The organism is Streptomyces sp. NPDC048751 (genome assembly GCF_043198595.1).
GTDB lineage: Bacteria > Actinomycetota > Actinomycetes > Streptomycetales > Streptomycetaceae > Streptomyces.
The window spans coordinates 169,698-226,421 of the sequence record NZ_JBICUX010000012.1; the positions used below are offsets into that span (position 1 = coordinate 169,698).

Here is a 56,724-nt window from a genome sequence, read left to right on the forward strand (position 1 = left end):
CCTTCCTGACCGGTGGCGCCTTCATGGTCGGCATCGCGGCCTTCCACCTCGCCCGCAAGAAGCACGTGCGGGAGATGAAGACCTCGCTGCGGCTCGGGCTGGTCACCGTGGTCATCGGTGGCATGCTCACCGCGATCAGCGGAGACGTCCTCGGCAAGGTCATGTTCGAGCAGCAGCCGATGAAGATGGCCGCGGCCGAGGCCCTGTGGGACGGCGAGGCGCCGGCGCCCTTCTCGGTCTTCGCCGTCGGCGACGTCGACAAGGGGCACAACAAGGTCGCCATCGAGATACCTGGCCTGCTGTCCTTCCTGGCCAAGGACGACTTCAGCTCGTACGTCCCCGGCATCAACGACGTCAACAAGGCCGAGCAGGAGAAGTTCGGGCCCGGCGACTACCGGCCCAACATCCCGGTCGCCTACTGGGGCTTCCGCTGGATGATCGGCTTCGGTATGACGTCCTTCGCGATCGGCCTGGCCGGACTGTGGCTGACCCGCAAGAAGTTCCTGCTGCCGCAGCACCTGAGGGTGGGTGACGACGAGGTGCCGCACCTGGCACTGCTGCCCGGGAAGGCCCTCAGCCCGACGCTCACCAAGTGGTACTGGCGCATCGCGATCCTCACCCTGGGCTTCCCGCTGATCGCCAACTCCTGGGGCTGGATCTTCACCGAGATGGGCCGCCAGCCGTGGGTCGTCTACGGCGTGCTCCAGACCCGTGACGCGGTCTCCCCCGGTGTCTCCCAGGGCGAGGTCCTCACCTCGATGATCGTCTTCACCGCCCTGTACGCCGTCCTCGCCGTCGTCGAGGTCAAGCTGCTGGTGAAGTACGTCAAGGCCGGTCCACCCGAGCTCACCGAGGCCGACCTCAACCCGCCCACGAAGATCGGCGGCGACTCCCGTGACGCCGACAAGCCGATGGCCTTCTCCTACTAGGCCGAGGGAGCTGCACTGTCATGGAACTGCACGACGTCTGGTTCGTCCTCATCGCCGTCCTGTGGATCGGCTACTTCTTCCTGGAGGGGTTCGACTTCGGGGTCGGCGTCCTCACCAAGCTGCTCGCCCGTGACCGGCCCGAGAAGCGGGTCCTGATCAACACCATCGGCCCCGTGTGGGACGGCAACGAGGTGTGGCTGCTGACGGCCGGCGGCGCGACCTTCGCCGCGTTCCCCGAGTGGTACGCCACGCTCTTCTCCGGCTTCTACCTGCCCCTGCTGCTGATCCTGGTCTGCCTGATCGTGCGGGGTGTCGCCTTCGAGTACCGGGTGAAGCGGCCCGAGGAGAGCTGGCAGCGCAACTGGGAGACCGCGATCTTCTGGACCTCACTGATCCCCGCCTTCATGTGGGGCGTGGCCTTCGGCAACATCGTGCGCGGCGTGAAGATCGACCAGCACTTCGAGTACGTCGGCAACGTAGGGGACCTCCTCAACCCGTACGCGCTCCTCGGCGGACTGGTGACGCTCACGCTGTTCACCTTCCACGGAGCGGTGTTCACCGCGCTCAAGACCGTCGGTGACATCCGGGAGCGGGCTCGGAAGCTGGCCCTCAAAGTCGGCCTGGTCACCGCCGCGCTCGCCCTGGTCTTCCTGCTGTGGACGCAGGTCGAGAGTGGTGACGGCAAGAGCCTGGTCGCGCTGGTCGTGGCGGTCACCGCGCTGGTCGCGGCGCTCGTGGCGAACCAGGCGGGGCGTGAGGGCTGGTCGTTCGCCCTGTCCGGTGTCACCATCGTGGCCGCCGTGGCGATGCTCTTCCTGACCCTCTTCCCGAACGTCATGCCGTCCTCGCTCAACGCGGACTGGAACCTCACGGTCACCAACGCCTCGTCGAGCCCGTACACCCTGAAGATCATGACCTGGTGTGCGGCGATCGCCACCCCGATCGTGATGCTGTACCAGGGCTGGACCTACTGGGTGTTCCGCAAGCGGATCGGCACCCAGCACCTCGCCGAAGCCACTCACTGAGGTGTGTTTCACGTGAAACCAATCGATCCACGTCTCCTCCGGTACGCCCGGGCCACCCGTCGCTTTCTGGTGGCGGTCGTCGGCCTGGGCGCCCTGGGCGCGGGGCTGGTCGTCGCACAGGCGATGCTCATCGCCGAGGCGGTGGTCGGCGCGTTCCAGCACGGTATGTCGGTCGCCGAACTCCGCACTCCCCTGCTGCTTCTGGTGGCTGTGGCGATCGGTCGTGCTCTGGTGTCCTGGCTCACCGAACTCGCCGCCCACCGCGCCAGCGCGGCGGTGAAGTCGGAACTGCGGGGGCGGCTGCTGGCGCGGGCCGCCGCACTCGGCCCGGGGTGGCTGAGCGGGCAGCGGACCGGATCGCTGGTGGCTCTCGCCACCCGGGGGGTCGACGCCCTCGACGACTACTTCTCGCGGTATCTGCCCCAGTTGGGGCTCGCGGTGGTCGTGCCGGTGGCGGTGCTGGCGCGGATCGTGACCGAGGACTGGGTCTCCGCCGCGATCATCGTCGGCACGCTGCCGTTGATCCCGGTCTTCATGATGCTGATCGGCTGGGCCACCCAGTCCCGGATGGACCGTCAGTGGCGGCTGCTCTCCCGGCTCTCCGGACACTTCCTGGACGTGGTCGCGGGACTGCCGACCTTGAAGGTGTTCGGGCGGGCGAAGGCACAGGCCGACTCGATCCGGCGCATCACCGGCGAGTACCGGCAGGCGACCATGCGGACGCTGCGGATCGCCTTCCTCTCCTCTTTCGCACTGGAGCTGCTCTCCACGCTCTCGGTGGCCCTGGTCGCCGTGACGATCGGTATGCGGCTCGTCCATGGCGAGATGGACCTGTACATCGGGCTGGTCATCCTCGTGCTCGCTCCCGAGGCGTATCTGCCGCTGCGCCAGGTCGGCGCGCAGTACCACGCGGCGGCGGAGGGGCTCGCGGCAGCAGAGGAGATCTTCGCCGTACTGGAGACCCCCTTGCCGGCCTCCGGCACGGATGCCGTACCGGCGGGCGGGGTGGCCTTCGAGGGCGTGACGGTCCGGTACCCGGGGCGGTCCGTGGACGCCGTGTCGGACGTGTCCTTCGACGTCGGCCCCGGGGAGACGGTGGCGCTCGTCGGGCCGAGCGGGGTGGGCAAGTCGACCCTGCTGAACGTGTTGCTGGGCTTCGTGCGTCCGACCGGGGGCCGGGTGCGGGCCGGGGGAGTCGATCTCGCCGAGGCCGACCTGGAGCAGTGGCGGTCTCGGATCGCGTGGGTGCCGCAGCGGCCGCACCTGTACGCGGGGACGATCGCCGAGAACGTACGGCTGGCGCGTCCCGACGCCGACGACGCCGCTGTCCGCAGGGCGTTGTCGGACGCCGGCGCGCTGGAATTCGTGGAGGCGCTGCCCGCCGGTGCGGAAACCGTGCTCGGGGAGGACGGGGCCGGACTGTCCGCGGGTCAGCGGCAGCGCCTCGCGCTGGCGCGGGCGTTCCTCGCGGACCGGCCCGTACTGCTGCTGGACGAACCGACCGCCGCGCTGGACGGGGAGACCGAGGCCGAGGTCGTGGCCGCGGTGCGGCGGCTGGCGGCCGGGCGGACGGTGCTGCTGGTGGTGCACCGGCCGGCGCTGCTGGGCGTGGCGGACCGGGTGGTGCGGCTCGCGGAGGCAGAGACGGCCGCCCGCGTCGACGCCGACGGCGGGGACGCCGAGCACGCTGATGTCGAGGGCAGGAATTCCGGGGCACGTCCGGTCGAGGCCGGTCCCGTGGGGCGCGAGCCCGTGGTCGACGCGTCCGCTTCCGGCGCGTCCGTCACGGAGCCCCGGGCGACCGCGGGGGGCGTTCTGGGCCGGGTTCGTGCCATGGCGGCTGCCCGGCGCGGGCGGCTCGCTCTCGCGCTGCTGCTGGGGAGCCTGGCGCTCGGCAGTGCCGTCGGGCTCATGGCCACGTCCGGGTGGCTCATCTCGCGGGCCTCGCAGCAGCCGCCCGTGCTCTATCTGATGGTGGCCGTGACGGCGACGCGGGCGTTCGGCATCGGCCGGGCCGTCTTCCGCTACGGAGAGCGGCTGGTGTCGCACGACGCCGTCCTGCGGATGCTGGCCGACACCCGGGTCGCCGTGTACCGCCGGCTGGAGCGACTGGCGCCCGCGGGGCTGAGCAGGGCCCGGCGGGGCGACCTGCTCTCGCGGCTCGTCGCCGATGTGGACGCGCTGCAGGACTACTGGCTGCGCTGGCTGCTTCCCGCCGGCGCCGCTGTCGTGGTCTCCGCCGGGTCCGTGGCCTTCACGGCGTGGCTGCTGCCCGAGGCGGGCGCCGTACTCGCCGCGGGACTCCTCGCGGCCGGAGTCGGCGTCCCGCTGGTCACCGGCGCTGTGGCGCGGCGCGCCGAACACCGGCTCGCCCCCGCCCGCGGGGTGCTCGCGACCCGCGCCGCCGACCTGCTCACCGGCACCGCTGAGCTGACCGTCGCCGGTGCCCTGCCCGGTCGTACGGAGCAGGTGCGTCAGGCGGACGCCGCGCTCACCCGGATCGCCTCGCGGGGCGCCACGGCCACGGCGCTCGGCGACGGACTGACCGCGCTCGTCTCCGGCCTGACCGTCGCGGCCGCGGCGCTCGTCGGCGCCCAGGCGGTGGCCGGCGGACGGCTGGGCGGTGTGGCGATGGCCGTCGTCGTCCTCACGCCGCTGGCCGCGTTCGAGGCCGTCCTCGGTCTGCCGCTCGCCGTGCAGCACCGGCAGCGGGTGCGCAGGAGCGCGGAGCGCGTCTACGAGGTCCTGGACTCCCCCGAACCCGTGCGCGAACCCGAGCGGCCCCGCCAGGCGCCCGCCTCGCCGTTCCCGCTCGTCGTCAAGGACCTGGCCGCCCGGCACACCGGGCAGGGCCGGGACGCCCTCGCCGGGCTCGACCTGACCCTCGAGGCCGGGCGGCGGATCGCCGTGGTCGGGCCGTCCGGGTCCGGCAAGACGACGCTCGCGCAGGTGCTGCTGCGGTTCCTGGACGCGGAGTCCGGTGCGTACACGCTGGGCGGCGTCGACGCGTACACGCTGGACGGCGACGACGTACGGCGGCTCGTGGGGCTGTGCGCGCAGGACGCGCACCTCTTCGACAGCTCGGTGCGCGAGAACCTGCTCCTGGCGAAGAAGGACGCCACCGAGGACGATCTGCGCGGCGCGCTCGCACGAGCCCGGCTGCTGGAATGGGCCGACAGCCTGCCCGACGGGCTCGACACGCTGATCGGCGAGCACGGGGCGCGGCTGTCGGGCGGACAGCGTCAACGCCTCGCCTTGGCCAGGGCGTTGCTCGCCGACTTCCCCGTCCTCGTGCTGGACGAGCCCGCCGAGCACCTGGACCTGCCGACCGCCGACGCGCTCACCGCTGATCTGCTGGCCGCGACCGCGGGCCGTACGACCCTGCTCATCACTCATCGGCTGGCCGGTCTGGAGGCCGTGGACGAGGTGATCGTGCTGGACGAGGGACGGATCGTGCAGCGTGGCTCCCACGACGAACTGACCGCCGCGGAGGGGCCGCTGCGGCGGATGCTGGAACGGGAAGCGGAGTCGGAGCTGTTGACGGAGGCGCGGTAGTCACGGCGAGCCGTGCGTCCGAGTGAGTCGCGGTACTGAGCCATCCGGGCGGATGGTTCCCCCAGGCGTACGACGTGAACGGGCGGGAGCCGGCCGGGCTGGGTCACGATCGCTGACATGCGTTCACTTCGCCGCCATCCGCGGCTGTTTGCGGTACTGGTGTGTGCGGTGGCGGTGCTCGCGGCGCGGCCCACGACCTCCGACGACGACCTGGGGGACGGCCCCGACGCCGGTCTCAGCGTTCAGGTGGCGCGACTGTACGCGGACGCGGCCGCGGCGACACAGCGGTACGAGGAGGTGCGGCGCGCGGCGGACGTGCAGGCGGCGGAGGTCAGCCGGCTGGGGCAGCTCCTCGACCGTGAGCGGCAGGAGATCGCCGTGCACCACGAGGAACTGGGACGCATCGCACGCGCTCAGTACCGTGACAGCGGTGGACTCCCGCTCGCCGCGCAGATCGTCTTCGCGGGCAACCCGGAGGAGCTGATGCGCGGTCAGCAGGTGTTCTCCCGGAGGAACGTGGCCGTCGCCAACGCGATCGGCAAAGGCCGTCGCGCCGAGGCCCGGCTCACCGCCGACGAGGCGAGGGCCGCGACGGCCTGGCAGGCGTTGGAGCGGCGCAGGGCCGAACTCGACGGCATCAAGAAGAACATCGAGGAGAAGCTCGAAGAGGCGCGGTGGCAGTTGCAGGGGCAGGCGAACGCCTCGGTCGCCGCCGGATCGTGTCGCGGTGCCGTCCGCCTCGATCAGCCGCAGACGCGGTTCACGAGTGCGTGGGTGGCGCCGGTCGAGGGGTACCAACTCTCGGCCGGCTTCGGCAGCGGCGGTGCGCATTGGGCGCGTCGGCACACCGGGCAGGACTTCGCGGTCCCCATCGGGACTCCGGTGCGGGCGGTCGGGGAGGGTCGTGTGGTGAGCGTGTCGTGCGGGGGCGCGTTCGGCATCGAGGTCGTGCTCGAACACGACGGTGGCTACTACACGCAGTACGCGCATCTCGCCGCCGTCACCGTCGACCAGGGCGACCGCGTGGCCACCGGGCAGTGGATCGGGCAGTCGGGCACGACCGGCAACTCGACCGGCCCGCATCTGCACTTCGAGGTGCGGGTCACGCCGCAACTGGGGTCCTCGGTGGATCCGGTGCCGTGGCTGGCGGAACGCGGGGTGCACGTGGGCTAGAAGCCCGCGGTCACGCACCAGCACGGGGCTGTGCTACAGCCGTTCCGCCAGCATGCGCTCGATCACGACGGCCACGCCGTCCTCGTTGTTGGCGACCGTCTGCCCCGAGGCGGCGGCGATCACGTCGGGGTGGGCGTTGCCCATGGCGTACGACTGCCCTGCCCAGGTGAGCATCTCGACGTCGTTGGGCATGTCGCCGAAGGCGACGACCTCCTCGTGGGAGATGCCACGCTCGGCGCAGCACAGGGCCAGCGTGCTGGCCTTGGAGACGCCGGGCCCGCTGATCTCCAGCAGGGCGCTGGGGCTGGACCGGGTGACGTTGGCGCGCTCGCCGATGGCCAGGCGGGCCAGGGTGAGGAAGGCGTCGGGGTCGAGGGAGGGGTGGTAGGCGAGGATCTTGAGCACGGGCTCGGCCGAGCCGGGACCGTCAGGGGCCAGCAGATCCTCGGCGGGCGCCAGCTCGTCGGGTATCTCCATGTGCAGCTTGGGATAGTCCGGCTCCTGGTAGAAGCCGTACGTCTGCTCCACCGCGTACACCGTGCCGGGCGCGGCCTCCCGCAGCAGCCGTACGGCGTCCAGCGCGTTCTCCCTCGCGAGTTCGCGCACCTTCACGAACCGGTGGGTGCCGGGGCCGCCGTGCAGGTCGACCACGGCGGCGCCGTTGCCGCAGATCGCCAGGCCGTGGCCGTGGACGTGGTCGCTGACGACATCCATCCAGCGAGCCGGGCGGCCGGTGACGAAGAACACCTCGATGCCCGCCTCCTCGGCGGCGGCGAGCGCGGCGACCGTGCGGGGGGAGACCGACTTGTCGTCGCGCAGCAGGGTGCCGTCGAGATCGGTGGCGATCAGCCGCGGCGGAACGGGGGCGGCGGTCGGGGTCTCGGGCTGTCGAGTCGCTGAGGTCACCCGGCCATTCTCGCTCAGATCATCCGCACGGCCGTGCGAGAGCCCTCACGGACGAGGCCCGAAGACTGGTCGTCGAGGTCAGCGCAGCTGCGCCGGGGCCTCCATGGCGATCCGCTCGAAGACCTTCTGGTCCGCGGCGAAGTCCGAGTCGGGGATAGGCCAGTGGATCACGAGCTCGGTGAATCCCAGCTCCTGGTGGCGGCCGGCGAAGTCGACGAAGGCGTCCAGGGACTCCAGGGGGCGGGCGCGGTCCGGGGTGAAACCGGTGAGGAGGATCTTGTCGAGACCGTTCACGTCCCGTCCGATCGTGGCGCAGGCGTCGGCCAGCTTCTCCGCCTGCCCGCGAATGGCCTGAACCGACTGTTCCGGGGTGCCGCTCGCGTACAGCTTGGGGTCGCCCGTGGTCACCCACGCCTGCCCGTGCCGTGCGGCGAGCCGCAGCCCGCGCGGACCGGTCGCGGCGATCGCGAAGGGCAGCCGGGGTCGCTGGACGCAGCCGGGGATGTTGCGTGCCTCGTGTGCCGCGTAGTAGTCGCCTTTGTACGACACCGAGTCCTCGGTCAGGAGCCGGTCGAGCAGGGGGACGAATTCGCCGAACCGATCGGCGCGCTCGCGCGGGCTCCATGGCTCCTGGCCCAGCGCGGTGGCGTCGAAGCCGGTGCCGCCCGCGCCGATGCCCAGGGTGACCCGGCCGCCCGAGATGTCGTCCAGGGAGATCAGCTCCTTGGCGAGGGTCACCGGGTGCCGGAAGTTCGGCGAGGTCACCAGCGTGCCCAGACGCAACCGCTCGGTGATGGACGCGGCGGCGGTCAGCGTCGGGACAGCCCCGAACCAGGGGCCGTCACGGAAGGTGCGCCAGGACAGGTGGTCGTAGGTGTACGCGGTGTGGAAGCCGAGCTGCTCGGCACGCGACCACGTCGAACGGCCGCCCTCGTTCCAACGGCGGTACGGCAGGATCACGGTGCTCAGGCGCAGACTCATGCTCCGAGCGTATGCGGCCGATCGTGCTTCGCGTGAACCGGTGGCGCTTTCCGTGAAGCAGGTCATGTTTCACGTGAAACATGACCCGCTTCACGTGAAACCGGCAGCGAGCTGACCGGATGGACGGTGGCCGACGTCTGAGGCGCTGCGGCGTGAGGTCTCATCGCAGGTACTGCGGTGGCACGGCCTGGGTGAGCCACACCCCGTTCGCGCTGACGTGGAAGACATGGCCGTCGCGGTGCATGGCCGCCGCGTCCACGGAGAGGACGACGGGGCGCCCGCGGCGGGCGCCGACGCGGGTGGCGGTCTCGCGGTCGGCGGAGAGGTGGACGTCGTGCCGGTTCATGGGCCGCAGGCCCTCGGCGCGGATGCCGTCCAGGTTGCGGGCGACGGTGCCGTGATAGAGGTGCGGCGGTGGGGTCGCCGGGGGCAGTCCGAGGTCGATCTCGATGCTGTGGCCCTGGCTGGCGCGGATCCGTGTGCCCTCGACCGCGAAGCGCTTCTTGTCGTTGGCGGCGACCACATGATCCAGCTCGTCCCGGGTGAAGGGGAATCCGTGGGCCGCGGCCGCCGAGATGAGCGTGTCGATCTCGACCCACCCGGCGTCGTCGAGGGCCAGACCGATGCGCTCGGGTTGATGCCGCAGGTGTTTGGAGAGGTATTTCGACACCTTCACGGTGCGTCTTTCGTCCATCCCCTCAGCATGACGCGAGAGACGCGGATCACGCATTTTGTTTTGTCCCCGATGTTTGATCCACAACCAACTGCAGTTATCCACAGGCTGATTGGCCGTTCTGTGGACAACTTGCTTGCGCGCCAGGGGGTTTCGTCAATTTTGCTTGACTGTAGGTGAGTTGGCCGCGGAACGGCTCACCACGGCGGCTCCGCCCGCGCCAGCGCCCGCAGCACCCCCGGCGCCCACCGGGCCATGAACCGCGCTCCCCGCGCCTCCGGAGTCACCGGCACCACCGCCTCGTTGCGGACGACCGCGCGCAGGATCGCGTCGGCCACCTTCTCCGGTGGATAGTTGCGCAGACCGTAGAGACGGGCCGCGCGCTTTTGGCGGCGGCGCTCCTCCTCCGGGTCGACGCCGGTGAAACGCGCCGTCGAAGTGATGTTGGTGTTGATGATGCCGGGACAGATCGCCGTCACGCCGATGCCCTGCCCCGCCAGCTCCGCGCGGAGGCATTCGCTCAGCATCAGCACCGCCGCCTTGGAGGTGCTGTAGGCGGGCAGGGCCCGGGAAGGCTGGAAAGCTGCCGCCGACGCCGTGTTGACGATGTGGCCGCCCTGGCCGCGCTCGGCCATCTGCCGTCCGAAGAGACGACAGCCATGGATGACGCCCCACAGGTTGACATCCAGCACCGCGCGCCAGTCGTCGGACGTCGCGTCCAGGAAGGAGCCCGACAACCCGATACCGGCGTTGTTCACCAGCACGTCCAGCACGCCGTACTCGGCGGCGACCCGCGCGGCGAGCTTCTCCATGGCCTGCTCGTCGGAGACGTCCACCACCTCCGCCCATGCCTCCGGGGCGCCCCTCAGGCGGGACGTCTCGGCAGTTCGGGCGGCACCCTCCGCGTCCCGGTCTACCGCGATCACGCGCGCGCCCGCCTCCGCGAACGCCAGCGCCGTGGCCCGTCCGATACCGCTGGCCGCCCCGGTGACCAGCACGAGCTGTCCGCCGAAGCGCTCGGCGTACCGGCCGTCCGTGGCCACCCGCTCCGGTCTGCCGTCCTCGACCGACGTGACGAAGTCCGTGATCCAGGCGGCCAGCCGGTCCGGGCGCGTGCGCGGGATCCAGTGCCCAGCGGGGAGGGTGCGCCGGGTCAGCTGCGGAACCCATTGCTCCAGTTCGTCGTACAGCCGCTCGGACAAGAACGCGTCCCCGAGGGGCGTGACGAGCTGCACGGGCGCGTGCGCGTGGGCGTCCGTACGGGGCCTGCGCAGCCGGGACCGTACGTTGTCCCGGTACAGCCAGGCGCCGTGCGCCGCGTCCGAGGGCAGGGAGGATGTCGGGTAGGCGCCTGCGGGCACCTTCTCCAGGCGCTGGAGGATGTGCGGCCAACGCTTGCCGAGCGGGCCGCGCCAGGCGGCCTCGGGGAGCGCGGGCGTGTGCAGCAGGTACACGTACCAGGACTTCGCGCCCTGCCCGAGGAGCTGGCCGATCCGGCGCGGGGTGGGCCGCCTGACGCGCTGGGCGATCCAGTGGCCGAAGTGGTCGAGCGACGGGCCGGACATCGACGTGAAGGACGCGATCCGGCCCCTGGTGCGCTCGACGGTCACGAACTCCCAGGCCTGCACCGAGCCCCAGTCGTGGCCCACCAGGTGCACCGGCAGGTCCGGGCTGACCGCGTCCGCGACGGCCAGGAAGTCGTCCGTCAGCTTCTCCAGGGTGAACCCGCCGCGCAGCGGCCGCGGTGCCGTGGAGCGTCCATGGCCCCTGACGTCGTACAGGACGACGTGGAAACGGTCGGCCAGCCGTGCCGCGACCTCGGACCACACCTCCTTGCTGTCCGGATAGCCGTGCACCAGGACGACTGTCGGCCGTGCGGAGTCCCCCAGCTCCGCCACGCACAGCTCGACGCCACCGGTCCGCACCCAGCGCTCCCGCGCACCTTCCAGCACCGTCACTTCCCCTCCGCCCAGCGCCGTGGCGCTCCGACGAGCCGTCCCGTACGCTCCCGCCCCGAACGCGCTACGTGCCCGTACCGTGACTCCGCCGAATCTGGCAGTTGTTAGAGACAGCGTCAATAGCGCGGGCCCAGGTGGAGAAGGGTGGAGAGACCGCGTAGCTCTCAGGCAGGGGATCCCCTACGGGCCCGTACGACTCCAGGCTGACCTGAAGACGGCTCCAGGGTCTGACGACTTGAGTGGCCCGCGTCACTACCTTCTATGACGTGACTGTGATCGCGACCGAAAGCCTGAGCAAGCGGTTCCCCCGGGTGACCGCGCTTGACCGGCTCTCCGTCGACGTCGGGCCCGGGGTGACCGGACTCGTCGGAGCCAACGGAGCCGGCAAGTCCACACTGATCAAGATCCTGCTGGGTCTGTCCCCTGCCTCCGAGGGCCGCGCCGAAGTGCTCGGGCTCGACGTCGCGACGAAGGGCGCCGACATCCGCGAGCGGGTCGGCTACATGCCGGAACACGACTGTCTGCCGCCCGACGTCTCGGCCACCGAGTTCGTCGTGCACATGGCCCGCATGTCGGGCCTGCCGCCCACCGCCGCGCGCGAGCGCACCGCGGACACCCTGCGCCACGTCGGCCTGTACGAGGAGCGCTACCGCCCGATCGGCGGCTACTCGACCGGCATGAAGCAGCGCGTGAAACTCGCCCAGGCGCTGGTGCACGACCCGCAGCTGGTCTTCCTCGACGAGCCGACCAACGGTCTCGACCCGGTCGGCCGCGACGAGATGCTCGGCCTGATCCGCCGCATCCACACGGACTTCGGCATCTCCGTCCTGGTCACCTCGCACCTGCTGGGCGAACTCGAGCGCACCTGTGACCACGTCGTCGTCATCGACGGCGGCAAGCTTCTGCGCTCCAGCTCCACCACCGACTTCACCCAGACCACGACCACCCTCGCGATCGAGGTCACCGACACCGACGAACACCCCGACGGCACCCGCGCGGTGCGCGAAGCGCTCCACGCGCGCGGGGTGGACATCCACGACGGCGCAAGCGGCCTCCCGGGCGCCGGCCACATCCTGCTGCTCACCACGCAGGGCGAGGAGACGTACGACCTGGTGCGTGACATCGTCGCCGACCTCGGCCTCGGCCTGGTCCGCATGGAACAGCGCCGACACCACATCTCGGAAGTCTTCAAGGACGGCGACGCGCAGCGGAAGGAGGCCGTCGGCCATGGCAGTTGAGCACCCGGTCACCGCCCCCTCGGGCGACCAGACCCGCATCCACAACATCGGCTACCGCAGCTACGACGGCCCCCGCCTCGGCCGCGCCTACGCCCGCCGCTCCCTGTACTCGCAGTCCCTGCGCGGCTCCTACGGCCTCGGCCGCTCGGTCAAGTCCAAGGTGCTGCCGATGCTGCTGTTCGTGGTGATGTGCGTGCCGGCCGCCATCATGGTCGCCGTCGCCGTCGCCACGAAGGCCAAGGACCTCCCCCTCGACTACACGCGCTACGCCATCGTCATGCAGGCCGTCATCAGCCTGTACGTCGCCTCGCAGGCGCCCCAGTCCGTCTCGCGCGACCTGCGCTTCAAGACCGTGCCGCTGTACTTCTCCCGGCCGATCGAGACCGCCGACTACGTCCGGGCGAAGTTCGCGGCGCTCGCCTCGGCGCTGTTCGCCCTCACCGCAGCACCGCTGCTCGTGCTCTACGTGGGCGCGTTGCTGGCGAAGCTGGACTTCGCCGACCAGACCAAGGGATTCGCACAAGGGCTCGTCTCAGTGGCACTGCTCTCGCTGCTCTTCGCCGGCATCGGCCTGGTCATCGCCTCGGTGACCCCGCGCCGCGGCTTCGGCATCGCGGCCGTCATCGCCGTCCTGACCATCTCCTACGGCGCGGTCTCCACGCTCCAGGCCATCGCCGACGCGCAGAACAGCACGGACGCCGTCCCCTGGATCGGCCTCTTCTCGCCCATCACGCTCATCGACGGGGTGCAGTCCGCCTTCCTCGGCGCGAGCTCGGCGTTCCCCGGCGGGATCGGCCCGTCGAACGGTGAGGGCGTCGTCTACGTCCTCGTCGTCCTGGGCCTCATCGCCGCCAGCTACGGCCTCCTGATGCGCCGCTACCGGAAGGTGGGACTGTGACCACGCTCTCCATCGACCATGTCTCCCGCTGGTTCGGCAACGTGGTCGCCGTCAACGACATCACCATGACCATCGGCCCCGGCGTCACCGGCCTGCTCGGCCCCAACGGCGCCGGAAAGTCCACCCTCATCAACATGATGGGCGGCTTCCTGGCCCCCTCCACGGGCACCGTCACCCTCGACGGGCAGCCCGTGTGGCGCAACGAGGCGATCTACCAGCACATCGGCGTCGTCCCCGAGCGCGAGGCGATGTACGACTTCCTCACCGGCCGCGAGTTCGTCGTCGCCAACGCCGAGCTGCACGGCCTGGGCGCCAAGGCGGCCCAGAAGGCGCTCGCCACCGTCGAGATGGAGTATGCGCAGGACCGGAAGATCGCCACGTACTCCAAGGGCATGCGCCAGCGCGTGAAGATGGCGAGCGCCCTCGTCCACGACCCCTCACTGCTGCTGCTCGACGAGCCCTTCAACGGCATGGACCCGCGCCAGCGCATGCAGCTGATGGACCTGCTGCGGCGCATGGGCGACGAGGGCCGCACCGTGCTGTTCTCGTCCCACATCCTCGAAGAGGTCGAGCAACTCGCCTGGCACATCGAGGTCGTCGTCGCGGGCAGGCACGCGGCCAGCGGCGACTTCCGCAGGATCCGTCGCCTGATGACCGACCGCCCGCACCGCTATCTGGTGCGCTCCAGCGACGACCGCGCCCTCGCGGCCGCGCTGATCGCCGACCCGTCGACGTCCGGCATCGAGGTCGACCTGGCGGAGGGCGCGCTGCGCATCCAGGCCGTCGACTTCGGCCGCTTCACGACCCTGCTGCCACGCGTGGCCAGGGACAACGGCATCCGGCTGCTCACGGTCTCGCCGTCCGACGAGTCCCTCGAGTCCGTCTTCTCTTACCTGGTCGCGGCGTAGGAGGCCGAAGATGTACGACCCCACAGTCGCCCGGCTCACCTATCGAGCCCTGCTCGGCCGCCGCCGGGCCCTCATCCTGGGCGCCCTGCCGCTGCTGCTGATCACCATCTCCGTGGTGGTGCGCGCCCTCACCGGGGCCGATGACCAGACGGCGTCGGACCTGTTGGGCGGCTTCGCGCTCGCCACCATGGTGCCGATCATCGGCGTCATCGCGGGTACCGGCGCGATCGGACCGGAGATCGACGACGGCTCCGTGGTGTACCTGCTGTCCAAGCCGGTGAAGCGGCCGACGATCATCTTCACCAAGCTGATCGTGGCGATAGCGGTGACGATGGTCTTCTCGGCGCTGCCGACGCTGATCGCCGGGTTCATCCTCAACGGCAACGGCCAGCAGGTCGCCGTCGCCTACACGGTCGCGGCGCTGGTCTCCTCCATCGCCTACGCCGCGCTCTTCCTGCTGCTCGGCACGGTGTCCCGGCACGCGGTCGTCTTCGGCCTCGTCTACGCGCTGGTCTGGGAGGCCCTGTTCGGCTCCCTGGTGCCCGGGGCGCGCACGCTGAGCGTCCAGCAGTGGTCGCTGGCGGTCGCCCACAAGGTCGCCGGCGGGGACCTGGTCACCTCGGACGTCGGTCTGACGACAGCGACGGTGCTGCTGGTCGCGGTGACCGTGCTGGCGACCTGGTACGCCGGGCTGAAGCTGCGGTCGCTGACGCTGGCGGGCGAGGAGTGACAGCCCGGGGAGAGTAACGGCCCCTTTACTCACGGGGACTTCACGACGGCTCGGGAACACTGGGCAAAGGCATGCGGGACGGGAGGAACGGGATGGCCGAGGAGACGCCTCAGTACGACGGTCGTGGACAGGTCGGGGACACATGGGACGACCTCGTCCTGGACGAGGACTTCATACGGTCCGCCGAGACGTCCGAGCCGTCCGCCCGGGCCCGCATGCTCGCCGCGCGCTGGCGGGCCGAGGAGCCCGAGCCGCAGCCCTGGCGCTCGGACGAGCCGCCCGCCGGATGGTTCTTCAGCAAGGCACGCCGACGCAGGTGGCGCCGCCGGTAGAGCCGCAGTCCGCCCTGAGTCGCACACCCGTTCGTTAATCGGTGGCGGTCGGCCCCGGGGCGGAGGCAGAGTGGTGGCAGGCAGTTCGCAGCGGACTCCGGAGGGTCACCCTCCGACCGCCCGGGGGAGCTGCCCGGGGCGGCCGCTTCGAGCACGCGAGGGTGACTTCGTGTGAGGCCGCCCCTCCGGAGGATTGGCCGAGTGGTAAGGCACCGGCTTGCTAAGCCGCGGTCGGGGGCGACCCCGCGCACGTTCGATCCGTGCATCCTCCGCCGACAGTCCCGCCGAAGACTGGGCCCCGCCGCCGCCAAGGCGAGGCTGACCACGCAGGGCCCCCGAAGACAAGGCCCCTTCAGGGACTCGGCCCCGCCAAAGGTGCGCGCTTACCGGAGACGGGCCCCGAAGGCTGGCCCCCGCTGAAGGAGGGGCCGGGCCCCAGCCAAAGGAGCGCGCCCACCGCCAAGGTGCGCGCCCCCGCCCAGCAGTTCAGCCCAGCAAGCGTTCCAGTACCACAGCGATGCCGTCCGCCTCGTTCGACAGGGTTTCCTCGTCGGCTACGGCCTTCAGTTCGCCGTGGGCGTTGGCCATGGCCACGCCCCGGGCGGCCCAGGCGAACATCGGGATGTCGTTGGGCATGTCGCCGAAGGCGATCGTGTCGGCTGCCTTCAGGCCCAGGCGGCGGGCCGCCAGGGACAGGCCCGTGGCCTTGGACAGGCCGAGCGGGAGGAGCTCGACGATGCCTTCGCCGGCCATGGCGACACCGACGAAGCCGCCCGCGGCCCGGCGGGCCGCCTCGGCGAGCTCGTCGTCGGACAGCTTCGGGTGCTGTATGTAGATCTTGTTCAGTGGAGCGGTCCACAGGTCGGACGCGTGCGTGAACGGGGTCGCCGGGAGCCTGCCCGTGACCGCGTAACCGGGGCCGACCAGCACCTCGCCGTCGAGGCCGTCGCGGCTCGCCGCGAGGTACAGCGGGCCGACCTCCGCCTCGATCTTGGCCAGGGCGACCCCCGCCAGCTGGCGGTCGAGGGTCACCGAGGTGAGCAGCCGGTGCTCGCCGGCGTGGTAGACCTGCCCGCCCTGCGCGCAGACCGCGAGGCCGTCGTAGCCGAGGTCGTCGAGGATGGGCCGGGTCCACGGGGCGGCGCGGCCGGTGACGACGATGTGGGCCGCGCCCGCCGCGGTGGCCGCGGCGAGCGCGTCACGGGTGCGCTGCGAGACCGACTCGTCGGAGCGCAGGAGCGTTCCGTCGAGGTCGGTCGCGATGAGCTGGTACGGGAAACCGGTGGCGGCCTTGCTCACTTGGCCACCGGCTCCAGGACCTCCCGGCCGCCGAGGTACGGACGCAGCACCTCGGGCACGTACACGGAGCCGTCGGCCTGCTGGTGGTTCTCCAGGATCGCCACGATCGTGCGCGGGACGGCGCACAGCGTGCCGTTGAGCGTCGCCAGCGGCTTGACCTGCTTGCCGTCACGGACGCGGATCGACAGCCGGCGGGACTGGAACTCGGTGCAGTCCGAGGTCGACGTCAGCTCGCGGTACTTGCCCTGGGTCGGGATCCACGCCTCGCAGTCGAACTTGCGGGAGGCCGAGGCGCCGAGGTCGCCGGTGGCCACGTCGATGACGCGGTACGGCAGCTCCAGCGAGTTCAGCCACTCCTTCTCCCAGGCCAGCAGGCGCTGGTGCTCGGCCTGCGAGTCCTCGGGAGCGACGTAGGAGAACATCTCGACCTTGTCGAACTGGTGTACGCGGAAGATGCCTCGCGTGTCCTTGCCGTGCGAGCCGGCCTCGCGGCGGAAGCAGGGCGAGAAGCCCGCGTACCGCAGCGGGAGGCGGTCGCCGTCGATGATCTCGTCCATGTGGTAGGCCGCCAGCGGGACCTCGGAGGTGCCGACCAGGTAGAGGTCGTCCTTGTCGAGGTGGTAGACGTCCTGGGCCGCCTGGCCGAGGAAGCCGGTACCGGCCATTGACTGCGGGCGCACCAGCGCCGGGGTGAGCATCGGCGTGAAGCCGGCCGCCGTGGCCTGCGCGATCGCCGCGTTCACCAGCGCGAGCTCCAGCAGGGCGCCCACTCCGGTGAGGAAGTAGAAGCGCGAGCCGGAGACCTTGGCGCCGCGCTCGACGTCGATGGCGCCGAGGATCTGGCCGAGCTCCAGATGGTCCTTGGGCTCGAAGCCCTCGGCACCGAAGTCGCGGATCGTGCCGTGCGTCTCCAGCGTGACGAAGTCCTCCTCGCCGCCGACGGGCACGTCGGGGTGGACGAGATTGCCGAGCTGGAGGAGGAGCTGCTGGGTCTCGGTGTCGGCCGCGTCGCGCTCGGCGTCGGCGGCCTTGACGTCGGCCTTGAGCTGCTCGGCCCGCTTCAGCAGCTCGGCCTTCTCGTCGGGGGAGGCCTTGGGGATGAGCTTGCCGAGCGACTTCTGCTCGGCACGCAGCTCGTCGAAGCGGACGCCGGACGACCTGCGCCGCTCGTCGGCAGACAGGAGGGAGTCGACGAGCGCGACGTCCTCTCCACGGGCGCGCTGGGACGCGCGCACACGGTCGGGGTCCTCACGGAGCAGGCGAAGGTCAATCACGCGGTCAAGGCTACCGGTGCGGGCTGACGCCTCACGACTCACTATTGCGGAACACGGCTTACGGTCCGCTATGGGTTAATTGCCCTGTGTGTCCCTACGTGTCAATAAAAGGTGTCTCACTCCCTGGAACGGGGCAGACCCGGTGCGGCGCGTTGACTCGATTTCCTTGCGGGGGACGGGACTTGGGCGTCCTTCGTCCACAGGGATCCACAGCCCGGGAAAGTTATCCACAGGCTGTGCGAAAGATCTGTGGATACGGAAAGTGATCATTCCGAAGCGGACATGAGGGACGAAGAATTCGCGATCCAAACCCGATTCGCGCCCACTTTCGGGTGGAAATGGGTCGCTCCAAAGGATTGATTCAAGGAAACGGGTGGACGAGGAGTGATGTGGGCGGCTGTGGACGGAGTGGTGGCCCATAGGGCGATTTGTCGACTGAGTGGTGCTTCGTTGTCGACTTGTCCCCAGGTCGAGAAGGCGGCCTGTGGATAACTCCTGTGGATAACAAAAATCAGCAGGTAGGACCGCCGAGGGACCGGTCAGAACCGGCCGTCCTGGCAGCGCGCCACCCAGTCCGACGCGGCCATGAACTCGTCGTCCGACGTCCCCGTGCGCGGTGCGCGTACGCCCTCCAGACCCACGTCCGCACGCGGGTACGAACCGAGGTAGCGCACCTCCAGGCAGATCCGCTTGAGCCCCATCAGGGCCTCAGCCACGCGGCGGTCGGAGATGTGGCCCTCCGCGTCGACGCAGAAGCAGTAGTTGCCGATGCCCGCGCCCGTCGGCCGGGACTGCAGCAGCATGAGGTTGATACCGCGGGTGGCGAACTCGCCCAGGAGATCACGCAGCCCGCCCGGGTGGTCGTCGCGCTGCCACAGCACGACCGAGGTCTTGTCCGCGCCGGTCGGCGCCGCGGGCCGGGCGGGCCGGCCGACCAGCACGAACCGCGTCTGCGCGTTCTCGGCGTCGTGAATCCCGGTCTCCAGGGCCTCCAGGCCGTACCGGGCGGCCGCGAACTCGCCGGCGAACGCGGCGTCGTAGCGGCCCTCCTGGACCAGGCGGGCGCCGTCCGCGTTGGAGGCGGCGGACTCCCAGTGGACGTCCGGGAGGTTCGCCTTCATCCAGTTGCGGACCTGCGGCTGGGCGGCCGGGTGCGCGGTGACCGTCTTGATGTCCGACAGCTTCGTGCCTGGCCGGACCAGCAGCGCGAAGGTGATCGACAGCAGCACCTCGCGGTAGATCATCAACGGGGCGCCCGCCACCAGCTCGTCGAGCGTGGTCGTGATACCGCCCTCGACGGAGTTCTCGATCGGCACGAACGCGGCCTCGGCCTCGCCCGCGCGCACCGCGTCGAGCGCGGACTGCACGGACACGTATGGGATCAGCTCCCGGGTCGCGGCCTCCGGAAGGGTGCGCAGGGCGACTTCGGTGAAGGTGCCCTCGGGACCGAGATACGCATAGCTCGCTGGCATGCCCTCACCCTAATGGGCCCCGCGGAAGCCCGGTCCGCGTTTCACACGAGGCGAGCTCACACCCACGCACCGCTCGGCGGCACCCTCACCCCTCCAACAGCCGCTGCCCCACGTACTCCCCCCGCGCCGCGCCGCCCGGCACCGCGAACAGACCGCTCGACTCGTGCCGGATGAACTTCGACAGGGCGTCCCCGCGGTCCAGCTTGCGCTGCACCGTGACGAAGCCGCGCAGCGGATCGGCCTGCCAGCAGACGAACAGCAGGCCCGCGTCGGGCACGCCGTCCGCGTCGAAGCCGTCGTGGTACGAGAAGGGGCGCCGCAGCATCGCCGCGCCGCCGTTCTGGTCGGGCCTGGTGATCCGCGCGTGTGCGTTGATCGGGACGACCAGATCGCCCCGGGCGTCGGTCTTCTCCAGGTCCATCTCGGTCGTCTCGGTGCCCCCGGACAGCGGCGCCCCGTCGGACTTGCGGCGCCCGATGACCTGCTCCTGCGCCTTCACCGAGAGCTTCTCCCAGTCGTCGAGGAGCATCCGGATACGGCGTACGACCGCGTAGGAGCCGCCCGCCATCCAGGTCGGGTCGTTAGAGCCGGAAGCCGGTACGAAGATTCGCTTGTCGAAGTCGGCCTCGGTCGGCTTCGGATTGCGCGTGCCGTCCATCTGGCCCATCAGGTTGCGGGCAGTCATGGGGTGGGAGGTGGCGCCCGGCGACCGGTTGAAGCCGTTCATCTGCCACCGGATACGGGCCGCGCCGCCCGCGTCCTTCTGGATCGCGCGCAGGGCGTGGAAGGCGACCAGGGCGTCGTTCGCACCGATCTGCACCCACAGGTCGCCGTTGCTGCGGGCCTTGTCGAGGTGGTCGGAGGAGAAGTCGGGCAGCGGGTCCAGGGAGACCGGGCGCTGCTTCTCCAGACCGGTGCGGGCGAAGAAGCTGTGGCCGAAGCCGAAGGTGACCGTCAGGGAGGACGGGCCGGCGTCCTGGGCCACGTCGGTGTCGTCGTGGGCCGCGGCCTCGCCCGCCATCAGCCGCCGGGCCGTCTCCGACCAGCGGCGCAGCAGCGCGGCCGCCTCCTTGCGGCCCGCGCCCGCGGTGAGGTCGAAGGCGACGAGGTGACCCCGCGCCTGGAGGCCCTCGGTGATGCCGGGCTGATGTTTCCCGTGAAACATCGCGCGGTCGGCACCGACCGACGAGAGCGGTGTCGTCGCCCCGGAGGGCGCGGCGGCGTAGCCCACGGCTCCGCCGGCGGCACCGAGCACGAGCCCGGTGGCACCGGCGGTGCTCAGCAGTTTCCGCCGGGAGAGGCCTTGCGAGGCGGACCCCTCCACAGGGGTCTCAGGACCGCGGGCCTCCGGAATGGACTGGTCGGGCATGGTGCGGTTCAGCCGATCTGCGCGTTCTTCGAGACGGTCGTCTGGTCGATGTCGGAGGTGCGCACGGTCACGGCGACCTCCCATTCTCCGGCCATGGGGATCTGCACTTCGTTCGCCGCCCAGTGGCCGGTGGTGATGTGGTCGGGGGCGACGTCCAGCGGCCCGATCTTCTTCGCTTCGAGAGTGAAGGCGACCTTCACCTCGGGGACGTCGAAGGCGCGGCCGTTGGGCCGCTGGACGTAGACATGCATCTCGTTGCCGCCGACCCGTGCGGGGTCGAGGTCGACGCTGACCACGCCCTTGCCGTCCGCGCCGCCGGTGTCGAACGGCATGTCCAGGGTGAGGGCACCCGCGGCGGACGCGTCCGCCGACGCGGACGCGGACGAGGTGGCCTTGGCGGCCTGTTCCTCCGTACGCCCCGGCTCGGTGGACGTCAGCGCGGTGGTGACCGCCAGCAGTACGACGGCGACACCCGCCTCGGCCAGCACGGAGCGGCGCAGGCCGGAGCGGTTGGGGTCGGCGTCCCGGAACTTCTTCTGCCGGGCCGTGTCGACGGCGGCCTGCTGCCGGGCGAGTTGTGCGGCGCGCTCGGTGTCTTCGCCGGGCACGGTGGCGTGCTCGTGTTGGGTGTCTTCGCCGGGCACGGTGGCGTGCTCGTGCTGGGTGCCTTCGCCCGGCACTGTGGCGTGCTCGCGATCGGTGTCTTCGACGGTCCCCGAGGCCTGTTCGCGCCCGGGCTTCCCGGCGGGTGCGGTGACCTGCTCCTTCTCCGGAACCTCAGCCGCCACGGCCGTTTCGGTCCCCGTCTCCGCGGAAGAACCGGCCTCCGCCCCGGCCCCCGCGGCGGCCGCCGTCTCCGACAGCCGGCCCGTCCACCGTCGCGAGATCCACGCGATGCCGACGAGCAGCACCACGAGTCCGATCTTCACGCACAGCAGCTGTCCGTAGCGCGTCCCGGTGAGGGCCGACCAGGAGCCGACCTGGCGCCACGACTGGTACGTCCCGGTCGCGACCAGCGCGAGGACGCTGCCGAAGGCGACACCGGAGAAGCGTCGTACGGCCGTGGCCTCCAGCGGTGTGTCGGCGGGCGCCCGGTACAGCGCGACGAGGAGTGCCGCCAGCCCGCCGAGCCACGCGGCGACGGCCAGCAGGTGGATCACGTCGACCGGCATGGCGATGCCGGCCTGGAGCCCGACGGAGGCGTGCTCGGCCATCGCCCAGCTCGCGGCGAGCCCGGAGGCCACGACGACACCGCCGACGGCGAGCCCGAAGGTCAGGTCCCGCTTCTCGTCGTCCTCGCGTTTGTCGTACGCCCCGAAGAGCACCGCGATGAACAGCGCGGCCGCGGCGAGCAGCAGCAGCCGGGAGACCAGCGCCGCGCCCGTCTTGGTCTGGAGCACCTGGCCGAGCAGGTCGAGGTCGAAGATGTCACCGACCTTGCCGGATCCGGTGTACGAGCCGCGCAGGAGCAACAGCATCAGCGTGGCCGCGGTGAGCGTGAGCCAGCCGCCGACGACGAGCCGCTGCAGGGCCCGTACGCCGCTGCCGCGCTGCCAGCAGGCGAGCACGAAGGCGGCACCGCCGACCAGCACGATGAAACCGGCGTACGACAGGTAGCGCCCGAACCCGTACAGCCCGCCGACGACTCCGCCGCCCGCCTCCTGCTGGGAGACGGAGACGCTGGTCTGCGAGGGTGCGCCGACGGAGAAGGTGTAGGCGCCGGAGACGGGGTGGCTGTCCTCGGACACCACCTGGTAGGTCACCGTGTACGTGCCGTCGGGCAGCCCCGAGTGCAGTTGCACGGCATACGTCGTGCCGCTCACGTTGGACGGCTTGCCGGTGTCGACGCGCTTGCCCTTGGGGTCGAGGACGCGCAGCGACGCGTCGTTCGTCGCGACCTTCTCGGAGAAGGTCAGCGACACCTGGGTGGGCGCCTTGTCGACCACCACCCCCTGCGCGGGGTCGCTGCCGGTGAGCGCGGCGTGCGCGGAGGCCGGCCCGGCGCCCACGAGGAGCGCGCCGGTGACGGCCAGGAACAGCAGCACCAGCGTCCGGACGCGGGAGGTGATGGTCTGCGGCATGGTGGTCCCTCCCTCAGTTCCCGTTCTCGGGGTTGTACGTGGCCGACTTCACCGGCATCTCGACGGTCATCGGGCCGGAGTCGGCGAAGTGCAGCTCGACGGTCACCTTCTCGCCCTGCTTCGGCTTGTGCTTCAGCTTCTCGAACATCAGGTGGTTGCCGCCGCTCTTGAAGACGAGCCGTCCGTGCGCGGGGACGGCGAGTGAGGTGACCTCCTGCATCGACGACCCCACGGTCTCGTGGACGGTCACGCTGCCGGCGACGTCACTGGTGACGGAGGTCAACTCGTCCTTCGTGCCGCCGTCGTTGGCTATCGTCAGGAAGCCCGCGGCCATGGAGTCGGAGACCGGCTGCGGCATGTAGGCGGCGCTGACGGACAGCTCGGCCTTCGAGCCGCCCGAGCCGGAGTCGGAGCCGCAGCCCGCGAGCAGCAGGGCCGCAGCCGGCACCGCGAGGTACCTCACGGCGTTCAAGGGAGCGGCTTTCGCGGGAGCGGCCCTCACGGGTTCTCCCCCTTGATGATCTTGGGCAGGTCCTTGGTGTACTCCTCGACCGTGGCCTCCTCGTCGTACAGGAGGTAGCCGCCGTCGTTCTTCGGCGAGAAGGCGACGACCTGGGTGCCGTGCGTCGAGACCGTCTTGCCGTTCTTGTCCTTGTGCGGCGGCTCGATGGAGATGCCGAGCGTGCGGGCGCCGGCCTGGATCGTGGCGAAGTCGCCGGTCAGGCCGACCACCTGCGGGTCGATGCCCTTGAGCCACTTGCCGAGCGCGGCCGGGGTGTCCCGCTGCGGGTCGGTGGTGACGAACACGACGCGCAGCTGGTCCTGCTCGGACTTGGGCAGCTGCTTCTTGGCGACGGCGATGTTGCTCATCGTCAGTGGGCAGACGTCGGGGCAGTTGGTGTAGCCGAAGTAGATCAGCGTCGGCTTGCCCGCGGTCTCCTTGCGGAGGTCGTACTTCTTGCCCTGCGTGTCGGTGAGGACCAGGTCCGGCTTCTTGAAGGGCTGGTCGAGCACGGTCACGGCGCCCTGCTTGCCCTCCTCGGAGACGGCCGCGACAGGGCTCTTGCCGCTGTCGTCGCTGGTGCAGGCGGAGAGGGTGAGGGCGGCCGCGGCGAGCAGGGTGGCCGCGGCGAAGGTCTTCTTGCGCATGGAGGATTTCCCAGATGTGTGAGCTCGGGCGCGCACAGGGGCCGGGTGCGGTGTGCGGGGACCCCTGTGCGCCGCGGACGAGCCGGCGAACTGGCGAACCGACGAACCGGTGAAACCGGCGGCCGGCGTCGGCGAACCGGTGTGTCAGGCCGAGGTGGAGGTACGGCGACGGGAGGCGACCACGCCGTACGCCGTGCCCAGCACGCCGACGACGATGCCCACGATGCCCAGGACGCGGGCGGTGGTGTCGCTGCTGTCGCCGGAGTCGGCGGACTCGGCGGCGGCCGGGGCGGCCTTGGACTCCTCGGAGGCGTCGTCGGCGGCTCCCGAGCCGTGGTGGCCGTCCTCGGAGGCGGCGGACAGCGTGAGCACCGGCGCCGGGTTCTCCGGCTCCTCCTCGCCGTCCTTCGGCACCTCGATCCAGCGCACGACCTCCTTGTTGGAGTAGGTCTGGATGGCCTTGAAGACGAGTTCGTCGGTGTCCTCGGGGAGCGCGCCGATGGAGAGCGGGAACTTCTGGAAGTAGCCGGCCTTGATGCCCTTGCCGGTCGCGGTCCAGGTCACCTTGGTGACGGCCTCGGAGATCTTCTCGCCGTGCGACTCGATCGGCTTGGCCAGCTTGGACCGGGTGACGTCGATCTCCCAGCCGTCGATCGGCTGCGGCATCACCGAGGCCAGCGGGTGGTCCGTCGGGAGGCTGACCTCGAGCTTGGTGGTCGAGGCGTCGTCCCGCTCGTTGGGGACCTTGAAGTCGACGACCGCGTAGCCGCCCTTCGCGGCCGCGCCTTCCGGCTGCACGCTGACGTGCGCGAACGCGGGGGCGGACAGGACGAGGACGGCCGAGCCGGTGAGGGCACCGACGGCGGCGATACGAGAGACCTTCATGAAAAGGAGCACTCCGCTTCGAGTGTGGTCCGGGGGTGAGTCCCGGGAGTTCCGATGGTGAAGAGGGGGATGCGGGGCAGTCGGTCACAGCCGTCGCGCACACACGCGTGCCGCACGACGGGCGGCCGGCCCCTCCGCGAGGAAGCAGAGCGAAGCGGTGGTCGTGTCGTGTCAGGCAGCGAGGGCGAGTGCCCGGCCCGCGACGGGAGGACCGCGCCTGATGACGGTGTGCTGGATCGCGTCGGTCGGCGGGGCCGACGGCGAGAGCAGGGCGGTACGGGGAATGCGCGGCCCCGCCTCCGGCGCGCCGGGGAGCCCCGCGAGCAGGGCGCGCACCAGAGCGAGCGCCCCGCGCAGGGACCGTACGAGTGCCCCTTGCGCGACACCGTCCGCCACGTCCTGCGCGGACAGGTCGAGCAGCCGCAGCAGGGCGGTGTCGCCGCGCCGCATCAGCCAGCCGACGGCAAGGGCCGCGAGGAGATGGGCGAGCAGCATCGGCAGGGACGGCAGCAGAGACTCCGGCGAGCCGGTGGTGCCCAGGGCGTCCGCCGGGTGGTGCATGGAGTTCGCGCCCATGCTGTCGTAGATCCGCGCGTCGACGAGGATCCGGTGCGCCCGCGCCGGGGTGATCGTCGCCGCGGCGGACCCGCACACGAGCCGCGCGGCACGCGCGACCATCTCGGCGTCGGTCATGGAGGACAGGGAGGACGTCGGCGAGGTCGAGGACAGGGGCGGCATCGAGGACGCCGACGCCATGCCGGAGGCGGCGGCGTGCTGCCCCAGCCCGAACAGCGTGTGCAGCACGGTCTGTCCGGCCGCGAGCAGCGCAGCGATGCCCGGCAGCGAGCGCTCCCGCCCGGCGAACGGCACCACGACCGCGAGGACCCCCAGGAACCCCGCGCCCAGCGTCCACAGCGGAACCGTGGCGCAGGAGGCGAGCGTGTGCCCGGCGGCGCCCAGCACGACACAGACCGCGGCGAACACCGCGGCCCGCAGCAGCCGGAGATCGACTCCGCAGCGCGCCGCGCGCTGGTGGGGGACAGACATGGCGGGCTCATCATCGCACCAGCCACCGGCACTCCGTACGCCAGGTCCGCACGACGGCGTACGGTCAGCAAGATTCCCTACGACCCGGAAGATCACCTTCTGTGGAAGCAGTCGCAGGTGAGCGCCCACATACACCGATTCGGCCCCTCGGCACATCCCCCATATGGGCGGCATCACTGGAAATTCACGCTTACACACACGGAGTGGTGGCAATACGTATCGGTATGTCGAGCCGCGGCCTGGAGGCTGGAGCATGAGCATCTGGTGGTCACTCCATCTGCGGCGTGAGGCTGCGAGCGTTCCGCTCGCACGACGCCTGCTGCTCGGCACGATGGAGACCGCGGGCGTCGACCCCGACATCTCCTACGACCTCTCCGTCGCCCTCAGCGAGGCCTGTGCGAACGCCGTGGAGCACGGCGGGGACGCCGGGCACGGCGGCTGTTCGGAGGCGTACCGCGTCACCGCCTACCTCGACGGCGAGAAGTGTCGTATCGAAGTCGCGGACTCGGGCCCGGGCTTCGCCGGCGAGGACAGGCCGCCGCGTCCCGCCCACGACGAGTGCGAGAACGGCAGAGGCCTGTACCTCATCCGCGAGCTCGCCGACCACGTCCACATCGGCAACAAGCCGGGACGCAACGGCGCGGTCGTCAGCTTCGACAAGATCCTGAAGTGGAAGAAGGACGCCCCGCTGGTGGCGGTGTAGCCATCTCGGCCGCAGCGATCTCAGATGCGGCGGTCCGTCTCACACGTGACCATCTCACAGGTCACTCACAGCCTCCGCCAACCTCCCTGACGGTCGGCCTACCTAGCGTCATGTTCATGACGGGAAACCACAGGGACACCTCCATCACCCGGCGCCGCGCCCTCGCGGTGACGGGCGGCACGGTCACGGCGGGCGGGCTGGCCGTCGCGGGACTCCATGCGGCCTACGCCGACACCGCCACCGGGGCCACGGCGAGCGCGTCGGCCTCGGCGACCTCGACCTCAAGCTCGACCAGCGGCAGCAGTTGCATGACGCTGATGTCGAGCGTCACGGAAGGGCCGTACTACCTCGACGGTGCCTTGGTGCGCAAGGACATCACCGAGGGCAAGAGCGGCGTCCCGCTGACGCTGCGCCTCACCGTCGTCGACGCCACCGACGGCTGCACCCCCGTCTCCGGCGCGGCCGTGGAGATCTGGCACTGCGACGCCTGGGGCTACTACTCCGGCTACACCACCGCCAACCCCGGCGGCTCCGCGCCCGCCGAGAGCGAGGACGGCTCGACGGCGAACGACAACACCTATCTGCGCGGCTACCAGGTCGCCAACGCCAACGGGGTCGTCAAGTTCGAGACGATCATCCCCGGCTGGTACACCCCGCGCACCTGCCACATCCACCTCAAGGTCCACACGGGCGGCGAGAAGGAGGACGGCACCTACGAGGGCGGCAAGGTCAACTACACCGGCCAGCTGTTCTTCGACGACGACATCGCCGAGTCCATCTTCGAGCTGGAGCCGTACGCGAAGCACACCGGTACCTACACCAAGCTCGCCGACGACATGGTCTACGACGGCGGCGGCGCCTCCAACGGCCTGCTCACCCTCGAACCCGTCCACAAGAAGGACCCGTCGAAGGGCTACAAGGGCTTCCTCACCCTCGGCGTCGATCCGGACGCCGAGAACACGGGCGCAGGCAGCGGCGGTGGCGGCACACCCCCGAGCGGCGGCCCGAGCGGCGGCCCGAGCGGTGCCCCGAGCGGAGCGCCCACCGGCTCCCCGCCCAGCGACGCCCCGTCGGCCGCCCCGGCCTCGTCGTCCTCCTGAGGCTGAGGGGTACGGCGATGACGAGCTGTGAGGACGAGGCGCTGGCGCAGGCCGCCGTGGCCGCCCTGACCGGACAACTGGCCCTGGCGCCCAAGCCCGGGCTCCCCGACCCGCGCGACCTCACCGCCCGCGTGACCCGCCGGGACCACCGCGGCATGCGCTGGTCGGCCAAGGCGCTCGCGCCCGGCCTCGCGGCGATGGCCGCGGCCGCCCGCCGCACCGGCGAGCCCACGCCCCGGCTCCGCGCGGAGCTCGGCGCGATCGGGCGGTCCACCGAGCACTCGGTGGGCCTCGCCGGCGGCGGTCACCGGGGTGCCCTGTGGGTGCTCGGCCTGCTGGTCGCGGCGGCCGCGCTCGACCCCGGCGCGCGGGGCCGCGACGTCGCCGCGACCGCCAAGCGCATCGCCGCCCACCCCGACCGCGCCGCCCCGCGCCGCCCGTCCCGTGGATCGACGGTGTCGGCGAAGTACGGCGCCGCCGGCGCCCGCGGCGAGGCCCGCGCCGGATTCCCCCATGTACGCCGGGCACTCGACGCCCTCACCGCATCCCGCTCGGCCGGCGCCACGGAGGCTCAGGCCCGCCTGGACGCCCTGCTCACCGTCATGTCCACCCTCCAGGACACCGAACTCCTCCACACCGCGGGCCCCATGGGCCTCCGCCACGTCCAGGCAGGCGCCCGCGGAGTCCTGGAGGCAGGCGGTACGGCGACCCCGGAGGGAGCGGCAGCACTGGCGGCCCTGGACACCGACCTCCACACGCGCGCGTGGAGCCCGAGGGGCAGCGCGGGGTTGCTGGCGGGGGCGCTGTTCCTGGACTCACTGCCGGTGTTGTTCAAAGAGGGGTGAGCAGACCGCGGATCAGCTCTGGCCGCCCTTGAGAGCCGCCATCCACGCCTCGACCTCGTCGGAGCGCCGCGGCAGCCCGTCCGACAGATTCCGGTTGCCGTCCTCCGTCACGAGGAGGTCGTCCTCGATGCGGACGCCGATCCCCCGGTACTCCTCGGGCACCGTCAGATCATCGGCCTGGAAGTACAGCCCCGGCTCGACCGTCAGCACCATTCCCGGCTCCAGAGTCCCGTCCACGTACGACTCCACTCGCGCCGCGGCACAGTCGTGCACGTCCATGCCGAGCATGTGCCCGGTGCCGTGCAGCGTCCACCGGCGCTGCAGCCCCAGCTCCAGGACCCGCTCCACGGGACCCTCGACCAGCCCCCACTCCACGAGCCGCTCCGCCAGCACCCGCTGCGCCGCGTCGTGGAAGTCCCGGAACTTGCCGCCCGGCTGCACCGCCGCGATGCCGGCCTCCTGGGCGTCGTAGACGGCGTCGTAGATCTTCCGCTGGATCTCGCTGAAGCGGCCGTTGATCGGCAGCGTGCGCGTGACGTCGGCGGTGTAGTACGTGTGCGTCTCGACGCCCGCGTCGAGCAGCAGCAGGTCGCCCGAGCGCACCGGCCCGTCGTTGCGCACCCAGTGCAGGGTGCAGGCGTGCGGTCCGGCCGCGCAGATGGAGCCGTAGCCGACGTCGTTGCCCTCCACGCGCGCGCGGAGGAAGAACGTGCCCTCGATGTACCGCTCGGAGGTCGCCTCGGCCTTGTCGAGGACCTTCACCACGTCCTCGAAGCCCCGCACGGTCGAGTCGACGGCCTTCTGCAGCTCACCGATCTCGAACTCGTCCTTGACCAGCCGCGCCTCGGACAGGAAGACCCGCAGCTCCTCGTCCCGCTCGGCGGTGACCTTGTCGGTCAGGGCCGCCTCGATGCCGGCGTCGTGACCGCGTACGACCCGCACCGGGCCGGTCGCCTCGCGCAGCCGGTCCGCCAGCTCACGGACGTCGGAGGCCGGGATGCCGTACAGCTTCTCCGCCTCGGTGAGCGAGTGCCGGCGGCCGACCCACAGCTCGCCCTGGCCGGAGAGCCAGAACTCGCCGTCCTCGCGGTTGGAACGCGGCAGGAGGTAGATCGTCGCCGTGTGACCGTCGGCGGTCGGCTCCAGGACCAGGACGCCGTCCTCGGTCTGGTTGCCGGTGAGGTACGCGTACTCCACCGACGCACGGAAGGGGTACTCCGTGTCGTTGGAGCGGACCTTCAGGTTGCCCGCGGGGATCACCAGGCGCTCGCCAGGGAAGCGCGCGGAGAGCGCGGCACGGCGGGCGGCGGTCTCCGCGGCCTGGGCGATCGGCTTCAGGTCGCGCAGCTCGGTGTCGGCCCAGCCCGACTTCATGTTCTCGGCGAGTTCGTCGGACACGCCCGGGTACAGGCCGTTCTTCCGCTGCTTGATCGGCTCTTCGGTCTCGTCCGGGGTCTCCGGATTGAGCTCGTCCGCCACGGTCATCCTCCTCGGTACGGCACTGGACCTTCCCCATCGTACGGTCGTACGGGAGGGGACCCGGGGTGGAATGACCTGGTGGGCCCGCGTCCGGCTACTCGAACCGCGCCGCCAGCACTACGACGTCCTCCGCGCCGTCCGTCGCGTCCAGCCCGTCCGGCAGCACGGTCCGCAGGACGTGGTCGGCGACGGCGTCCGGGTCGCGGCGCAGCGCCCTGGGCATGCCGCAGGCCGCCGCGTGGAGCCGGGCGAAGGCGCGGTCGACGGTGTCGCCGGTACGGTGCAGCAGCCCGTCGGTGTAGAGCAGAACCGTCTCTCCGGCCTCGGCCTCGAACTCCACGCTCGGCGCCTCCCAGCACGCGAGCATGCCCAGGGGCGCGGAGACGGAGGTCTCCAGAAAGTCCGTACGGCGCTCACCGATCACCAGCGGGGGGCTGTGTCCGGCACCGGCGAGGGTGATCTTGCGCAGGGCGGGCTCGCAGTAGGCGAACAGGGCGGTGGCGGAGCGGGCGGGCTCGGTGAGTCGTAGCAGCAGTTCCAGGTCGGACAGGACGGCGACCGGGTCCTCGCCCTCCATCACGGCGTACGCGCGCAGGGACGCCCGCAGCCGCCCCATCGCGGCGACCGCGCTGGGCCCGGCCCCGGTGACCGATCCGACCGCCAGGCCGAGCGCGGCGTCGGGCAGGGGCAGCGCGTCGTACCAGTCGCCGCCGCCGCGCGGGCCGGTGCGGTGCCGGGCGGCGAGTTGGACCCCGGCGACCCGGGGCAGCCGGGAGGGGAGCAACTCCTCGGCCATCGTCGCCATGCACGCGCGCGTGCGCTCGACCTCCACCAGCCGGGCGAGGTGTGCACCGGCGTAGCGGGCGTACAGGCCGACGAGGTGGCGGCGGCGCTCGTCCGGCTCGGCGGGCTCGTCGTAGAGCCACACGGCGGCGCCCAGGCGGCCGGCGGAATCGGTGCACAGGGGGAGCGTGTAGCTCGCGGCGTAGCCGAGGCGGGCGGCGACCTCGCGGTGACGGGGGTCGAGTCCGTCCTCGCCGAACAGGTCGGGCTGCGCGATTCCGGCCTCCGCGCCGGGGAGTCCGTCGAGGATCCGGCCGTAGGACATGGCGCTGCGCGGCACGGTCTCGATGTGGCCGAGATCGGCTCTGCCGAGGCCGAGGCCGATGGTGCGGTCCGGTCCCAGTCCGTCGGCCGGTTCCAGTACGAGCAGACCGCGCCGGGCGCCCACGAGGGCGGCACCGGCGCGCAGCAATTCCTGGAGGGCGTCGGGGAGTCGGTCTGTACGGGCCAGGCGTTCGGTGAGTTCGTGCAGTGTCGTGAGGTCGGAGACCCAGCCGGCGAGGCGGTCCTGGATGAGGGCCCCGGGGCCGGGAGTGACCTGAGGGGCGGTCGGGGCTGCGTGCGCGGGCGCGACAGTGTGTGTGGGCGGGGGAACCGTTGAATCGATTCCGGCCACTTTCGGAGCGTGGGGGGCGGTCATGGCGTCTGGCTTTCAGACCGGTGCGTATTGCTCAAAAGCATCGCAAACCCCCATGTGATTCTGCGTCGCCAGCAGTGTCTCCACATGTACACGCACTCGTGAGGGGATGTCCAGCATTGTCCTGCTGGGATTCCTGGTGTCCATGAGGTTCAAGGTGCTTTCCAATGGGAACCCGTGAACCCCTTGCGGAAAGGTTAAGTTGGCTCAAAACTGACTCGGGTAACGGGTGATTGCGGTCGACTGGCCTTGCTCCACGGAGCGTCACAGCGGTCGTGTTGGGTACGTACTCGGTAAGGACCAGGGGTCGTCGGGAGCCACCCGGAACCCGGTGACCTACCCGAGCGTCTTAGCCACCGACGACCGTGCCCCATCCTCCCGCGGCGGAGGCGGAGAGAAATACTCGGTTCGGCAAAACGCCATACTTCGCCACCCCGCGCCACGCCCATGCTTTTGGTGAACGCGGTATGGACGCGGAAGAAGCCAGTGCTCGGCCCATAGGGGATCCCCTTGTCGTGGACAGGGGTGTGATGCGCCAACAGGTACGCCCAGTGAAGTGATCGACACATGGTGTGATGTGGCCCTCGGTGTTGCCAGCGGTGCAACGGAAAGGAACGAGCGCTCATGCGCGAGATCCTCGGAAAGCGACGCAGGCTCCTGTCCCAGCAAAGTGACGGGAGGCCTGAGTTGATCAGCGCGGCCCTGACCTTCGCGACGGAATGGCAGTGGCCCGTACTCCCGGGCGTGGCGCCGGACCCGCAGGGTCGGGCCCGCTGCGGATGTCCCGACCCCGAGTGCACGGTGCCCGGTGCCCACCCCTTCGACCCCGGCCTCCTCGCGGCCACCACCGACGCGCGCATGGTCCGCTGGTGGTGGGCCAACCGGCCCGCGGCGCCGATCGTCCTCGCCACCGGTGGCACCGCGCCGTGCGCGGTCAGCCTGCCGGCCCCCGCGGCCTCCCGCGCCCTCGCCGCCCTCGACCGCGAGGGCATGCGCCTCGGCCCGGTGATCGCCTCGCCGACGCGCTGGGCGCTGCTCGTACGGCCGTACTCCATGGAGCAGTTGGGCGAACTGCTCTACGCCAAGGACTTCGTGCCCGGTTCCCTGCGCTTCCACGGCGAGGGCGGCTATCTCGCGCTGCCGCCGTCCGAGACCGGCCAGGGCGAGATCCGCTGGGAGCGCGCGCCGCTGCCCGGCTCCGCCTCCCCCTGGGTGCCCGACGTGGAGGCCGTGGTGGACGCCGTGGTCGACGCCCTCACTCGTACGGGTGTGAGCGCACCCGAGTTGTAAGGGTGTCGGGCGCGCGCGGAGGGGGCGCCCGGTTCGGCTCGTTATCTTCCGCGTATGAACCTTCGTCTGCTCGCCCTCGGGGGCGTCGCGGCGTGCGCGGTGGCGCTGCCGTTGGCCGTGGCGTCGGCGGGACCCGTGGGCGACGAAGGGCGCGCGGTCGTCGGTGAGCGGCCGGGGGGCGTGCGGGCCGCCCCGAAGACCGCCGACGACGCCGTCGATGCCGCCGCTGCCGACACGGTTGAGGGCCCCGTGGCGGACGAGCGCACCGCCGACCGTCCTCGCGCCCGGAGCGACAGGGGCCGGGACAAGGGCCGGGACAAGGGCCGGGACGGGGACAAGAGCAGGCACGCCAAGGTCTCCCCCGCCGACCCCGGCCGTTCCGCCCTCCCGCTCGGCCTGGGCCCGGCCACCGCCGCCCGTTGTGGTCCCGAACTCACTTCCCCGGACGGCATCGAGGCGCAGACCTGTGTGCTGACCCAGGGTGAGGACACCTGGGCGCGCACCTACTTCCGCAACGCGACCGGCGCTGTCCTGGATTCGGTGCTGAGTCTCATGGGTCCCGGTGGGCGCACTGTCCAGATGCGGTGCCTCGTGGGCGCCGAGGACGAGCCGGACCTGTGCGAGACGCCTCGGGAGCGCACCCGCGGGCACCTGGACGCCTATACAGCCGTGGCGGAGTTCGCCGGGGCTTCCGCGCGGGAGGGGCAGGGGCCGCTGCTGCTGCGGTCGGGGAGCAACTCCGAGGCGCGCACGGGCAGTTGAGGTGCGGCGGCGCTGGGTGAACGGGGCCGCGCATGGAAAGACCCGGTTGCTGGCGACGGGGGATGCACCAGCAACCGGGCTACTCGAACGGTAACAAGAGATCTGCTCTACGCAAATTCGATCTCGTGTTTCCGTCGGCTATTCGGACACCGCCATGTCGCCCGATCTCGTGTCGACTCGGCTGGTGCGAGGGGGAGTTGTGAGAGGAGTCACCGATTCCGGCCGGGCAGTTCGTGCTGACCGACCAGTCAGCACGAACGGGTTTTCCCGGTGGCCTCAGCTGAGCGTGACCTGGCGGTTGGTCAGGCCGCCGCGGGCGCGGCGCTCCTCGGGGGTGAGCGGTGCGTCCGAGGCCAGGGCGGTGGCGAGGCGCTCGGCGAACTCCGCGGCGGGCTTCTCCACGTCGTCCGCGCCGACCCCGCTCGGCAGGTCCCAGACCGGCACGGTGAGGCCGTGCGCACGGAAGGACCCCACGAGCCGGGTGCCCTCGCCGAGGCTGGAGCTGCCCGCCGCGTGCAGCCGCGCGAGAGCGTCCAGAAGCTGCTCCTCCGGGTGGGGCATGACCCAGCGCAGGTGGTTCTTCTCCGGCGTCTCGCACCAGTACGCGGCGTCCACACCGGTCAGCTTCACGGTCGGGATGGCCGCGGCGTTGGCCCGCTCCAGGGAGGCGGTCACGTCCGGCGTGGCGTTCTCCGGGTCCGGGACCCAGAACTCGAAGCCGCTGTGCACAACTGGCGCGAAGGCGCCTTCGGGGTCGAGCAGGTCCTGCAGCCGCGGGCCCTCGGCGGGGGCGCGGCGGCCCTGGACCGGGGTGCCCGGCTCGGCGGCCAGCGCGCGCTGGAGGGTGTCGGCGAGGTCGCGGCTGATGTCGCCCGACGACGTGTCGTTCTGCAGACCGAGCAGCACCGAGCCGTCGTCGCGGCGCAGGGCGGGCCAGGCCATCGGCAGGACCGTGGCGAGCGTGACCGAGGGGACGCCCTCGGGGAGCCCGTCCGTCAGCGGCAGCTCGACCGTGGCGGCAGGCACCAGCTCGCGCAGCGCCACCCAGTCGCACTCGCCGGGCAGTCCCTCGAACGGACGGTGCACCAGCTCGGTCACCGCGTGGGCGGCGGCGCGTCCGTGGCAGGCCTTGTAGCGGCGGCCGCTGCCGCAGGGGCAGGGTTCGCGAGCGCCGACGACCGGGATCTCCGCCGCATCGCTGAGCTGCGGCCGCTTGGCCTTCGTCTGGGGTCGCTTCTTGGCCATCGTGGCTGTCTCCCGGTTACGGCTCGTCTGTACGGGCGCGAGCCTAGTCGCTCGTACGGGAAGTCACGGGGACCTGTGGACAACGTGCTGAGTCGTCCGGAACGCGGGGGTTCGGGTTCCGTAGGGGGCTCGATAACGCGCGCCTGGTGTTCAGTCCAGGACGCGGGCCAGGCATTCAGGGGTCTCGAAAACGCGGGCCAGGTGTTCAGTCCAGGACGCGAGCCAGGCGTTCAGTCCAGGTCTTCGAACGCGTCTACGAAATTCAGCTCCGGGAGGGAGGCCACCGGCGGAGCCGTGATCCGCGCGGCGAAGTCGGCTCGTCGGCAGCCGGCGTCCGGATCGTGCACGTCCTCGTGGACGACGACCCACACCGTGACCTCGCCGCGGGCGTCGTCGCGCACGCCCCAGTCGTCGGCCAGCGCCGTGATGATGTTCAGCCCGCGGCCGCCGTGCGCGGTGACCGACGGAGTGGCCGGAGCCGGGCGGGTCGGCCCACCACCGTCCGTCACCTCGACGACGAGACGTCCGCCCGGGTCCACGCGCCATGCGGCCAGGACGTCGCCGTCCCCGGCCAGGGCGTCGCCCAACGGCCGCCCGTGCTTGCAGGCGTTGCTCAAAAGTTCGGAAAGGATCAGCACGGCGTCGTCGATGACCGACTCCGACACGCCACCACTGCGCAACTGATCGCGCATACGGTGTCTCGCCTTCCCCACGCCCGCAGGGCCATGGGGTACGGCCATGCTCGACGACGTGGGCACCTCATGTGCCACCACCAACGCCACCCCCGAGACCTCCTTCGCCCCACGCCACGGTGTGGATGCCCCATTGGCCTGTACCGGAAACCGGCCAATCCATGTCCGGTGACGCATTCACAACGATCGAATACGGACCGAACGCGCCGGAGCACTCCCTGTAGCCGTGTGGCTGGATTTCTGCGGTGTGGCCGAGATCAGAGGGTGCTGGAGGGCGACCCGCTGGGTCAAGGGGTGTTCACAGGTCTTTACGAGGTTCGTGGGACTTGTGGGGTCTGAGTGGTTTGTGCGCTCAGCTCCCCAGCTGGCGCAGCACCGCGCGCGGGCGGTTGGTGATGAGGGCGTCGACGCCCAGGTCCGCACAGAGATCGACATCCTCGGGCTCGTTCACGGTCCACACGTGCACCTGGTGACCGGCCCGCTTCCACCGCTCGACGTACGCGGGGTGATTGCGTACGAGCCGGATCGAGGGACCGGCGATCCCCACCCCCGCGGGCAGCCGCCCGTCACGCAGCCGGGGGGAGACGAACTGCATCAGGTAGACCGTCGGCAGCGTGGGCGAGACGGCCCGCACCCGGTGCAGGGAACGCGCCGAGAAGCTCATCACGCGCACCGGCGACTCGGCGGCGGACGCCGGAGCGTCGAGCCCGAATCGCTTCAGGAGCAGCAGCAACCGCTCCTCGACCTGCCCCGCCCAGCGCGTCGGGTGCTTCGTCTCGACGGCCAGTTCCACCCGCCGTCCGGCGTCCGCGACAAGTTCCAGCAGCCGCTCCAGCGTGAGTACGGAGGTGTCCTCGCGGTCCTCCGGCCGGAACTCCCAGTCGGGCTCCTCGTCGCGGGTGCGCCAGGCCTCGCGCGCCTCCCTTGTCTTCCAGGAGCCGAAGTCCAGTGCGGCGAGGTCGGCGAGCTCCAGGGCGGAGACCGCCCCGCGGCCGTTGGACGTACGGTTGACGCGCCGGTCGTGCACACAGACCAGATGGCCGTCCGCGGTCAGCCGAACGTCGCACTCGAGGGCGTCGGCGCCGTCCTCGATCGCCTTTCTGTACGCGGCCAGGGTGTGCTCCGGGGCCTCCTCCGAGGCTCCGCGATGGGCGACGACCTGAATGTGCTGCTGTCGTGCGTGGGTCACCGCGTCATGGTGCCACCGCGTTGGGGTACGCGTCCGCCCGGAGGTGTGCTGATGCGCCAGGAAGCGCCGCGGTGGAGTCTGAGAACCGTCTGAGAACCATCTGAGATGTTCCGGGGATGCGTCCAATGCGCCCTACATGTCCTATATAAGGAGTGGTCGTGGACCCACAGCCACCGCTTATGGTGCTCTGACGGCCCGTGGGAAAAGCTGACGGCATACAAAAGCACATGCACAGCTGCAGCGCGCCGGGTCGACGACGAGCGTGAACGAGCGTGACCGAGTGCGACCGAGGACAACAGCCGTGGATCGAGGAGAAGAGCTGTGAGCACCGAGAACGAGGGCAACCCGGTACCCCCGGCCCCGTCCGCACCCCCCGTGCCGGTGGCATCTCCCGCGGTATCCCCACAGGCGGCCGCGCACGAGGGCGGCGCGCCGACGCCCCCGCCCCCGAGCGCACACGGCGGACCGGCGAGCGCGCAGGGCGGGCCGGAGCCGACACACCCCGGGCACCCGCCGACGTACCCGGCGGCCTCGAACGGCGCGCAGGGCCCCGAGGGCGGTCACCAGCCCACGGGTCACCAGCCCCAGCCCCCCACGGGTCACCAGCCCCCCACGGGTCACCAGCCCACCGGGCCTGAGGCCGGTTGGCCGCCCCCGCCGCCCGCCACCCCGTCGTACGCCGACGGCGGCGGCGCCGGTACGGGATGGGACGGGTCGGCCGGCGGCGGTGCCGGTGGCGCGGGCGGCGGATGGGGTGCCGCGTACCAGCAGCAGCCCGCGCCCGCACCGAAGAAGGGGCGCGGCGGACTGATCGCCGGCATCCTCGTGGCCGCGCTGGTCGCGGGCGGCCTGGGCGGTGGCCTCGGCTACACGCTGGCCAAGAACGACGACGACAGCGGCTCCACCACCGTCTCCGCCTCCACCAGCGGCGGCTCCGTCAAGCGCGACGCGGACACCGTCGCGGGCGTGGCGGCCAAGGCGCTGCCGAGCACCGTCACCATCGAGGCGGAGTCAAGCAGCGGCGAGGGCGGCACGGGCACCGGGTTCGTCTTCGACCGTCAGGGCCACATCGTCACCAACAACCACGTGGTGGCCGAGGCGGTCGACGGCGGCAAGCTGACCGCCACGTTCCCGAGCGGCAAGAAGTACGACGCCGAGGTCGTCGGCCACGCGCAGGGCTACGACGTGGCGGTCATCAAGCTCAAGAACGCCCCGTCGGGCCTGAATCCGCTCACCCTGGGCAACTCCGACGACGTGGCCGTCGGCGACTCCACGATCGCCATCGGCGCCCCCTTCGGCCTGTCCAACACGGTGACCACCGGCATCATCAGCGCGAAGAACCGCCCGGTGGCCTCCAGCGACGGCTCCGGCAGCCAGGCGTCCTACATGAGCGCCCTGCAGACCGACGCGTCGATCAACCCGGGCAACTCCGGCGGCCCGCTGCTGGACGCCCAGGGCAACGTCATCGGCATCAACTCCGCGATCCAGTCCACCGGCAGCGGCGGCATGGGCGGCAGCGGCCAGTCCGGCTCGATCGGCCTGGGCTTCGCCATCCCGATCAACCAGGCCAAGTACGTCGCCCAGCAGCTGATCAAGACCGGTAAGCCGGTGTACGCCAAGATCGGCGCGTCCGTCTCCCTGGAGGACTCCACGGGCGGCGCGAAGATCACCGACCAGGGCTCCACCCCGGTCGAGTCCGGCGGCCCCGCGGACAAGGCCGGCCTCAAGCCCGGTGACGTCATCACCAAGCTCGACGACCACGTCATCGACAGCGGCCCCACCCTGATCGGCGAGATCTGGACCCACCAGCCCGGTGACAAGGTCACGATCACCTACGAACGCGGCGGCAAGACCCACACGGCCGAGGTCACCCTGGCCTCCCGGGTCGGCGACAACTGACCCACTCCTTCTCGCCCGGGGCCTCGCGGCCCCACCGCGAGCACGCCGAAGGCCGGCACCCTCTCCGGGTGCCGGCCTTCGGCGTGCTCGGGGTCGGTCAGGCGACCAGTTCCTGCTCCTGTTCCTTCGCCGGGGCTTCGTCCTGCTCCTGCGGCTTGCGGTCCCGCATCACCAGGGTGGCCAGGACCGCCGCCGCGAGGACGCCGATCGCGCTGACCGTGAAGGTGGCCGTCATCGAGTCGATGAAGGCTTCGCGGGCGGCTCGGACGAGGTCCGTGTCCCGACCGGCCACCGCCAGGGCACCGCCGATGGACTGGCGGGCGGCCTCGGGGGCGTCGGCTGGCATCTCGGCGGCGTAGCCGCTGGTCAGCAGGGAGCCGAGGATCGCGATACCGAGGGCGGTGCCGGCCTGCTGGATGGTGTCGTTCAGGGCCGAGCCGACGCCCGCCTTGTCCGCGGGGATGGTGCCCATCAGCGCGCCCACCGCGGCCGGCATCGCCAGACCCGCGCCGAGGCCGAGCAGACCGAGCGAGATCGCCGGGACGGTGAAGCCGGAGCCGGCGTCGACGGTGGTCAGCAGGGCGAAGCAGGCGACCATCACCAGCATGCCGGACAGGATCACGAAGCGGTTGCCGATCTTCGCGGCCAGCTTCACACCCATGCCGTTGCCGATCAGCGCGGCGATGGCGAGGGGAAGGAAGGCGAGGCCCGCCTTGACGGGGGAGTAGCCGAGGACGAACTGCAGGTACTGGGTGAGGACCAGCAGCAGACCGCCGTTGCCGATCTGGACCAGCGCCAGCGAGAGCGAACCGCCGCTGAAGTTGCGGTGCTTGAAGAGGACCAGCGGGACCATGGGCGCCTTCGTGACGTTCTCCCACCCCACGAACCCGGCGAGGGCGACGAGGGCGACGGCCAGGGTGGTGACCGAGCGGCCGCCGAACGCGCCGTGCTGCGGGATCTCGATGATCCACCAGACCAGCGCGGTCATGCCGACCGCGGAGAGCACGGCACCCAGCGGGTCCGCCTTCTGCCAGGGCGCCTTGGACTCCGGCATCAGGACCACACCGGCGACGATGGCGAGGACGACGACGGGGACGTTGAGGAAGAAGATCGAGTGCCAGGAGAAGTGGTCGATCAGGACCCCGCCCAGGACCGGGCTGCCGACCAGCCCCAGCATCGACACCGAACCCCAGGCCGCCATCGCCTTGCCGCGCTCCTCCTCGTCGAAGACGGTGATGAGGATCGAGAGGGTGGACGGCATGATCAGTGCCCCGCCGACGCCCATCGCGGTGCGGACGGCGATCACTTCGCCGGGGTTGGTGCAGAGCGTCGCCGCCAGTGAGGCCGCCCCGAAGAGCACCAGCCCGATCAGCATCACCCGTCGGCGGCCGAAGCGGTCGCCGAGGCTGCCCGAGGTGAGCAGGAGACCCGCGAAGACCAGGATGTAGGAGTCGAGGATCCACTGCGTGTCCTGGGCGCTCGCGCCGAGGTCCTCGGTCATCGAGGGCACCGCGACGGTGAGCGCCATGCTGTCGATCGTCAGGACCACCGTGCTCAGGCACAGCACGACGAGGATCCACCAGCGACGCGGATTGCGTCCGTCCTTGCTGCTTTCGGTGCGGGCTTCCATCGGTTCCCTGCTTCCTTCCGGCCTGCGAACACGAGTCCCTTGCTGCGAACAGTGTTCCGTTGCCGCGAACGCTGTTCCCTTCGTTGCGAACACTGTACGCATGACGGAACGGTGTGCGCAACCCTTGAACGCTGTACGCCGTTCCCGCGGGCCTTACGGTCAGGCGCGCTCCCGGGAGCCCCGCGCCGGTCGTGCGGCGAGCGCCGCGCACAGGGCCGCGAGCGGGAGTTCCGCGGCCGCGGCCATGGCGACGGCGACGGCCAGTTCCGGGCCGGGGGCGGCGGTGGCGAGGTCGATGCAGGCATCGGCGAGGAGGAGCACCGCAGCGGCGGCCGCGGGCGCGCGGTGACGGGGATCGGCCCGTAACAAGCGGCTGCCGGCGGTGAGCAGTGCGATGGCCTCCAGGGCGTCGAGGGCGACCCAGGCGGCGGCCTCGGCGGGCGGCAGGGTGCCGGCGAGGTAGCCGAGCCAGGGCAGCAGGGTGAGACCCGCACCCGTGAGCAAGCGGCCCTGCCAGAGGTGGCCGCGGCCGGGACGGACGGAGCCGCGGGCCGAGCCGGTGGGGCAACAGCCTTGGGCGACTGAGGAGTTGAAGGCAAGGAGGGCCACGTCGGAGGTCTCTTCCCGTGTCAGGAACCCGGCCGTCGGGCTCGTGATCAACCTTCCGGTTTCCCTCGGCCGGAGTCAGTAGCACCTCTGTCCGTCCGGGGGTGGCACTGGCTACACCCCCGTTCCGGACAGCAGTTGCATGTCGGTCCGCGGTGCCCGGCACCTACGGTTGGGCCATGAAGATCCCGCCCCGGCTGCGGCGAGCGCTCACCCGCCTGACCCGCGACACGGCCTTCCTCGCTCTGGGGGCGCCGCTCCACCTCCTCATGGGCTTCCTGCTGCTCATGATCTTCGGCCTCGGGTGGGAGATCATCGGTGGAGGGGACAGCAGCGCACCGGTGGTCCTTGGGTTCGCACTGGTGCTGACGGCGTGCTCCGTGCCGGTGCTGACCGCGGCCCAGCGCCGGCGTTTCCGTCACTTGCTCGGGATCGACATACCCCACCCGGGCTGGCGACGCCCGTGGCGCCAGTTCGGTTACCACTGCCTGGCCGGGGCGTTGTTCGGCGGACTCGAAGTACTGGTGGTGGGGCTGCTGGTGGCCGGAGTCGCCGCGTCACTGACCTCGGCATGGGTCTACGCCCTGCCCTGGCAGTGGCGGATGGAGCACCTCGGCTACACCACGCAGGCGGCGTACGTCTCCGTGGTGGGCCTGGCCGTGCTGGCCGCCGTCCCGGCCCTGGCCGGCGCCCTCGTACGCCTGGAGTGCCACATGGTGCCCGCCCTGCTCGGCCGCAGCAGGCAGGAGGACCTGGCGCGGCGGGTCGAGGACCTCACCGAGAGCCGGGCCGGCGCGGTGGACGCGGCGGACGCGGAGCGACGGCGTATCGAACGGGACCTGCACGACGGCGCGCAGCAGCGGCTGGTCTCGCTGGCGCTGAACCTGGGTCTGGCCAAGGCCACGCTGGTGGATCTGCCGCCGGAGGCGCGGGAGGTGATCGACACGGCGCACCGGGAGGCGAAGGAGGCGATCGAGGAACTGAGCGCTCTGGTACGTGGCCTGCACCCGGCCGTCCTGGACGAACTCGGGTTGGACGCCGCGCTGTCGGGGCTCGCGGCCCGCGCCCCCCTGCCCGTACGGCTGAGGGTGGATCTGCCGCGACGACCGGCGCCGGCGGTGGAGGCGGTCGCGTACTTCGTGGTCTCCGAGGCGCTGACAAATGTCGCCAAGTACGCGCGGGAGGCGACGCGGGCGGATGTGACGGTCACCCTGGTGGGCGAGATACTGCGGGTGATGATCGCCGACGACGGTCTGGGCGGGGCCGATCCGTCCAAGGGGAGCGGCCTCACGGGGCTTGCCCAGCGGGTGCGGTCGGTGGACGGGACATTCCGGATGAGCAGCCCTGTGGGGGGACCGACCGTGATGAATGTGGAGCTGCCGTGCCCGAGCTGAGGCGTGCCGTGATCGCCGAGGACTCCGTGTTGCTGCGGATCGGGCTGGTCAAGGTGGTGGAGATGGCCGGCTTCGAGGTCGCGGCCGATGTGGGCGACGCACAGGACCTGCTGGCCGCGGTCGAGGAGCACCGGCCCGACCTGGCGGTGGTGGACGTACGGATGCCGCCCGGCTTCACCGACGAGGGGGTGCGCGCCGCCCTGTCGATCCGACAGACCCGGCCGTCCACCGCCGTACTGCTGCTCTCCCAGTACGTCGAGGAGCGCTACGCCGCCGACCTGCTCGCCGCCAACACCAGCGGGGTGGGCTATCTCCTCAAGCAACGGGTCGCGGACGTCGAGGAGTTCGTCGAGGCGCTGCGGCGGGTGGCGGACGGCGGTACCGCGCTCGACCCGCAGGTCGTGGCCCAGCTGTTGGTACGGCGGCAGAGTGATCCGCTGGAGCGGCTGACGGCCCGCGAACGGGATGTCCTCGCCCTGATGGCCGAGGGCCGCTCCAACGCGGGCATCGCCGCCCAGCTCGTGGTCAGCGAGAGCGCGGTCGCCAAACACATCAACAACATCCTCGCCAAACTCGACCTCCCCAAGGCGGACGCCGACCACCGCCGGGTCCTGGCCGTGCTGCGTTTCTTGGGAGTGGGCCCCTGAAGCGGCCATGGTGATCACCTGCCCCCGAGCAGGACAGAGATCAGATGCTGATCGGAGTGGCGGTTCCGGGGACCGCAACGAAGCCAGTGGGCCCTGAAGGGGTCCCCTTCGCTGAGGGGCACCCCTTCCGCATGGGGCCGTCTCACGTCCGGCACTTCCACGCGGTGACCTCCAATGTCCGCCGTGGTCGGCCCTCCGTTGCCCACGGACCGGATCGGCCGGCATCAGCGGCTCGATCCGGATCTCCATGGCATCAGCGATCAACAACCGGACAGGTACCCCCGACCAACTGACCAGCCGTCAACGCTGTGAATTCAGTTCCAATCGGGCCACTCGTTCTTGTCGTCGTGCTTCTTGCCGTTGTCATCGCCGTGCTCGTCGTGCTTCTTGTCGTGGTCATCGCCGTGCTCGTCGTGCTTCTTGTCGTGGTCGTCACCGTGCTCGTCGTGCTTCTTGTCGTGGTCGTCACCGTGCTCGTCGTGCTTGTTGCCGTTGTCGTGGTCGTGATCACCGGGCTTCGTGGGGGTGCCGGTGCCGGTCGGAGTGGCGGTCGGGGTGGCGGTGCCGGTGGGGGTGGCGGTGCCGGTGGGGGTGGCGGTGCCGGTGGGGGTGGCGGTGCCGGTGGGGGTGGCGGTGCCGGTGGGGGTGGCGGTGCCGGTCGGGGTGGCGGTGCCGGTGGGGGTGGCGGTGCCGGTGGGGGTGGCGGTGCCGGTCGGAGTGGCGGTGCCGGTGGGGGTGGCGGTGCCGGTCGGGGTCGCGGTGCCGGTCGGAGTGGTCCCGCACTCACCCTGGAAGATCGTGTTGGAGTCCAGCGTCACGGCACCGTTGCGGGCCAGCAGCCGGCCGTTGACGGTCGTCCCCGTGGTGGCACTGATCGAGGTCAAGGCCAGGACGTTGCCCACGAACGTGGAGTTGGTACCGAGAGTGGCCGAGCTGCCGATCTGCCAGTACACGTTGCACGGGTTGGCGCCATTGGTGAAAAGTACCCGGCTGGCGGATGCCGTCGTCAGCGTCGAACCGACCTGGAACACCCACACGGCATTGGGGTTGCCCTGGCCGTTCAGGGTGAGGGTGCCGGTGATCTGGGCGCTGACGGGCACCTTGTAGACGCCCGGAGTCAGCGTCTGGCCACCGAGCTCCACGGGATCACCGGTGTACGTGACGTCCGCTGCCTGCCCGGCGGCCTGGTTGTACGCCGTGGTCAGATCGTTCTGAGCCTGGAGAGCGACGGCGTCAGCAGCGTGGATAGTGCCGGGCGGCAGCACTGCGCCGGGCGGGAACCCCACGACCGCCGTACCCGGACTCACTCCGACGCTGCGCTCGACGGTCGTCGGGCCGGTGTTGGTGACTGTCGAACCAGCCAGTACTCCGAAATCTCCTGCCGTACCCAGAGGTACAGCTGTGGCAACGGCACTTGCGCGTGTCGGCGACAGCGCAAGTGCGGCAGCGGCGATCACCGCGGTTACTACCGCCGCGATCCAAAGCGACAAGGTGCGCCGTGATACACCGGGGACATTCAGCGTCATCGGGGGCCCAACTCCTGTGAGTGGTGGTGCCTAATTGGCGGCCTGACGGCGGCATATTATTCGAGGAAGGGATCGAGTTACGGTTGATTTGAGAGCCTTCGCTAGAATTGACCAACCAATCACGCCAATGAATAAAGATGCTTAATGGGCCGGATGGTGCTGACCGGTTTACTCCGGCCGGGTGCCAGGGCGGGCGTCACGGGGGGGGGGGGCAAATCTTCTTAACGATTCTCGGAATCCATGAAGAGGGCCTGGCCGCTGCCGGTATTTACCTGGGCGAGAACCTGATCGTGAACGGAGCGCGGCCGATGCAACCGTCGGGACATGCCCCAGCTGCGCCGGCGCGGTAATCGACTTGCGGATGGGGGAACTCTCACGTGCGAGCACACGGAAAGGGCGGCTCCGGCATCTGGACGCCGGAGCCGTTGTCTCAGCCTTCGGCGCGGCATACGGAAGACTCCGGCACCGCCGCGGATAAGGTTCGCTCCGGGCGGGTTCACCGGAGTTCAAGGCTGGGGTGCCCCCGACGAATTCGAGGGCACCGGCCTGTCAGTCCTGATTCAGGAGCTTGACGGTAGGGTTGTCCAGAAGGTTGGCGTTGTTCAGAACGCTAGCGTTGTCGGCTTTGACGGGAATCAGACCGAGGAGCTTATCGTCGGCGATGGCCGGGGAGCCGAGGGCGGCGACAAGAGCCACTGATGCGACCAGCGCGCTAGCGATTCGACGCATTTCTGTCTCCTTGACGTAGGTGGGCGCCGATTGACTCGACGAAGGGTTGGCAGTCTCATACTTCCCCGGTCGAGACAGAATCTTATGATTATCACTCGAATGCTCCGGGCGACATCGCGCGGCCCCGACGGCCGAAGTGGTGGAGAGCTCTCATGCCTGGTCCACTCAGGGCCGCTATGAAGCTCGACAAGCTTCGTAGTGACCCTTCGAAGAAGAAGGTCGTAAGGCGGTACGAGTGCCCATGCCGAGGCGTCTGCGCATTCACGCGAGTATGCGAGTTGTCGCATTGACCGGAGCCCCTGTGCCCTCTCGTGGACGATCCGGACAGAGCTACGGATCAGAGGGTGATGAAGGAGGGGGCGCGGCGGCGTTCCTCCCGCTGGTGCGGGAGGAACGCCGAGGAGAGGTCCACCAAAGGAGAATGTTTGGTGCATCCATATAGTACCTTTCCCCCGGATCGGGTGAATAACGCCGGTCGGCGACCGCCCAGCCTCGAATGGAGGAGCACTGGTGCGGGACTTTATGGGTGCGGAACCGGCCCCTCGCCTGTGAAGGCCACCAAAGGCGCCCGTGATCGTCGATGCGTGACGGCCCCATCAAGCGAATCGGCTGTTCTTGGCCATCGGGGAGGCCAGGACGCCTCGCCGCCGCGCTGCAGCCGTCAGCGTTGCTGCTCGCGCGCAACTCCACATCGGGACGGAGGATTTCCGGGGACACGGACTGAGCGCCGCCGTGATGGCAACCGTCGCCATCGGCGCCTATGGGCACGCAAGCCGCAGTGACGTTGGCTTGTCCGAGATCGACTTCTTCATGGACCGAGCCGTGGTGGACCAGTTCGGTCCTGACCACTTCGCCACCGCCCAGATGATGCGCCTCGACACCACAACGGGCCGGCTGCGGCCAGGGGCCCGCGGTCAGCGAGCTCACACTGAGGCCGGGCTACCGCATCCCCTGCTTCACCGACGGGCTCATCGAGCACCACGAGCCAGGCGAACAGCCCTTAGGTGAAGACCAACTGATCGACCGGGTCCCCTCGTCGAGTGGCCGGGCCGCTCGGAAACCGATCACGTTGGAACCTGACCTTGGTTCGCCCGTGTGCCCCTGTGAGCGGCGGCCTGTGTCGCTGGTAGTAATGACCCAGGAACGGTGCTGATCAGAGTGGTAGAGGCCTCAGCGGAAACCGCGTCAGTGGGCCGCGTGTGGACCACGGACCCCGCACGGCACCGGAGGCCGGTACGCTGTACCCGCCCCGCCCCAGGTGAGCGGGGCACAGGTGGGTTGCCCGAGCGGCCTAAGGGAACGGTCTTGAAAACCGTCGTGGCAGCGATGTCACCGTGGGTTCAAATCCCACACCCACCGCAGGCGAACGGCCCCTGACCAGGTAAACCGGTCGGGGGCCGTCCTCGATCCTGTTCCGGCGGTCTCGACAAGGGCGTCCTTGCCCGCTCTGCAGCACCGGCCGCGCCCGAACCGTCCACCACCCCGCCCGTGTCACCAGGACTCGGCCGATCCCCCGCCGGAGGCATTGCCCTGCGCGCTACGGGACCACCTTGGTGTCCCGTGGGGTCACTTCTTCTTGTTCGCGCGGTCGAGTTCGCTCTTCACGGCTTGTTCGTTCTGGCCGAGGAGCCGCTTCTCGAGGCTGGTGTCGTCCTCGCGGGAGAAGTGTTCGCCGCTTGCGATGTCCTCCTTGCTCAGGACGCGTCCGCACCACTCCCCCTGGGCGGCGGTGTGGTCGTCGAACGGTACGGCGGCGCCCTCGCCGAGGACGGTCCACTTGTCGTCGGCCCAGCGCAGGGCGAGGAGATAGGTGTGGCCGGTCTCCAGGCGGGGGGCGTCCGCGGTCGTGGACTTGGTGCGGTTGCCGCTCTCCCGGTACACCTGCCAGCCGGCGGCGACCATCTCGAAGTCCTTGCCGAGCTCGCGGCCGGGGCTCTTGGCGGACCACAGCAGGTTGTCCGTACGGAAGGTCACCTTGCGGTCGGTCTTGTACGCGACCGCGCCCAGCTTGAAGTCACGTCTGTTGGTGTCCTCCTCCGCGGTCGGGGTCGCCACGACGACATGGTCGGCGTGCGAGACCCAGTCCTCCGCGGTCTGGGAGGGGAGCTCGTCGTTGGGGATTCCGCAGCCGACCACCGTGTCCAGGCCGCCCTTGCCGACCAGGACACTGGCGACGACTCCGGCGAGGGCCAGGCACGCGGCGACGGGCCGTCCCGTCAGACGGTCGGGAAGTATGGATCGCATGGCTATCGGGACTCCTGGGCGGTGGCGAGGGCGGGACCGCAGCAGGTGAGGGCGCGTAAGCGGGCTCGTACGTTCAACTGGGGACCCCCGTTCTCGGACAGAGCGAGGCCGGGAAGCACCACACGGTGCCTCCCGGCCTCAGTGACGTTGCGAGGATGAAGACGATCAGTCGGCCGCTTTGGTGGCCCTGCCGACCGGTGTCGTGTTGATCACGTCGTCCCGCTCCGGATGCTCCGGAGGACGCTACGAAGCCGCCGCCCCGCGCAGCAGCCGCAACTGGCCGATCTCCGCCGCGTTCTTCATCAGTTCGGCGTTCGCCCAGGCGAGCATGTCGGCGACTGTGTGGCGGGGATCGTTCGGCCAGGGGAACGGGGCCGTCGCGGCCAGGTCCGGGTCGGTGAGGTCGGCGAGCGCGGTCAGCCAGGCCGTGCGCAGGTCGCGCAGCCAGTCGGCCGTCGGCCTTCCGGGGCCGGGCCAGGTGACGCTGGTGCGTTCGCGGGGCGGATCGCCGCGCACGTGGTCGAGGGTCACTCCCCACCACCAGCCGATGTGCCAGCTCAGCCAGCCGATGGTCGGCACGGGTACCGGATCGGGCTCGCTGTCCGCCCAGTCCGGCACCCAGGTGCCTTCGGCGGACCGGTGCATCGTCCAGCAGTGCGGCGCCGGTTCCCAGAGGAAGTCCTCGGGCGTCAGCCGGTCCAGGTGGTACTCGAACAGGGCCCAGGTCAGGTCGAACTGGCCGCGTAACAGATCACAGGGGGGAACGGTCATCGACCGACTCTCGCCGAGCGGGAGAGGGTTCTCCAGGGGTTTTCGCCGGGCCGGGGCGCGGCAGGCGGCGCAACACCGCGAGCCGATGCCGGGCGCGTCGATCTAGAGCTCGTAGTCCCGGGCCAGCTCCTCCCAGGCCAGCCCCCGAAGCCCCGCCTCCGCGTCCTCCTCGGACGGGGCATTCGGTGACTCCTGGAACCACACCACGGTGAGCTTCGAGCGGTACAGGGCGGGGTCGTGGTCCGGCGTGATCGGCGTCGAGTGGAACGCGCCGACGCAGGCCACGGGTGGCAGGGTCTCCATCGGGCCGAAGGCGCCCGTGTAGGGGTCGTCCGGCTGTGCGCGCGGGGGGTCGACGAGGTGGACCGGGCCGGTGGGGGAGGTCTGCTCCGCCTGGGCCAACTGGCCCTTGATCTCCATGTCGTTGACGATGCGGCAGGGATACCCCTCCAGCATCCCGCTGTACGTCGAGGACAGCCGCAGCTCGGACAGGGCGATCGTGCGGCCGGAGGTGAGGGTGATGCGGGTGAGGGCCATGGGGGCACACGTTAGGGCAGCGCTTCGTCGGGGGCCTCCGCTTTTTGTGAGCGGTGCAGGGTCATGCGTTCCGCCGAAGCGATCGTGGAGCGTGCCTCGCGGGCCGTGAGGCCGGTGTGGACGGCGGCGTCGACGAGGGCGTCGGCCAGGTCGGGGCCGACGCCGTCCTCGTAGGCGCGGCAGGCGGCCCAGAAGAGGCGGGTGTTGCGCTGGCCCTCGTGCGCGGCGAGGACGAACTGGAGCAGGCCCTGACCATGTCCGCCGTGCCGCGCCCCGGACGGGGAAGGGTGGCGGGGCGGGGGGAGCAGCAGGCGCAGGAGTGAGGGCGGGCAGGGCGCGGGCGGCAGGTGGGCGGTGCCGGGGGCGGCGGCGTAGACGCCGTGGTCGGTACGGGAGCCGGGGCCCACGAGGTAGCCGCCGGCACCGCGGATGTCGATGCCGGGGGCCAGACGGCCCGCCGAGTTCGGCACGACGACGTCCGGCGGGCCGCTCAGCCACAGGTGGCGGCCGCCGCTGGGGGTCACGACGACGACGGTGGCGGGAATGGTGAACAGGTGGCGCAGGGCGAGTTCGCGCAGGGCCGCCGTGGAGTCCGTACCGGTCTTGGTGTCCAGGTCGACGCCGATGAGGTGGTGCGGGGGGAGGCCGCAGGCGATGCCGTAGCCGGTGGCCCAGGGGGCCGCGCCGAACAGGGCGCGGATGCGCGCCGGGTCCGTCGAGGCGTCGTACACGCCGTGGCCCGGGCGGCCGCACTCGCCGTGGCAGGGCGGTGCGGCGGGGTCGTCGCGGTGGGGGGAGCGCAGGGCCGGGAGCTTGGTCCGGGACAGGGGGATGACGGCCAGGCCGCGTTCCGCGGCTGACAGCGCGTGGGCGAGGGCCATGGTGGTGGCCTGCCGGGGGTGCCGGTCGATGATGGCCATGCCTCTATGTTCGTACGGATGTTCGAAAAGGGGAAGGGGGTTTCTCCTTCGGCCGTGCGTGCGCGTGCACCCGGGACGCGGCCGTGCGTGCGCCCGGGACGCGACCTTGACAGTGGTCGCCATCTGACGGACAGTCAGAAACCCTCGTACCGGAAGGAGTACGGCCGTGGACGACCAGCTCGCGGTGCGGCTGAAGGCCTACGAGGGGCGGCCCGCCGCCGTCGCCGGCGTCGGCAAGGACCCCGTGAACGCGCCCATGATCCGGCACTGGTGCGAGGCGATGGGCGACCACAACCCGGTGTACAGGGGCCCCCGCGCCGTCGCCCCGCCCACCATGCTCCAGGTGTGGACCATGGGCGGCCTCTCCGGCCACGCGGGACGCGCACCGGCGTACGAGGAACTCCTCGGGCTGCTCGACGGCGCCGGGTACACCGCGGTCGTCGCCACCGACTGCGAGCAGGAGTACATGCGGCCCCTGCGCCCCGGCGACGAGATCACCTTCGACACCGTGATCGAGTCGGTCTCCGCGCGCAAGACGACCAGGCTGGGCAGCGGCTACTTCGTCACCACCCGCACCGACGTCCGGGCCGGCCCGGAACGGGAACTGGCGGGCACGCACCGCTTCCGCATCCTCAAGTACGCGCCGGCACAACCAAAGCCCCCCGCACAGCAGAAGCCCCCCGCACGCGAGGACCACCGCCCCCGCCCCGTGATCAACCGCGACAACGCCGGCTTCTGGGCCGGCGTCGAGCGCAGCCGGCTGCTCATCCAGCGCTGCACCGCCTGCGACACCCTGCGCTTCCCCTGGCTGCCGGGCTGCACCACCTGCGGTTCGCCGGAGTGGGACACCGTCGAGGCGAGCGGCGAGGGGACCGTGTTCTCGTACGTCGTGATGCACCACCCGCCCTTCCCGGCGTTCGACCCGCCCTACGCGGTCGGGCTGATCGAGCTGGCGGAGGGCGTGCGGATCGTCAGCAACGTGGTGGGAGTGCCGTACGACAAGGTGCGGATCGGGATGCCGGTGCGGCTGGAGTTCCGGCGGTACGACGAGGAGTTGACGCTTCCGGTGTTCCAGGGGGTGGCCGAGTGAAGGTCGGTGACGTGCTGCCGTCGCTGGAGATCGAGGTGACGCGGACCCTGATCGTCGCCGGCGCGCTCGCGTCCCGCGACTACCAGGACGTGCACCACGATCCCGAGGCGGCCCGTGCGAAGGGCTCCCCGGACGTGTTCATGAACATCCTCACCACCAACGGCCTGGTCGGCCGCTACATCACCGACGTCCTCGGCCCGGAGGCCGTGCTGCACAAGGTCGCCGTCCGGCTGGGGGCGCCCAACCACCCCGGGGACACGATGGTGCTGACGGGCGTGGTCGAGGAGATCCTCGACGAGGACACGGCCGTGGTGCGCGTCACCGGCGACAACAGCCTCGGTCGGCACGTCAGCGGCACGGTGACGGTCACCGCTCCGAGGCTGGGAGACCCGCGCAGGGGCATCGGGACCGTGACGGTCACCGTCTCGGGCGGTGATGCGGAGTGAGCGTACGCGCGCGTGACGCCCTCGGTGGGCGGGCTGCCGTCGTCGGTATCGGGGCGACCGAGTTCTCCAAGGACTCCGGGCGCAGTGAGCTGCGGCTCGCGGCGGAGGCGGTGCGCGAGGCCCTTCAGGACGCGGGGCTCACGCCGGCCGACGTGGACGGCATGGTCACCTTCACGATGGACACCAGCCCGGAGATCACCGTGGCCCAGGCCTGCGGGATCGGTGAGCTGTCCTTCTTCTCCCGCATCCACTACGGCGGCGGCGCGGCCTGCGCGACCGTCCAGCAGGCGGCGCTCGCCGTCGCCACGGGCGTGGCGGAGGTCGTGGTCTGCTACCGCGCCTTCAACGAGCGGTCGGGCCGGCGCTTCGGCTCGGGCGTCCAGCATCGCGAACCCTCCGCCGAGGGGGCCGCGCTCGGCTGGTCCCTGCCGTTCGGACTGCTCACCCCGGCCTCCTGGGTGGCGATGGCGGCGCAGCGGTACCTGCACGCCTACGGGCTCACCCCGGAGGCGTTCGGGCACGTGGCCGTCGTCGACCGGGCGTACGCGGCGACCAACCCGGCCGCGTACTTCCACGGCCGCCCCATCACGCTCGCCGACCACGCGGACTCGCGCTGGATCGTCGAGCCGCTGCGGCTGCTGGACTGCTGCCAGGAGACGGACGGCGGCCAGGCCCTGGTCGTCACCTCCGTCGAGCGGGCCCGCGACCTGGCCCGCCCGCCCGCCGTGGTCGCCGCGGCCGCCCAGGGCGCGGGCCGGGCGCAGGAGCAGATGACCAGCTTCTACCGCGACGACCTCACCGGCCTGCCCGAGATGGGCGTGGTCGCCCGCCAGTTGTGGCGCACCTCCGGGCTGGCGCCCGCCGACATCGACGTGGGGATCCTGTACGACCACTTCACCCCGTTCGTGCTGATGCAGCTGGAGGAGTTCGGCCTCTGCGCGCCCGGCGAGGCCGCCGACCTCGTCGCCGAACGCCGCCTGCCCCTCAACACCCACGGCGGCCAGCTCGGGGAGGCGTACCTGCACGGCATGAACGGCATCGCGGAGGCGGTACGACAGCTGCGCGGCACGGCCGTGAACCAGGTGCCGGGGGCCGAACGCGTCCTCGTCACGGCGGGGACGGGCGTACCGACGTCGGGGCTGGTCCTGACGACGGACGCGTGATCCCGGCCGGAGCCGGCTGCTGCGTGCGTCCTACCCCCAGGGGCGAACCCGTAGTACGCCCCGCCCTCGCCTCCACCTACAGGAGGTGGACCCAGCACCACCCCTACAACCTGAGGCGGACTCGGCTTCAGGACCTGCGGCCGATCCGGTGGAGGGGCCCTCGCTCCTAGCGTTGAGCCATGACCCCACCCGTCATGACGCCCCGCTGCACCAGCGCCTCGAACGCCGCGACCCGGCCCCGGCCGTACGCGACGTACTCCTCCTTCTCGTCGTACGTCAGGGCCCGCCAGCCGGTGCTGCTGCGCACCGCCCGGTCGCTCACCGCGAACCCGTGCGACGCCGAGGACCTGCTGCAGACCGCGCTGGCCAAGACGTACGTGGCGTGGGAGCGCATCGAGGACCACCGGGCGCTGGACGGCTATGTGCGCCGCGCGCTGCTGAACACGCGCACCTCGCAGTGGCGCAAGCGCAAGGTCGACGAGTTCGTGTGCGACGAGCTGCCCGAACCGGAGCCGATGCCGGGCGGCGACGACCCGGCGGAGCGGCAGGCCCTGCACGACGCGATGTGGCGGGCGATCGCGAAACTTCCCGCCCGGCAGCGGGCCATGGTCGTCCTCAGGTACTACGAGGACCTGAGCGAGGCCCAGACGGCCGAGGTGCTCGGCGTGTCGGTGGGCACGGTGAAGTCGGCGGTGTCGAGGGCGCTCGGCAAGCTGCGCGAGGACCCGGAGCTGGAACTCGCGCGCTAGGTTTGTTCGTTCAGAGCACGGGCCCCACATGGCAGGCGGCCTCCCCGCGCAACGACATGTGATCGATCACCCGGAGCTAGTGACATACCGCGCGGTATGTGCGCAGAATCGGCCCAGGCTTGACCACCGCGTTGCCATGTCGCCCGGGAGGACACCGTGCTGAGCACGATGCAGGACGTACCGCTGCTGATCTCGAGGATCCTGACCCACGGGTCGACGATCCACGGCACCTCACAGGTGACCACCTGGACCGGCGAGGGCGAACCGCACCGCCGCTCCTTCGCCGAGATCGGCGCCCGCAGCGCCCAGCTGGCGCACGCCCTGCGCGACGAGCTCGGCGTGGCGGACGACGACCGGGTCGCCACGCTCATGTGGAACAACTCGGAGCATGTCGAGGCCTACTTCGCGATTCCCTCCATGGGCGCGGTCCTCCACACCCTGAACCTCCGCCTCCCCGTCGAGCAGCTCGCCTGGATCGTGAACCACGCGGCCGACAAGGTCGTGATCGTCAACGGTTCGCTCGTACCCCTGCTGGCCCCGCTGCTCCCGCATCTGACGACCGTCGAGCACGTCGTCGTCTCCGGCCCGGGCGACCGTTCCCCGCTCGCGGGCGCGGCCGCGCGGGTGCACGAGTACGAGGACCTGATCGCCGGGAAGCCGACCGCGTACGACTGGCCCGAGCTGGACGAACGCCAGGCCGCCGCCATGTGCTACACCTCCGGCACGACCGGCGACCCCAAGGGCGTGGTCTACAGCCACCGCTCGATCTACCTGCACTCGATGCAGGTCAACATGGCCCAGTCGATGGGGCTGACCGACCAGGACAACGCGCTGGTCGTGGTCCCCCAGTTCCACGTCAACGCCTGGGGCCTGCCGCACGCCACCTTCATGACCGGCGTGAACCTGCTCATGCCGGACCGTTTCCTCCAGCCCGCGCCCCTCGCCGAGATGATCGAGGCCGAACGCCCGACCTACGCGGCCGCCGTCCCCTCCATCTGGCAGGGTCTGCTCGCCGAACTGACCGCCCGGCCGCGGGACGTCAGCTCCCTCGGCCAGGTCACCGTCGGCGGCTCGGCCTGCCCGCCCTCCCTCATGACCGCCTTCGACAAGCTGGGCATGCGCCTCTGTCACGCCTGGGGCATGACGGAGACCTCCCCGCTCGGCACGGTCGCCCGGACGCCCGCGCACGTGGTCGGCACCGACGAGGAGTTCGCCTACCGCGTCACCCAGGGCCGCTTCCCGACCAGTGTGGAGGCCCGCCTCACCGGCCCCGGCGGCGAGCGCCTCCCCTGGGACGGCGAGTCCGCGGGCGAGCTCGAGGTGCGCGGCCCCTGGATCGCGGGCGCCTACTACAACGGCGTCGGCGCCGAGCCCCTGCGCCCCGCCGACAAGTTCAGCGAGGACGGCTGGCTGAAGACCGGCGACGTCGGCACCATCAGCGCGGAAGGCTTCCTCACCCTCACCGACCGCGCCAAGGACGTCATCAAGTCCGGCGGCGAGTGGATCTCCTCCGTCGAGCTGGAGAACGCCCTGATGTCCCACCCGGACGTCGCCGAGGCCGCGGTCGTCGCCGTGCCCGACGAGAAGTGGGGGGAGCGCCCGCTGGCCACCGTGGTCCTGAAGGAGGGCGCCACCGCCGACTTCGAGATCCTCCGCGCCTTCCTCGCCGACGAGGGCCACATCGCCAAGTGGCAGCTCCCGGAGCGCTGGACCGTCATCGAGGCGGTGCCGAAGACGAGCGTCGGCAAGTTCGACAAGAAGGTGCTGCGCAGGCAGTACGCGGAGGGCGAGCTGGACGTCAAGCGGCTCTGAGGGGCTGTGCAGGGGGCCCGCTGGGACCTCACGAACCGTACGGCTCGTGAGGGCCCAGCGGTCTGTATGACGCTAGTTCGCTAGTTCGTTCCAATCCGGGCCAGCAGGTCCACGATGCGGCTCTGCACCTCCGTGCTGGTCGAGCGCTCGGCGAGGAAGAGAACCGTCTCCCCGGACGCCAGCCGCGGCAGGTCGGCCTGGTCGACGGCGGCCGTGTAGACGACCAGCGGGGTGCGGTTGAGCTGCCCGTTCGCCCGCAGCCAGTCCACGATCCCGGCCCGGCGCCGGTGCACCTGCATCAGGTCCATCACGACCAGGTTCGGCCGCAGCTGCCCGGCGAGCGTCACGGCGTCCGTGTCACTCGCCGCCCGCGCGACCTGCATCCCGCGCCGCTCCAGCGTCGACGTCAGCGCCAGCGCGATCTCCGCGTGCTCCTCGATGAGCAGCACCCGCGGCGGATGCTGCTCGCTGTCCCGAGGCGCCAGCGCCTTCAGCAGTACGGCGGGGTCGGCGCCGTACGCCGCCTCGCGCGTCGCCTGCCCGAGCCCGGCCGTGACCAGCACCGGCACCTCCGCGGCCACGGCGGCCTGCCGCAGCGACTGGAGCGCGGTGCGGGTGATCGGCCCGGTCAGCGGGTCCACGAACAGCGCGGCCGGGAAGGCGGCGATCTGCGCGTCGACCTCCTCGCGCGAGTGCACGATGACGGGCCGGTACCCGCGGTCGCTCAGCGCCTGCTGGGTGCTCACGTCCGGCGCCGGCCACACCAGCAGCCGCCTCGGGTTGTCCAGCGGCTCCGGAGGCAGCTCGTCGTCCATCGGCTGCGGCCGCGGCGGGTCCGCCACCTCGACCGCCCCGCCGGGCCCGTCCAGCGGCTCCGGCCCCTCGGCGGCGTTCTCGTCGGGCGCGCCTATGGCGTACGACCGTCCCGCCCCCTCCGTCGCCTGCGCGAGCCGGGACTGACCGGCCAGGGACGGCTGGGGCTGGGCCTGCGGCTGGGGCGGCGGGGTCTGGCCCTGGGGCTGCCGCGGGGCCTGCCGCGGGGTCTGTACGGGCGGCTGCTCGGTCTGGGGATGCGGGCGGGCCGTCTGCTCCGGGGGTGTCGCGACCGTGGCGACCGGCTCCTGCCGGGTACCGAGCTTGCGACGCCGGCCCGAGCCGCCCGACTGGTGCGGGGGAGGCGTCTGGGCCGTCGGCTGCTGCACCTGCGCCGCCTGCCGCGTGAACGGCACACCCTGGCCCAGGGTCCGCACGCTGATGGCCCGGCCCTGGGTGGAGTTCGGGTCCACGGGGGCGGCGGGGGCGGCGGGAGGGGCCGTGGTGGTGGCGGTGGTCGCGGCGTTCTCCGCGGGGAGGGGCTGTGCGGCGCGGGGCTGCGCCTGCTGCGGCTGTGCTTGCTGTGCTTGCTGGGGTTGTGCGGGTGCCGTGGCCTCCGGCGGGAGGGGGGTGCCCGGCGCCGGGGTGCCCGGGGCGTTCGGCGCCTGCGGTGCGGGCGCCTGTGGTGCGGGTACGGCGGTGCCGTTCGGCGGTACGGGCGTCCCGGCGTCCGGCGTCTCGTCGTCGGCGAGGAGCCACGGCTGCGGGGCGGGCGTACCGGCGGCGGGGGTGCCCTGGGGGGCGCCGGGTGCCGGGGCCGGGAGGGGCTGGCCGGGGGTGGGCTGCCCGGGCACCGGTTGGGCGGGCGCGGGCACCGGGCCACCGGGAGCGGCCTGCTCCGGCTGGGCCTGCGCCTGCTGGGCCGGGGCGTGGCCCTGACCCGCCTGCGCGGGAAGGGGCTGTCCGGGAGCGGGCTGCTGCGCGGCGACGGCGGGCGGGGCCTGCCCCTGAACCTGATCCGGCTGAGCGGCCGGGGCGGCCTGAGCGGCCGGAACCGCGGGACCGGTCGGGACCGGCGGCG

Annotated in this window: 49 protein-coding genes, 2 tRNA genes and 2 pseudogenes (2 of these 53 running past the window's edge); 25 read left to right on the forward strand and 28 right to left on the reverse strand. The window is 71.1% G+C overall.

Going from position 1 to position 56,724, the window contains the following annotated elements:
• From ACGFNV_RS33180 to ACGFNV_RS33195, 4 genes are all read left to right on the forward strand, one after another.
• Positions 1-929, forward strand: the 3' portion of a protein-coding gene (locus ACGFNV_RS33180) for a cytochrome ubiquinol oxidase subunit I (protein WP_393627588.1). 580 nt of this gene lie to the left of the window's left edge; 929 of the gene's 1,509 nt are visible here — the last part of the coding sequence; the start codon falls outside the window, past its left edge; its stop codon occupies positions 927-929.
• 20 nt (positions 930-949) lie between these two features.
• Entirely contained in the window at positions 950-1,954 is a 1,005-nt protein-coding gene (gene cydB, locus ACGFNV_RS33185; protein WP_393627589.1) for a cytochrome d ubiquinol oxidase subunit II, read from the forward strand.
• A 12-nt stretch (positions 1,955-1,966) separates the two neighbouring features.
• A complete protein-coding gene (gene cydD / locus ACGFNV_RS33190) occupies positions 1,967-5,509 on the forward strand; it encodes a thiol reductant ABC exporter subunit CydD (RefSeq protein ID WP_393627591.1) in 3,543 nt (1,180 codons plus the stop codon).
• 117 nt (positions 5,510-5,626) lie between these two features.
• Entirely contained in the window at positions 5,627-6,682 is a 1,056-nt protein-coding gene (locus ACGFNV_RS33195; RefSeq protein WP_393627592.1) for a peptidoglycan DD-metalloendopeptidase family protein, read from the forward strand.
• A 33-nt stretch (positions 6,683-6,715) separates the two neighbouring features.
• Here the strand turns inward: ACGFNV_RS33195 and ACGFNV_RS33200 are convergent, their stop codons facing one another.
• The 4 genes from ACGFNV_RS33200 to ACGFNV_RS33215 form a co-directional block, all read right to left on the reverse strand.
• Positions 6,716-7,588: a Cof-type HAD-IIB family hydrolase gene (locus ACGFNV_RS33200; RefSeq protein ID WP_393627594.1), complete on the reverse strand. Its 873-nt coding sequence runs from the start codon at positions 7,586-7,588 to the stop codon at positions 6,716-6,718.
• Positions 7,589-7,666: 78 nt separating this feature from the next.
• Positions 7,667-8,569, reverse strand: a complete 903-nt coding sequence (locus ACGFNV_RS33205; protein WP_393627595.1) for an LLM class flavin-dependent oxidoreductase — start codon at positions 8,567-8,569, stop codon at positions 7,667-7,669.
• 160 nt (positions 8,570-8,729) lie between these two features.
• Positions 8,730-9,263, reverse strand: a complete 534-nt coding sequence (locus tag ACGFNV_RS33210) for an RNA 2'-phosphotransferase (protein WP_393627597.1) — start codon at positions 9,261-9,263, stop codon at positions 8,730-8,732.
• A 176-nt stretch (positions 9,264-9,439) separates the two neighbouring features.
• Complete coding sequence (locus ACGFNV_RS33215) at positions 9,440-11,200, reverse strand: SDR family oxidoreductase (protein WP_393627599.1); 1,761 nt, start codon at positions 11,198-11,200, stop codon at positions 9,440-9,442.
• A 272-nt stretch (positions 11,201-11,472) separates the two neighbouring features.
• On the opposite strand from ACGFNV_RS33215, the gene ACGFNV_RS33220 reads away from it, so the two are divergent.
• From ACGFNV_RS33220 to ACGFNV_RS33245, 6 genes are all read left to right on the forward strand, one after another.
• The gene (locus ACGFNV_RS33220) at positions 11,473-12,438 is read left to right on the forward strand and encodes an ABC transporter ATP-binding protein (protein ID WP_393627779.1); all 966 of its coding nucleotides are present in this window, start codon (positions 11,473-11,475) and stop codon (positions 12,436-12,438) included.
• Positions 12,428-13,336, forward strand: coding sequence for an ABC transporter permease (locus ACGFNV_RS33225; RefSeq protein ID WP_393627601.1), 909 nt, complete (start codon positions 12,428-12,430; stop codon positions 13,334-13,336). The genes ACGFNV_RS33220 and ACGFNV_RS33225 overlap by 11 nt, the downstream gene beginning before the upstream one ends.
• Positions 13,333-14,244 carry an ABC transporter ATP-binding protein gene (locus ACGFNV_RS33230; protein WP_393627602.1) on the forward strand — a complete coding sequence of 304 codons (912 nt, stop codon included), beginning with the start codon at positions 13,333-13,335 and terminating at the stop codon, positions 14,242-14,244. The genes ACGFNV_RS33225 and ACGFNV_RS33230 overlap by 4 nt, the downstream gene beginning before the upstream one ends.
• A 10-nt stretch (positions 14,245-14,254) precedes the next feature.
• On the forward strand, positions 14,255-14,974 hold the full coding sequence (locus ACGFNV_RS33235) for an ABC transporter permease subunit (protein ID WP_393627604.1): 720 nt from the start codon (positions 14,255-14,257) through the stop codon (positions 14,972-14,974).
• 92 nt (positions 14,975-15,066) lie between these two features.
• Positions 15,067-15,306, forward strand: coding sequence for a hypothetical protein (locus tag ACGFNV_RS33240; RefSeq protein WP_133927974.1), 240 nt, complete (start codon positions 15,067-15,069; stop codon positions 15,304-15,306).
• Between the two features lie 187 nt (positions 15,307-15,493).
• Positions 15,494-15,578, forward strand: a tRNA-Ser gene (locus ACGFNV_RS33245).
• 214 nt (positions 15,579-15,792) lie between these two features.
• On the opposite strand, the gene ACGFNV_RS33250 is transcribed toward ACGFNV_RS33245, so the two are convergent.
• The 9 genes from ACGFNV_RS33250 to ACGFNV_RS33290 form a co-directional block, all read right to left on the reverse strand.
• Positions 15,793-16,605, reverse strand: a complete 813-nt coding sequence (locus tag ACGFNV_RS33250; protein ID WP_393627605.1) for an HAD family hydrolase — start codon at positions 16,603-16,605, stop codon at positions 15,793-15,795.
• Positions 16,602-17,879: a serine--tRNA ligase gene (serS, locus tag ACGFNV_RS33255; protein WP_393627607.1), complete on the reverse strand. Its 1,278-nt coding sequence runs from the start codon at positions 17,877-17,879 to the stop codon at positions 16,602-16,604. Before serS ends, ACGFNV_RS33250 begins: the two co-directional genes overlap by 4 nt.
• A 539-nt stretch (positions 17,880-18,418) precedes the next feature.
• Complete coding sequence (gene pheA, locus ACGFNV_RS33260; protein WP_133927971.1) at positions 18,419-19,351, reverse strand: prephenate dehydratase; 933 nt, start codon at positions 19,349-19,351, stop codon at positions 18,419-18,421.
• A gap of 85 nt (positions 19,352-19,436) precedes the next feature.
• Positions 19,437-20,720 carry an iron uptake transporter deferrochelatase/peroxidase subunit gene (gene efeB / locus ACGFNV_RS33265; protein ID WP_393627609.1) on the reverse strand — a complete coding sequence of 428 codons (1,284 nt, stop codon included), beginning with the start codon at positions 20,718-20,720 and terminating at the stop codon, positions 19,437-19,439.
• Between the two features lie 8 nt (positions 20,721-20,728).
• Positions 20,729-22,801: a copper resistance CopC/CopD family protein gene (locus ACGFNV_RS33270; protein ID WP_393627610.1), complete on the reverse strand. Its 2,073-nt coding sequence runs from the start codon at positions 22,799-22,801 to the stop codon at positions 20,729-20,731.
• Positions 22,802-22,814: 13 nt separating this feature from the next.
• Complete coding sequence (locus ACGFNV_RS33275; protein WP_393627612.1) at positions 22,815-23,264, reverse strand: copper chaperone PCu(A)C; 450 nt, start codon at positions 23,262-23,264, stop codon at positions 22,815-22,817.
• A gap of 35 nt (positions 23,265-23,299) precedes the next feature.
• Positions 23,300-23,950: an SCO family protein gene (locus tag ACGFNV_RS33280; protein ID WP_393627614.1), complete on the reverse strand. Its 651-nt coding sequence runs from the start codon at positions 23,948-23,950 to the stop codon at positions 23,300-23,302.
• A 144-nt stretch (positions 23,951-24,094) separates the two neighbouring features.
• Positions 24,095-24,835 (reverse strand): YcnI family protein, encoded by a 741-nt coding sequence (locus ACGFNV_RS33285; protein WP_393627616.1) that lies wholly within the window; start codon positions 24,833-24,835, stop codon positions 24,095-24,097.
• A gap of 171 nt (positions 24,836-25,006) precedes the next feature.
• Positions 25,007-25,882: a hypothetical protein gene (locus tag ACGFNV_RS33290; protein WP_393627617.1), complete on the reverse strand. Its 876-nt coding sequence runs from the start codon at positions 25,880-25,882 to the stop codon at positions 25,007-25,009.
• Positions 25,883-26,135: 253 nt separating this feature from the next.
• Here ACGFNV_RS33290 and ACGFNV_RS33295 point away from each other — a divergent pair, with 253 nt between their 5' ends.
• The 3 genes from ACGFNV_RS33295 (at position 26,136) to ACGFNV_RS33305 (ending at position 28,530) form a co-directional block, all read left to right on the forward strand.
• Positions 26,136-26,585 carry an ATP-binding protein gene (locus tag ACGFNV_RS33295; protein ID WP_393627618.1) on the forward strand — a complete coding sequence of 150 codons (450 nt, stop codon included), beginning with the start codon at positions 26,136-26,138 and terminating at the stop codon, positions 26,583-26,585.
• A gap of 116 nt (positions 26,586-26,701) precedes the next feature.
• Positions 26,702-27,685, forward strand: a complete 984-nt coding sequence (locus tag ACGFNV_RS33300) for an intradiol ring-cleavage dioxygenase (RefSeq protein ID WP_393627620.1) — start codon at positions 26,702-26,704, stop codon at positions 27,683-27,685.
• Positions 27,686-27,702: 17 nt separating this feature from the next.
• Complete coding sequence (locus ACGFNV_RS33305; protein WP_393627622.1) at positions 27,703-28,530, forward strand: triphosphoribosyl-dephospho-CoA synthase; 828 nt, start codon at positions 27,703-27,705, stop codon at positions 28,528-28,530.
• A gap of 12 nt (positions 28,531-28,542) precedes the next feature.
• On the opposite strand, the gene ACGFNV_RS33310 is transcribed toward ACGFNV_RS33305, so the two are convergent.
• The gene (locus ACGFNV_RS33310; protein WP_393627624.1) at positions 28,543-30,015 is read right to left on the reverse strand and encodes an aminopeptidase P family protein; all 1,473 of its coding nucleotides are present in this window, start codon (positions 30,013-30,015) and stop codon (positions 28,543-28,545) included.
• Between the two features lie 88 nt (positions 30,016-30,103).
• Positions 30,104-31,492 (reverse strand): PP2C family protein-serine/threonine phosphatase, encoded by a 1,389-nt coding sequence (locus ACGFNV_RS33315; protein ID WP_393627626.1) that lies wholly within the window; start codon positions 31,490-31,492, stop codon positions 30,104-30,106.
• A gap of 621 nt (positions 31,493-32,113) precedes the next feature.
• On the opposite strand from ACGFNV_RS33315, the gene ACGFNV_RS33320 reads away from it, so the two are divergent.
• A complete protein-coding gene (locus tag ACGFNV_RS33320; protein WP_393627627.1) occupies positions 32,114-32,779 on the forward strand; it encodes a bifunctional DNA primase/polymerase in 666 nt (221 codons plus the stop codon).
• Positions 32,780-32,833: 54 nt separating this feature from the next.
• Positions 32,834-33,541, forward strand: a complete 708-nt coding sequence (locus ACGFNV_RS33325) for a hypothetical protein (protein WP_393627628.1) — start codon at positions 32,834-32,836, stop codon at positions 33,539-33,541.
• Positions 33,542-33,817: 276 nt separating this feature from the next.
• On the opposite strand, the gene ACGFNV_RS33330 is transcribed toward ACGFNV_RS33325, so the two are convergent.
• The 3 genes from ACGFNV_RS33330 to ACGFNV_RS33340 all read right to left on the reverse strand — a co-directional run bounded on the left by ACGFNV_RS33330 (position 33,818) and on the right by ACGFNV_RS33340 (position 36,667).
• Positions 33,818-34,786 (reverse strand): DUF5926 family protein, encoded by a 969-nt coding sequence (locus tag ACGFNV_RS33330; protein WP_393627630.1) that lies wholly within the window; start codon positions 34,784-34,786, stop codon positions 33,818-33,820.
• 230 nt (positions 34,787-35,016) lie between these two features.
• The gene (locus ACGFNV_RS33335) at positions 35,017-35,655 is read right to left on the reverse strand and encodes an ATP-binding protein (protein WP_393627632.1); all 639 of its coding nucleotides are present in this window, start codon (positions 35,653-35,655) and stop codon (positions 35,017-35,019) included.
• A 175-nt stretch (positions 35,656-35,830) separates the two neighbouring features.
• The gene (locus tag ACGFNV_RS33340) at positions 35,831-36,667 is read right to left on the reverse strand and encodes a glycerophosphodiester phosphodiesterase (protein ID WP_393627633.1); all 837 of its coding nucleotides are present in this window, start codon (positions 36,665-36,667) and stop codon (positions 35,831-35,833) included.
• Between the two features lie 321 nt (positions 36,668-36,988).
• On the opposite strand from ACGFNV_RS33340, the gene ACGFNV_RS33345 reads away from it, so the two are divergent.
• Positions 36,989-38,566 (forward strand): trypsin-like peptidase domain-containing protein, encoded by a 1,578-nt coding sequence (locus ACGFNV_RS33345; RefSeq protein WP_393627635.1) that lies wholly within the window; start codon positions 36,989-36,991, stop codon positions 38,564-38,566.
• 97 nt (positions 38,567-38,663) lie between these two features.
• On the opposite strand, the gene ACGFNV_RS33350 is transcribed toward ACGFNV_RS33345, so the two are convergent.
• Positions 38,664-40,196 (reverse strand): MFS transporter, encoded by a 1,533-nt coding sequence (locus ACGFNV_RS33350; RefSeq protein ID WP_393627636.1) that lies wholly within the window; start codon positions 40,194-40,196, stop codon positions 38,664-38,666.
• A gap of 159 nt (positions 40,197-40,355) precedes the next feature.
• Entirely contained in the window at positions 40,356-40,856 is a 501-nt protein-coding gene (locus tag ACGFNV_RS33355) for a hypothetical protein (RefSeq protein WP_393627638.1), read from the reverse strand.
• Between the two features lie 125 nt (positions 40,857-40,981).
• Between ACGFNV_RS33355 and ACGFNV_RS33360 the strand changes: the two genes are divergently transcribed.
• The gene (locus ACGFNV_RS33360; RefSeq protein ID WP_393627640.1) at positions 40,982-42,196 is read left to right on the forward strand and encodes a sensor histidine kinase; all 1,215 of its coding nucleotides are present in this window, start codon (positions 40,982-40,984) and stop codon (positions 42,194-42,196) included.
• 8 nt (positions 42,197-42,204) lie between these two features.
• Positions 42,205-42,843, forward strand: coding sequence for a response regulator (locus ACGFNV_RS33365; RefSeq protein ID WP_393627781.1), 639 nt, complete (start codon positions 42,205-42,207; stop codon positions 42,841-42,843).
• A gap of 145 nt (positions 42,844-42,988) precedes the next feature.
• On the opposite strand, the pseudogene ACGFNV_RS33370 reads toward ACGFNV_RS33365, so the two are convergent.
• The 3 genes and pseudogenes from ACGFNV_RS33370 to ACGFNV_RS33380 form a co-directional block, all read right to left on the reverse strand.
• Positions 42,989-43,092: pseudogene (locus tag ACGFNV_RS33370) on the reverse strand (IS5/IS1182 family transposase); the annotation flags it as partial.
• 65 nt (positions 43,093-43,157) lie between these two features.
• Positions 43,158-44,369: an ice-binding family protein gene (locus ACGFNV_RS33375; protein WP_393627642.1), complete on the reverse strand. Its 1,212-nt coding sequence runs from the start codon at positions 44,367-44,369 to the stop codon at positions 43,158-43,160.
• Positions 44,370-44,918: 549 nt separating this feature from the next.
• Positions 44,919-45,098, reverse strand: a complete 180-nt coding sequence (locus ACGFNV_RS33380; RefSeq protein ID WP_393627644.1) for a hypothetical protein — start codon at positions 45,096-45,098, stop codon at positions 44,919-44,921.
• Between the two features lie 684 nt (positions 45,099-45,782).
• Here ACGFNV_RS33380 and ACGFNV_RS33385 point away from each other — a divergent pair.
• Both ACGFNV_RS33385 and ACGFNV_RS33390 read left to right on the forward strand, forming a co-directional pair.
• Positions 45,783-46,128: pseudogene (locus ACGFNV_RS33385) on the forward strand (SpoIIE family protein phosphatase); the annotation flags it as partial.
• A gap of 242 nt (positions 46,129-46,370) precedes the next feature.
• Positions 46,371-46,457 (forward strand) — tRNA-Ser (locus ACGFNV_RS33390).
• A 207-nt stretch (positions 46,458-46,664) separates the two neighbouring features.
• Here ACGFNV_RS33390 and ACGFNV_RS33395 read toward each other — a convergent pair.
• The 4 genes from ACGFNV_RS33395 to ACGFNV_RS33410 all read right to left on the reverse strand — a co-directional run bounded on the left by ACGFNV_RS33395 (position 46,665) and on the right by ACGFNV_RS33410 (position 49,570).
• On the reverse strand, positions 46,665-47,342 hold the full coding sequence (locus ACGFNV_RS33395; protein WP_393627645.1) for a hypothetical protein: 678 nt from the start codon (positions 47,340-47,342) through the stop codon (positions 46,665-46,667).
• A gap of 243 nt (positions 47,343-47,585) precedes the next feature.
• A complete protein-coding gene (locus tag ACGFNV_RS33400) occupies positions 47,586-48,113 on the reverse strand; it encodes a DinB family protein (protein WP_393627647.1) in 528 nt (175 codons plus the stop codon).
• 102 nt (positions 48,114-48,215) lie between these two features.
• On the reverse strand, positions 48,216-48,650 hold the full coding sequence (locus tag ACGFNV_RS33405; RefSeq protein ID WP_393627649.1) for a hypothetical protein: 435 nt from the start codon (positions 48,648-48,650) through the stop codon (positions 48,216-48,218).
• An 11-nt stretch (positions 48,651-48,661) separates the two neighbouring features.
• Complete coding sequence (locus ACGFNV_RS33410; protein WP_393627651.1) at positions 48,662-49,570, reverse strand: bifunctional DNA primase/polymerase; 909 nt, start codon at positions 49,568-49,570, stop codon at positions 48,662-48,664.
• A 166-nt stretch (positions 49,571-49,736) separates the two neighbouring features.
• On the opposite strand from ACGFNV_RS33410, the gene ACGFNV_RS33415 reads away from it, so the two are divergent.
• The 5 genes from ACGFNV_RS33415 to ACGFNV_RS33435 all read left to right on the forward strand — a co-directional run bounded on the left by ACGFNV_RS33415 (position 49,737) and on the right by ACGFNV_RS33435 (position 54,830).
• Positions 49,737-50,660 (forward strand): bifunctional MaoC family dehydratase N-terminal/OB-fold nucleic acid binding domain-containing protein, encoded by a 924-nt coding sequence (locus tag ACGFNV_RS33415; RefSeq protein WP_393627653.1) that lies wholly within the window; start codon positions 49,737-49,739, stop codon positions 50,658-50,660.
• A complete protein-coding gene (locus ACGFNV_RS33420; protein ID WP_393627654.1) occupies positions 50,657-51,106 on the forward strand; it encodes a MaoC/PaaZ C-terminal domain-containing protein in 450 nt (149 codons plus the stop codon). The genes ACGFNV_RS33415 and ACGFNV_RS33420 overlap by 4 nt, the downstream gene beginning before the upstream one ends.
• Positions 51,103-52,269, forward strand: a complete 1,167-nt coding sequence (locus tag ACGFNV_RS33425) for a lipid-transfer protein (protein ID WP_393627656.1) — start codon at positions 51,103-51,105, stop codon at positions 52,267-52,269. The genes ACGFNV_RS33420 and ACGFNV_RS33425 overlap by 4 nt, the downstream gene beginning before the upstream one ends.
• Positions 52,270-52,448: 179 nt before the next feature.
• Positions 52,449-53,018 carry a SigE family RNA polymerase sigma factor gene (locus tag ACGFNV_RS33430; RefSeq protein ID WP_393627658.1) on the forward strand — a complete coding sequence of 190 codons (570 nt, stop codon included), beginning with the start codon at positions 52,449-52,451 and terminating at the stop codon, positions 53,016-53,018.
• Positions 53,019-53,186: 168 nt separating this feature from the next.
• On the forward strand, positions 53,187-54,830 hold the full coding sequence (locus tag ACGFNV_RS33435; protein ID WP_393627783.1) for a long-chain fatty acid--CoA ligase: 1,644 nt from the start codon (positions 53,187-53,189) through the stop codon (positions 54,828-54,830).
• An 80-nt stretch (positions 54,831-54,910) separates the two neighbouring features.
• Here the strand turns inward: ACGFNV_RS33435 and ACGFNV_RS33440 are convergent, their stop codons facing one another.
• Positions 54,911-56,724, reverse strand: the final stretch of a protein-coding gene (locus ACGFNV_RS33440) for a PAS domain-containing protein (protein ID WP_393627660.1). Its footprint extends 2,896 nt past the window's final position; 1,814 of the gene's 4,710 nt are visible here — the last part of the coding sequence; its start codon lies beyond the right edge, outside the window — the gene reads right to left on this strand; it ends in the stop codon at positions 54,911-54,913.

Excerpts from the sequence above, each read along its gene's own strand:
- cydB (WP_393627589.1), top strand. The coding sequence starts at position 950 with ATGGAACTGCACGACGTCTGGTTCGTCCTCATCGCCGTCCTGTGGATC.
- ACGFNV_RS33195 (WP_393627592.1), top strand. The coding sequence starts at position 5,627 with ATGCGTTCACTTCGCCGCCATCCGCGGCTGTTTGCGGTACTGGTGTGT.
- ACGFNV_RS33205 (WP_393627595.1), bottom strand. The coding sequence starts at position 8,569 with ATGAGTCTGCGCCTGAGCACCGTGATCCTGCCGTACCGCCGTTGGAAC.
- ACGFNV_RS33210 (WP_393627597.1), bottom strand. The coding sequence starts at position 9,263 with ATGGACGAAAGACGCACCGTGAAGGTGTCGAAATACCTCTCCAAACAC.
- ACGFNV_RS33225 (WP_393627601.1), top strand. The coding sequence starts at position 12,428 with ATGGCAGTTGAGCACCCGGTCACCGCCCCCTCGGGCGACCAGACCCGC.
- ACGFNV_RS33235 (WP_393627604.1), top strand. The coding sequence starts at position 14,255 with ATGTACGACCCCACAGTCGCCCGGCTCACCTATCGAGCCCTGCTCGGC.
- ACGFNV_RS33240 (WP_133927974.1), top strand. The coding sequence starts at position 15,067 with ATGGCCGAGGAGACGCCTCAGTACGACGGTCGTGGACAGGTCGGGGAC.
- pheA (WP_133927971.1), bottom strand. The coding sequence starts at position 19,351 with ATGCCAGCGAGCTATGCGTATCTCGGTCCCGAGGGCACCTTCACCGAA.
- efeB (WP_393627609.1), bottom strand. The coding sequence starts at position 20,720 with ATGCCCGACCAGTCCATTCCGGAGGCCCGCGGTCCTGAGACCCCTGTG.
- ACGFNV_RS33270 (WP_393627610.1), bottom strand. The coding sequence starts at position 22,801 with ATGCCGCAGACCATCACCTCCCGCGTCCGGACGCTGGTGCTGCTGTTC.
- ACGFNV_RS33280 (WP_393627614.1), bottom strand. The coding sequence starts at position 23,950 with ATGCGCAAGAAGACCTTCGCCGCGGCCACCCTGCTCGCCGCGGCCGCC.
- ACGFNV_RS33285 (WP_393627616.1), bottom strand. The coding sequence starts at position 24,835 with ATGAAGGTCTCTCGTATCGCCGCCGTCGGTGCCCTCACCGGCTCGGCC.
- ACGFNV_RS33290 (WP_393627617.1), bottom strand. The coding sequence starts at position 25,882 with ATGTCTGTCCCCCACCAGCGCGCGGCGCGCTGCGGAGTCGATCTCCGG.
- ACGFNV_RS33295 (WP_393627618.1), top strand. The coding sequence starts at position 26,136 with ATGAGCATCTGGTGGTCACTCCATCTGCGGCGTGAGGCTGCGAGCGTT.
- ACGFNV_RS33300 (WP_393627620.1), top strand. The coding sequence starts at position 26,702 with ATGACGGGAAACCACAGGGACACCTCCATCACCCGGCGCCGCGCCCTC.
- ACGFNV_RS33305 (WP_393627622.1), top strand. The coding sequence starts at position 27,703 with ATGACGAGCTGTGAGGACGAGGCGCTGGCGCAGGCCGCCGTGGCCGCC.
- ACGFNV_RS33310 (WP_393627624.1), bottom strand. The coding sequence starts at position 30,015 with ATGACCGTGGCGGACGAGCTCAATCCGGAGACCCCGGACGAGACCGAA.
- ACGFNV_RS33315 (WP_393627626.1), bottom strand. The coding sequence starts at position 31,492 with ATGACCGCCCCCCACGCTCCGAAAGTGGCCGGAATCGATTCAACGGTT.
- ACGFNV_RS33320 (WP_393627627.1), top strand. The coding sequence starts at position 32,114 with ATGCGCGAGATCCTCGGAAAGCGACGCAGGCTCCTGTCCCAGCAAAGT.
- ACGFNV_RS33325 (WP_393627628.1), top strand. The coding sequence starts at position 32,834 with ATGAACCTTCGTCTGCTCGCCCTCGGGGGCGTCGCGGCGTGCGCGGTG.
- ACGFNV_RS33330 (WP_393627630.1), bottom strand. The coding sequence starts at position 34,786 with ATGGCCAAGAAGCGACCCCAGACGAAGGCCAAGCGGCCGCAGCTCAGC.
- ACGFNV_RS33335 (WP_393627632.1), bottom strand. The coding sequence starts at position 35,655 with ATGCGTCACCGGACATGGATTGGCCGGTTTCCGGTACAGGCCAATGGG.
- ACGFNV_RS33350 (WP_393627636.1), bottom strand. The coding sequence starts at position 40,196 with ATGGAAGCCCGCACCGAAAGCAGCAAGGACGGACGCAATCCGCGTCGC.
- ACGFNV_RS33360 (WP_393627640.1), top strand. The coding sequence starts at position 40,982 with ATGAAGATCCCGCCCCGGCTGCGGCGAGCGCTCACCCGCCTGACCCGC.
- ACGFNV_RS33375 (WP_393627642.1), bottom strand. The coding sequence starts at position 44,369 with ATGACGCTGAATGTCCCCGGTGTATCACGGCGCACCTTGTCGCTTTGG.
- ACGFNV_RS33380 (WP_393627644.1), bottom strand. The coding sequence starts at position 45,098 with ATGCGTCGAATCGCTAGCGCGCTGGTCGCATCAGTGGCTCTTGTCGCC.
- ACGFNV_RS33395 (WP_393627645.1), bottom strand. The coding sequence starts at position 47,342 with ATGCGATCCATACTTCCCGACCGTCTGACGGGACGGCCCGTCGCCGCG.
- ACGFNV_RS33400 (WP_393627647.1), bottom strand. The coding sequence starts at position 48,113 with ATGACCGTTCCCCCCTGTGATCTGTTACGCGGCCAGTTCGACCTGACC.
- ACGFNV_RS33405 (WP_393627649.1), bottom strand. The coding sequence starts at position 48,650 with ATGGCCCTCACCCGCATCACCCTCACCTCCGGCCGCACGATCGCCCTG.
- ACGFNV_RS33410 (WP_393627651.1), bottom strand. The coding sequence starts at position 49,570 with ATGGCCATCATCGACCGGCACCCCCGGCAGGCCACCACCATGGCCCTC.
- ACGFNV_RS33430 (WP_393627658.1), top strand. The coding sequence starts at position 52,449 with ATGACCCCACCCGTCATGACGCCCCGCTGCACCAGCGCCTCGAACGCC.
- ACGFNV_RS33435 (WP_393627783.1), top strand. The coding sequence starts at position 53,187 with ATGCAGGACGTACCGCTGCTGATCTCGAGGATCCTGACCCACGGGTCG.